48 protein-coding genes, 4 tRNA genes and 1 pseudogene (2 of these 53 cut by a window edge) are annotated in these 57,671 nt (G+C 39.4%); 16 read left to right on the forward strand and 37 right to left on the reverse strand.

Going from position 1 to position 57,671, the window contains the following annotated elements; translation table 11 throughout:
- Positions 1-413: the start of a hypothetical protein gene (locus M0R16_03215; GenBank protein ID MCK9611895.1), read on the reverse strand. It extends 427 nt beyond the left edge of the window; the window shows 413 of its 840 coding nt (coding positions 1-413); its start codon is at positions 411-413; its stop codon lies off the left edge, out of view.
- On the opposite strand from M0R16_03215, the gene M0R16_03220 reads away from it, so the two are divergent.
- From M0R16_03220 to M0R16_03230, 3 genes are read left to right on the forward strand one after another with little or no spacing between them, the layout of a single operon-like run.
- Positions 391-2,319: a CocE/NonD family hydrolase gene (locus tag M0R16_03220; GenBank protein MCK9611896.1), complete on the forward strand. Its 1,929-nt coding sequence runs from the start codon at positions 391-393 to the stop codon at positions 2,317-2,319. The genes M0R16_03215 and M0R16_03220 overlap by 23 nt on opposite strands.
- Before the next feature lie 4 nt (positions 2,320-2,323).
- The gene (deoC, locus tag M0R16_03225; protein MCK9611897.1) at positions 2,324-3,169 is read left to right on the forward strand and encodes a deoxyribose-phosphate aldolase; all 846 of its coding nucleotides are present in this window, start codon (positions 2,324-2,326) and stop codon (positions 3,167-3,169) included.
- A gap of 12 nt (positions 3,170-3,181) precedes the next feature.
- Positions 3,182-3,883, forward strand: coding sequence for a hypothetical protein (locus M0R16_03230; protein MCK9611898.1), 702 nt, complete (start codon positions 3,182-3,184; stop codon positions 3,881-3,883).
- Positions 3,884-3,982: 99 nt separating this feature from the next.
- Here the strand turns inward: M0R16_03230 and M0R16_03235 are convergent.
- The 7 genes from M0R16_03235 to M0R16_03265 form a co-directional block, all read right to left on the reverse strand.
- Positions 3,983-4,059 (reverse strand) — tRNA-Met (locus M0R16_03235).
- Positions 4,060-4,245: 186 nt separating this feature from the next.
- Positions 4,246-4,318, reverse strand: a tRNA-Arg gene (locus tag M0R16_03240).
- Positions 4,319-4,339: 21 nt separating this feature from the next.
- A tRNA-Pro gene (locus M0R16_03245) sits at positions 4,340-4,414 on the reverse strand.
- 21 nt (positions 4,415-4,435) lie between these two features.
- Positions 4,436-4,524 (reverse strand) — tRNA-Ser (locus M0R16_03250).
- A 124-nt stretch (positions 4,525-4,648) separates the two neighbouring features.
- A complete protein-coding gene (locus M0R16_03255; protein ID MCK9611899.1) occupies positions 4,649-5,845 on the reverse strand; it encodes a pyridoxal phosphate-dependent aminotransferase in 1,197 nt (398 codons plus the stop codon).
- Between the two features lie 101 nt (positions 5,846-5,946).
- On the reverse strand, positions 5,947-6,369 hold the full coding sequence (locus M0R16_03260) for a DUF1573 domain-containing protein (GenBank protein ID MCK9611900.1): 423 nt from the start codon (positions 6,367-6,369) through the stop codon (positions 5,947-5,949).
- A gap of 21 nt (positions 6,370-6,390) precedes the next feature.
- The gene (locus M0R16_03265) at positions 6,391-6,834 is read right to left on the reverse strand and encodes a DUF1573 domain-containing protein (GenBank protein ID MCK9611901.1); all 444 of its coding nucleotides are present in this window, start codon (positions 6,832-6,834) and stop codon (positions 6,391-6,393) included.
- 232 nt (positions 6,835-7,066) lie between these two features.
- On the opposite strand from M0R16_03265, the gene M0R16_03270 reads away from it, so the two are divergent.
- The gene (locus M0R16_03270) at positions 7,067-10,576 is read left to right on the forward strand and encodes a M4 family metallopeptidase (protein ID MCK9611902.1); all 3,510 of its coding nucleotides are present in this window, start codon (positions 7,067-7,069) and stop codon (positions 10,574-10,576) included.
- Positions 10,577-10,578: 2 nt separating this feature from the next.
- Here M0R16_03270 and M0R16_03275 read toward each other — a convergent pair whose 3' ends face one another.
- The 20 genes and pseudogenes from M0R16_03275 to M0R16_03370 all read right to left on the reverse strand — a co-directional run bounded on the left by M0R16_03275 (position 10,579) and on the right by M0R16_03370 (position 33,096).
- Positions 10,579-10,890 (reverse strand): iron-sulfur cluster assembly protein, encoded by a 312-nt coding sequence (locus M0R16_03275; protein MCK9611903.1) that lies wholly within the window; start codon positions 10,888-10,890, stop codon positions 10,579-10,581.
- 3 nt (positions 10,891-10,893) lie between these two features.
- The gene (locus tag M0R16_03280; protein MCK9611904.1) at positions 10,894-11,328 is read right to left on the reverse strand and encodes a SufE family protein; all 435 of its coding nucleotides are present in this window, start codon (positions 11,326-11,328) and stop codon (positions 10,894-10,896) included.
- 78 nt (positions 11,329-11,406) lie between these two features.
- The gene (locus tag M0R16_03285; protein MCK9611905.1) at positions 11,407-11,781 is read right to left on the reverse strand and encodes a four helix bundle protein; all 375 of its coding nucleotides are present in this window, start codon (positions 11,779-11,781) and stop codon (positions 11,407-11,409) included.
- Between the two features lie 81 nt (positions 11,782-11,862).
- Positions 11,863-13,089, reverse strand: a complete 1,227-nt coding sequence (locus M0R16_03290) for a cysteine desulfurase (protein ID MCK9611906.1) — start codon at positions 13,087-13,089, stop codon at positions 11,863-11,865.
- Between the two features lie 3 nt (positions 13,090-13,092).
- Positions 13,093-14,499, reverse strand: coding sequence for a Fe-S cluster assembly protein SufD (gene sufD, locus M0R16_03295; protein MCK9611907.1), 1,407 nt, complete (start codon positions 14,497-14,499; stop codon positions 13,093-13,095).
- A 5-nt stretch (positions 14,500-14,504) separates the two neighbouring features.
- A complete protein-coding gene (gene sufC, locus M0R16_03300) occupies positions 14,505-15,257 on the reverse strand; it encodes a Fe-S cluster assembly ATPase SufC (protein ID MCK9611908.1) in 753 nt (250 codons plus the stop codon).
- A gap of 79 nt (positions 15,258-15,336) precedes the next feature.
- Positions 15,337-17,481: a DUF349 domain-containing protein gene (locus M0R16_03305; protein MCK9611909.1), complete on the reverse strand. Its 2,145-nt coding sequence runs from the start codon at positions 17,479-17,481 to the stop codon at positions 15,337-15,339.
- 153 nt (positions 17,482-17,634) lie between these two features.
- Positions 17,635-19,944: a patatin-like phospholipase family protein gene (locus M0R16_03310; protein MCK9611910.1), complete on the reverse strand. Its 2,310-nt coding sequence runs from the start codon at positions 19,942-19,944 to the stop codon at positions 17,635-17,637.
- A 230-nt stretch (positions 19,945-20,174) separates the two neighbouring features.
- Entirely contained in the window at positions 20,175-23,732 is a 3,558-nt protein-coding gene (gene nifJ / locus M0R16_03315) for a pyruvate:ferredoxin (flavodoxin) oxidoreductase (protein MCK9611911.1), read from the reverse strand.
- A 196-nt stretch (positions 23,733-23,928) separates the two neighbouring features.
- Complete coding sequence (locus tag M0R16_03320) at positions 23,929-24,141, reverse strand: hypothetical protein (protein ID MCK9611912.1); 213 nt, start codon at positions 24,139-24,141, stop codon at positions 23,929-23,931.
- A gap of 27 nt (positions 24,142-24,168) precedes the next feature.
- Complete coding sequence (locus tag M0R16_03325; GenBank protein MCK9611913.1) at positions 24,169-24,972, reverse strand: alpha/beta hydrolase; 804 nt, start codon at positions 24,970-24,972, stop codon at positions 24,169-24,171.
- Between the two features lie 57 nt (positions 24,973-25,029).
- Positions 25,030-25,878: a hypothetical protein gene (locus M0R16_03330; protein MCK9611914.1), complete on the reverse strand. Its 849-nt coding sequence runs from the start codon at positions 25,876-25,878 to the stop codon at positions 25,030-25,032.
- Between the two features lie 107 nt (positions 25,879-25,985).
- Entirely contained in the window at positions 25,986-27,083 is a 1,098-nt protein-coding gene (gene meaB, locus M0R16_03335; protein ID MCK9611915.1) for a methylmalonyl Co-A mutase-associated GTPase MeaB, read from the reverse strand.
- A gap of 71 nt (positions 27,084-27,154) precedes the next feature.
- Positions 27,155-27,751 (reverse strand): hypothetical protein, encoded by a 597-nt coding sequence (locus tag M0R16_03340; GenBank protein MCK9611916.1) that lies wholly within the window; start codon positions 27,749-27,751, stop codon positions 27,155-27,157.
- A 3-nt stretch (positions 27,752-27,754) separates the two neighbouring features.
- Positions 27,755-28,378 (reverse strand): hypothetical protein, encoded by a 624-nt coding sequence (locus tag M0R16_03345; GenBank protein MCK9611917.1) that lies wholly within the window; start codon positions 28,376-28,378, stop codon positions 27,755-27,757.
- 77 nt (positions 28,379-28,455) lie between these two features.
- On the reverse strand, positions 28,456-29,313 hold the full coding sequence (gene rfbD / locus M0R16_03350) for a dTDP-4-dehydrorhamnose reductase (protein MCK9611918.1): 858 nt from the start codon (positions 29,311-29,313) through the stop codon (positions 28,456-28,458).
- 50 nt (positions 29,314-29,363) lie between these two features.
- A pseudogene (locus M0R16_03355) lies at positions 29,364-29,724 on the reverse strand (four helix bundle protein).
- 73 nt (positions 29,725-29,797) lie between these two features.
- A complete protein-coding gene (locus tag M0R16_03360) occupies positions 29,798-30,727 on the reverse strand; it encodes an SDR family oxidoreductase (protein ID MCK9611919.1) in 930 nt (309 codons plus the stop codon).
- A gap of 3 nt (positions 30,728-30,730) precedes the next feature.
- A complete protein-coding gene (locus M0R16_03365) occupies positions 30,731-32,056 on the reverse strand; it encodes a UDP-glucose/GDP-mannose dehydrogenase family protein (protein MCK9611920.1) in 1,326 nt (441 codons plus the stop codon).
- A gap of 194 nt (positions 32,057-32,250) precedes the next feature.
- On the reverse strand, positions 32,251-33,096 hold the full coding sequence (locus tag M0R16_03370) for a hypothetical protein (protein ID MCK9611921.1): 846 nt from the start codon (positions 33,094-33,096) through the stop codon (positions 32,251-32,253).
- Between the two features lie 85 nt (positions 33,097-33,181).
- Here M0R16_03370 and M0R16_03375 point away from each other — a divergent pair, with 85 nt between their 5' ends.
- A complete protein-coding gene (locus M0R16_03375; GenBank protein MCK9611922.1) occupies positions 33,182-33,436 on the forward strand; it encodes a hypothetical protein in 255 nt (84 codons plus the stop codon).
- A gap of 37 nt (positions 33,437-33,473) precedes the next feature.
- Here the strand turns inward: M0R16_03375 and rplS are convergent, their stop codons facing one another.
- A complete protein-coding gene (gene rplS / locus M0R16_03380; GenBank protein ID MCK9611923.1) occupies positions 33,474-33,845 on the reverse strand; it encodes a 50S ribosomal protein L19 in 372 nt (123 codons plus the stop codon).
- A 61-nt stretch (positions 33,846-33,906) separates the two neighbouring features.
- Positions 33,907-34,605: a tRNA (guanosine(37)-N1)-methyltransferase TrmD gene (gene trmD / locus M0R16_03385; protein MCK9611924.1), complete on the reverse strand. Its 699-nt coding sequence runs from the start codon at positions 34,603-34,605 to the stop codon at positions 33,907-33,909.
- 90 nt (positions 34,606-34,695) lie between these two features.
- Between trmD and feoB the strand changes: the two genes are divergently transcribed.
- Positions 34,696-37,209 carry a ferrous iron transport protein B gene (feoB, locus tag M0R16_03390; protein MCK9611925.1) on the forward strand — a complete coding sequence of 838 codons (2,514 nt, stop codon included), beginning with the start codon at positions 34,696-34,698 and terminating at the stop codon, positions 37,207-37,209.
- Between the two features lie 10 nt (positions 37,210-37,219).
- On the forward strand, positions 37,220-37,399 hold the full coding sequence (locus tag M0R16_03395) for a FeoB-associated Cys-rich membrane protein (GenBank protein ID MCK9611926.1): 180 nt from the start codon (positions 37,220-37,222) through the stop codon (positions 37,397-37,399).
- A 2-nt stretch (positions 37,400-37,401) separates the two neighbouring features.
- Here the strand turns inward: M0R16_03395 and M0R16_03400 are convergent, their stop codons facing one another.
- A complete protein-coding gene (locus M0R16_03400) occupies positions 37,402-39,531 on the reverse strand; it encodes a hypothetical protein (protein MCK9611927.1) in 2,130 nt (709 codons plus the stop codon).
- An 11-nt stretch (positions 39,532-39,542) separates the two neighbouring features.
- Entirely contained in the window at positions 39,543-40,763 is a 1,221-nt protein-coding gene (locus tag M0R16_03405; protein MCK9611928.1) for a DUF1343 domain-containing protein, read from the reverse strand.
- Positions 40,764-40,810: 47 nt separating this feature from the next.
- Here M0R16_03405 and M0R16_03410 point away from each other — a divergent pair, with 47 nt between their 5' ends.
- The 6 genes from M0R16_03410 (at position 40,811) to rfaD (ending at position 49,976) form a co-directional block, all read left to right on the forward strand.
- A complete protein-coding gene (locus M0R16_03410; GenBank protein ID MCK9611929.1) occupies positions 40,811-42,037 on the forward strand; it encodes an FtsX-like permease family protein in 1,227 nt (408 codons plus the stop codon).
- A 140-nt stretch (positions 42,038-42,177) separates the two neighbouring features.
- Positions 42,178-42,513 carry a MerR family transcriptional regulator gene (locus M0R16_03415; GenBank protein MCK9611930.1) on the forward strand — a complete coding sequence of 112 codons (336 nt, stop codon included), beginning with the start codon at positions 42,178-42,180 and terminating at the stop codon, positions 42,511-42,513.
- A 75-nt stretch (positions 42,514-42,588) separates the two neighbouring features.
- Positions 42,589-42,978: a PaaI family thioesterase gene (locus tag M0R16_03420; protein ID MCK9611931.1), complete on the forward strand. Its 390-nt coding sequence runs from the start codon at positions 42,589-42,591 to the stop codon at positions 42,976-42,978.
- A gap of 135 nt (positions 42,979-43,113) precedes the next feature.
- A complete protein-coding gene (locus M0R16_03425; GenBank protein MCK9611932.1) occupies positions 43,114-45,405 on the forward strand; it encodes a UvrD-helicase domain-containing protein in 2,292 nt (763 codons plus the stop codon).
- A gap of 174 nt (positions 45,406-45,579) precedes the next feature.
- Positions 45,580-48,879, forward strand: coding sequence for a preprotein translocase subunit SecA (gene secA / locus M0R16_03430; protein ID MCK9611933.1), 3,300 nt, complete (start codon positions 45,580-45,582; stop codon positions 48,877-48,879).
- 122 nt (positions 48,880-49,001) lie between these two features.
- The gene (rfaD, locus tag M0R16_03435) at positions 49,002-49,976 is read left to right on the forward strand and encodes an ADP-glyceromanno-heptose 6-epimerase (GenBank protein MCK9611934.1); all 975 of its coding nucleotides are present in this window, start codon (positions 49,002-49,004) and stop codon (positions 49,974-49,976) included.
- Positions 49,977-50,077: 101 nt separating this feature from the next.
- On the opposite strand, the gene M0R16_03440 is transcribed toward rfaD, so the two are convergent.
- Entirely contained in the window at positions 50,078-50,413 is a 336-nt protein-coding gene (locus M0R16_03440) for a hypothetical protein (protein ID MCK9611935.1), read from the reverse strand.
- A gap of 52 nt (positions 50,414-50,465) precedes the next feature.
- On the opposite strand from M0R16_03440, the gene M0R16_03445 reads away from it, so the two are divergent.
- Complete coding sequence (locus M0R16_03445) at positions 50,466-50,687, forward strand: hypothetical protein (GenBank protein ID MCK9611936.1); 222 nt, start codon at positions 50,466-50,468, stop codon at positions 50,685-50,687.
- On the opposite strand, the gene M0R16_03450 is transcribed toward M0R16_03445, so the two are convergent.
- The 4 genes from M0R16_03450 to M0R16_03465 form a co-directional block, all read right to left on the reverse strand.
- Positions 50,684-50,869 carry a hypothetical protein gene (locus tag M0R16_03450; GenBank protein MCK9611937.1) on the reverse strand — a complete coding sequence of 62 codons (186 nt, stop codon included), beginning with the start codon at positions 50,867-50,869 and terminating at the stop codon, positions 50,684-50,686. The genes M0R16_03445 and M0R16_03450 overlap by 4 nt on opposite strands.
- Entirely contained in the window at positions 50,856-51,377 is a 522-nt protein-coding gene (locus tag M0R16_03455) for a hypothetical protein (GenBank protein ID MCK9611938.1), read from the reverse strand. The genes M0R16_03450 and M0R16_03455 overlap by 14 nt, the downstream gene beginning before the upstream one ends.
- Before the next feature lie 4 nt (positions 51,378-51,381).
- Positions 51,382-53,103, reverse strand: coding sequence for an AAA family ATPase (locus M0R16_03460; protein ID MCK9611939.1), 1,722 nt, complete (start codon positions 53,101-53,103; stop codon positions 51,382-51,384).
- A 384-nt stretch (positions 53,104-53,487) separates the two neighbouring features.
- On the reverse strand, positions 53,488-53,844 hold the full coding sequence (locus M0R16_03465; GenBank protein MCK9611940.1) for a phage holin family protein: 357 nt from the start codon (positions 53,842-53,844) through the stop codon (positions 53,488-53,490).
- 247 nt (positions 53,845-54,091) lie between these two features.
- Between M0R16_03465 and M0R16_03470 the strand changes: the two genes are divergently transcribed.
- Together M0R16_03470 and M0R16_03475 are read left to right on the forward strand one after the other, a co-directional pair.
- Positions 54,092-56,923: a hypothetical protein gene (locus tag M0R16_03470; GenBank protein ID MCK9611941.1), complete on the forward strand. Its 2,832-nt coding sequence runs from the start codon at positions 54,092-54,094 to the stop codon at positions 56,921-56,923.
- A gap of 107 nt (positions 56,924-57,030) precedes the next feature.
- Positions 57,031-57,671: the 5' portion of a hypothetical protein gene (locus tag M0R16_03475; GenBank protein ID MCK9611942.1), read on the forward strand. Its footprint extends 1 nt past the window's final position; the window shows 641 of its 642 coding nt (coding positions 1-641); the start codon lies at positions 57,031-57,033; the stop codon is cut by the window's right edge — 2 of its three bases fall inside, at positions 57,670-57,671.

The following is a 57,671-nucleotide window of genomic DNA, read 5'->3' on the forward strand; positions in this document are numbered from 1 at the left end:
AAAAATGCTGTATCAACATGTATCGTCTCGTCAATAGTCAGTTTTATCGGTGTTGTTATCTTCTGGTCAACAGGTATCATGGTTTTAAAAGGCAGGGTATACTTCACATTCATCTCAACAAAAACCGGAACCGTTTGTTCTATAGTAAAAAATGTAGAGATTTCCAGGGTGTCGTCTACCTTTACGGTATAATCTATCTCCGAATTTCCAAGCCGTTCGAGCATGCCCGAAACCTTATTCAGGCGGCTGTCGGCCACAAATTTCACCACCAGTAAAACCGTTATAATTATCACGTTCAGTACCAAGGATAGTATGGCAAGTCGCCCTGTGCTGATTTTCATATCTGAAAAGATATAAATTTTATATTTGTATGAAATTTCAACCGAAATTATGAAAAAAATATTTATCAGCATTTTTTTATGTTTTTTTTTAATTACATCTGTTTTTTGTCAGTTGCTGATAACCCCCGCTTACGTTGACTCAGTCGCCATGCGCGACGGCAAAAAAATTGCTGTTGATATTTATATTCCCGACAACGGCACTGGGAATGCTTACCCTGTGATTCTGGTACAGACACCATACAACCGCCTGCTTTACCGTGCTGCAGGGTTGCCGCTTTTCGGCAATAGCATTGCAGACGATAATTACGCCATGGTGATAGCCGACTGGCGTTGTTTTTACGGCTCGGCGGCTGCCTGCGCCGGCAATTACGACCGTGCAAAAGACGGATACGACCTTGTGGAATGGATAGCCACACAACCCTGGAGCAATGGGAAAATCGGCACGTGGGGGCCTTCGGCGCTGGGGCGCATACAATTTATGACAGCCCGTAAACGCCCGCCACATCTCACCTGCGCAGTACCCCTTGTCGCAGGACCGCAATACAGCTATCCCGAATATTATCCCGGCGGCGTTTTAAGGACGGAATATGTAGAGCAACTCGATGCCCTCGGTTTCGGAAGCTCGCCAATGATACTTGCACATCAGGTGCATGATATTGTTTGGACTTATTCGGAAATGACAAATTATTATCCCGATTCCATCAATGTACCTATGCTGATGATAGGCGGATGGTACGACCACAACATCAATATGATGATGGAATTTTTTGCCGGCATACGGCAATCCTCCGATATCATCGCACGCGACAAGCACCGCCTGCTGATGGGGCCATGGACACATAGCGGGCATGGCAACGCAGGCATTGGCGCCCCACAACAGGGAGAACTAACCTATCTGAATGCCGTTGGATGGAGCGACTCACTCGCCCTCATGCACTTTGATTATTACATGCGTTCTATAGCCAACAACTGGAACACCAGCCCATACATACAATATTACCAGATGGGCGAAAACACATGGCAAAGCTGCGTCTCTTGGCCTCCGGCAGGTATGAGCAACCATAATTTATATTTTCAGGAAGACGGAAGCATCAGTCAGACAATGCCACAAAATGCCGATGTTTACAAACAAATAGTTTACGACCCCCGTAACCCTTCACCCACCATTGGCGGGGCCACGCTGCACGCTGACCTTGAGCAGGGTCCTTATGACCAGGCGCCTCAGGTGGAAAACAAAAATGATATTCTTGTGTTTACCTCCGCTGTTCTTCTGCAAAATGTTGTTTTAAAAGGCAAAAGCACCATTCATCTTTATGTGTCGAGTGACAGAAAAGATACGGATTTCGCGGTTAGACTCACGGATGTTTATCCCGACAACAGTTCCATGTTGCTATACGACGGCATTGCCCGCATGCGCTTCCGCAACGGCTTCAACGCCTCCGATACCTCGTGCATGACACCCGGACAAATATATGAGATAGAAATTAATCTGCCCGACCAGGCTATCACATTTTTTTCAAACCACCGCATACGGGTGGATATCAGTTCATCCGATTATCCACGTTTCGACTGCAACCTGAACAACGGAGGGGCTATGTATGCGGCCGGTGACACGCTCATTGCCACCAATAAGGTGTATGTCGCCTCTAATTATGCTTCACATATCGTGATGCCCCTAAACGGATTCTTTGTTAATGTTGCCGAAAATTATCCTCAGAATAAGCATCAGATAAAAGTTTTTCCGAATCCTGCCGCACAGGAAGTGAACATACAATTTGACAAAATCCCTGAGGGCGCCACTGAAATAATTTTGTTTGACAACAACGGCAAAAAAGTCTTATCAAAAATCTGCACACCTTTGTTGGAAATGATGAACGTGCTTAACATCCCGCTGCAAGGCATGGCCGAGGGCGTTTATACAATGCACATTTCAGGCAGAAATATTAATTTTTCAGAAAAAATAATCATTAAAAAATAATGCTATGATAAATTTCGCGGCTTATCCGACTCTCTCTGAAGAACAATGGCAACAGAAAATAAACTCTCTGGCGGATATCTCTTACAGCCCTGAAGAGCTTCAGCAGGTTTATCGCAACATCCTTTCGATGGTTGACCTGACCACGCTCGAAGGCTCAGACACAACACCTAAAGTCTCCGCACTTTGTAAAAAAGCATACGAAATTGAAGATGCCGGGCTGCATATTCCAAAAGTGGCGGCGGTATGCGTTTACCCTACTTTTGTCAGGCAATGCAAAAGGGAGCTGCAGGGCAAAGAAATACATGTGGCTTCGGTAGCCGGCGCTTTTCCATCAGGGCAGTCGCCCTTGTTTGTGAAGCTGGAAGAAATTAAATACGCTGTGGATGAAGGCGCCGACGAGATTGACATGGTGATATCGCGGGGCACTTTTCTTGAGGGTGATTATCAGGTGGTTTTTTACGAGATTGCTTCTATTAAAAAAGCATGCGGTGCATCGCACCTTAAAGTCATCCTTGAAACCGGTGAGCTTATAACACCGGAAAATATCCGCAAAGCTTCGGAGATTGCCATTAATGCCGGCGGGGATTTTATTAAAACCTCCACCGGAAAAATTCAGCCGGCAGCCACAGAGCATGCTGCAGTAATTATGTGCGAAACCATAAAAGAGTATTTCGAAAAGACGGGAAAACATATAGGATTTAAGCCTGCGGGTGGCATAGCCGATGCAGCCACCGCTGTAAGATATTATAATATAGTAAGTTCAGTCCTTGGCAAAGAATGGTTGAATAAGAATTTGTTCCGTTTTGGGGCCAGCCGGTTGGTGGATAATTTAATAAATGTGATTAAATAAAACGAAATTACAATGAAAAAAGATTCAACAAAAAAATCTGTTTTTTCAATATATGCATTATGTTTTTTTACTCTTTTACCACTTTTTGCTTTCTCACAGCAATCAGACACCTGTGATTTTTTAATTAATAAAACAGCCATTTTTTATGGAGTTGATTTTTCAAAAGCCAAGTTGAAAAATATTAATAATTATGGGTTTCCTGATGTGGAAAAAATGAAAGCTTATTCATTCAATCATATCAATTATCTTTTAATGGAAGATTCTACTTTCACTGATTTAAAATACATTTTTTTAAAGAATAATGTTTATTATCGTTTTGAAACAGTTAAAAAAAGAAATATTGAGGCTAATTCTGAAGAGTTAATAAAACAAGAAACAAATTTATTAAGCCCAATAACAATTGACAGTATTATTAGCTTTTACCCCTTTGACTCAGTTTTGTCTGAATATGGGATTTTGCTCATTGTCCAAAATCTCGTATCTCACATTGGCGCAAATGATGTGGATGTTTCATACTCAAATCTTATTTTAACAGTATTTCAAACTTCAAACCACAAAATAATTTTAGCGATACCTATAAAAGGATTATGTGATCCTCGCGTCAAAGATGCCTTTGAGAAAATAGTATTTGAGGATTATTGGTTCAAAACGATAAAACATGGTTTATTTACAAAGAATTTTAAAAAGCTAAAAAAACGTAGTTGTAATAAATGATTTAGTCATGAATCAAAGACATTATTAAGACTTTATTATCCATAGATCAAATACACTATAAACAATAAAAGCCTTGGTTATCAAGGCTTTTAATTTAATTGGTAGCGGGGACGAGAATTGAACTCGTGACCTCCGGGTTATGAATCCGACGCTCTAACCACCTGAGCTACCCCGCCGAAAAAATTAATTTTATTAATAAAAAACGAGCAGCAAAAATAAATTTTTTATTAATCATACAAAGAACTTCATTGCGCAATTGAACCTGTCCCTTTCAGTTATGAATCCGACGCTCTAACCCTGCCTGCCGGCAGGCAGGCACCTGAGCTACCCCGCCGAAAAAAATAAGAACAATATATTTTTTGCGATCCCGGTTGGATTCGAACCAACGACCCACAGCTTAGAAGGCTGTTGCTCTATCCCCTGAGCTACGGGACCTTTTCCGGGTCTTTTTAAAAGTCGGGGTAGCAGGATTCGAACCTGCGACCCCCTGGTCCCAAACCAGGTGCGCTAGCCGGACTGCGCTATACCCCGAATATTTCAAATAACAACTTGCGGAGAGGGGGGGATTCGAACCCCCGGTACCAGTTGCCCAGTACGACAGTTTAGCAAACTGTTGGTTTCAGCCACTCACCCACCTCTCCAGGTATTTATACTGAATTAATAAATCAAAAATATAAAGAACACGTACTCCCTACATTTTTTGGGACTGCAAAAATATGAAAATGTTTTATAACCTCAAAGATTTTTTTGAGGGCATTCGTTCATTTATTTTCTTCCGGGATAAACCTTAAGCGCTTCTTCCAGGCATTTCATGGCTGCTTTCAGGTCTTCAACTTTTAACACATAACTTATGCGCACCTCATTTTTGCCCAGGCCTTTGGTGGAATAAAAACCCGTGGCAGGAGCAAACATAACCGTCTGATTCTCATATTCAAAACTTTCGAGCAACCACTGGCAGAATTTATCTGAATCGTCAATAGGCAAGCGTGCCACAGCATAAAAAGCCCCTTTCGGCTTCGGACAATAACAGCCGTGAATCTTATTTATTGACTCCACTACCACATTACGACGTGCAATATACTCCTCCATCACCTTATCAAAATAAGACTGCGGTGTGTCAATAGCTGCCTCCGCCATCACCTGGCCAAAAGTAGGAGGGCTAAGACGTGCTTGGGCAAACTTCATGGCCGTATTGTATATTTCTTTATTACGGGTGATAAAAATTCCTATCCTGGCGCCGCAGGCACTGTATCGTTTCGATACCGAATCAAGCAAAACCACGTTATTATCAATATCCTTAAGGTTCATCACCGAAAAATGTTTTTCCCCGTCATAGCAGAATTCGCGGTAAACTTCATCCGAAAACAGATAGAGGTCATGTTTCAGCACCAGTTCTCGCAGTTCCTGAAGTTCAGCCTCAGAATAAAGGTATCCTGTCGGATTATTGGGGTTGCAAATCAGTATAGCTTTGGTTTTAGGAGTTATCAGTTTTTCAAATTCACTTATCGGAGGCAAAGCAAAGCCGTTTTCGATGTTCGAAATAACAGGCTTCACCACAACGCCTGCCGTAATGGCAAATCCATTATAATTAGCATAAAAAGGCTCGGGAATGATAACTTCGTCACCCGGGTTCAGGCATGTCATAAATGCAAATAAAATGGCTTCGGAGCCTCCATTTGTAATAATTATCTGATTTTCGTCCACATCGATACCCCAATGTTTATAATATCCTGCAAGCTTTTTGCGATAGGATAAAATTCCGGCTGAATGGCTGTACTCCACCACTTTAATGCTGGTGGTTTTTAGCGCGTTCATTGCTACTTCAGGAGTTTCTATATCGGGCTGACCGATGTTCAGGTGATACACTTTGCGGCCCTTACGCTTGGCTTCGTCAGAATAAGGGACAAGTTTCCGAATAGGTGAAGCCGGCATAGCCAGGCCTTTTTCTGATATTTTTGGCATATTATTAAATTTTATTTAAAATAAAAAAACCGGTAAATAATTACCGGTACAAAGTTGAGCTTTTTTTTCGTAAAAACTAAATAATAATACCCGAATATGTATTATTGTTGTGTTTCCTTAACAGTAACAGTGCCTTTAATAACCAATGTAACAGAGGCATTTGTGGCATTTGAAAGTACGGTGATGGTTTTGCTGAAAGAGCCGACAATATTTGTATTATATCCTACTTTTATTTCGCCTTTTTGACCGGGCAGTATAGGCTCTTTGCTCCATGTTGGTGTTGTGCAGCCGCATGATTTTCTCACGTCAGATAGTATCAAAGGTTCATTGCCTGAATTTTTAAATTTGAAAACACAGTCGCCATCTGAACCCTGAACAACAGTGCCATAATCGTGTTCAAGGCTTTCAAAGCTAATTTCGGGCCCACTGGCTTTGGGGGTTGTTGCCGGTTTAGCGGCAGTTTGTGAACTTGCTGCAAAAGCAATGAAAAACATCATACTTAATACTAAAGCTATTTTTTTCATTTTTTTAAAAATATTAATTTGTTAATTATTAGGTGTTGGTGTAAATCCTTCATTTATCTTTTTTTCAGGTAAAATTTCATTAGGTTTTTGCAAAATATTGCCTTTTATAGACAAAGTTAAATTCGGTTCGGTTGCATTGGATACAACATAAATCTGCTTGCTGATAGTTCCTATTCTTTTTGTGTCATAAGAGACCTGTATGCTTGAGCTTTGTCCCGGTAAAATAGGTTCTTTGGGCCACTTGGGCACGGTGCAACCGCAGGATGAACGTACATTTGACAAAATCAAAGGCTCATCGCCGGTGTTTTTAAAGGTAAACTCACATTTGCCATCTGCCCCCTGATAAATAGTACCATAATCATATACAAGATAATCAAACGTAACAATAGGGCCTTTCTTCTGCTGCGAAAATACATTCACTGCTGCGAGGCTTAAAACCAAAAAAATAAATACAAGTTTTTTCATACTTCGAAAAATTGATATGCAAAATTACAAATAAAAATTTCTGATTGTAATGCATTCTCAAATATAATGCCAAAAGTAAAAAACTTAAACGTTTTTTATTTTTAAAAACTTGGAGCCAAACAGAGTATTTTATCATAATATAATTCCTTTTAGTTAAAAATGAGTTAAACAAGCACGAATCTCATCAATAATATCTATTTTTACAAAGTAAATTATTAACAATAAAGGCTTTATGAAAAAATTATTTTTTATCTCATTATCAGTATTTTTTTGTTTTTCATCAGTGTTTTCGCAGGTTTATACAGGAAAAATTGCTGACACCTATGTAAAAGGAAGCGAGAAAGTATGGTTTTCAAAAAACAATAATAATCCTGCATACATTAAACTTAAAAGCTCCTGCCAACCAGAATTTTCGGATTTAAGCAATTGGTTTCGCAAAACTTTCAACACAGTTGACGGGCTTAACTTCATCATCAAGAAAACAGAGACTGACAAACTGGGCTTTACTCATTACAGGTGCATTCAAACATATAATGAAACTGAAATTTTCGGTACTGATTTTATAGTTCATGTCCGTGATGGAAAAATCAATTCGCTCAATGGGAAGGTCATCAGTGATATTCACATTTCCAACAATACTTCATTTTCAGAAAATGAAGCCATAAACTTTGCATTATCATTTACCAATGCTGACGAATATATGTGGCAAAGCCCGGAAGATGAAAACAGGCTGAAAGAAATAAAAGGCAACACCGGAGCAAGTTATTACCCTACTCCGACAAAAATTATTCTTTACGATGAAGCGACTAAAACCCATCGTTATGCATACCAAATTGATGTATTTGCCAAAAAGCCACTATCACGTAAAAATGTATATGTGGATGCCCAAAACGGCAGCATACTGAAAACACTTAACAAACTTCATGAAACAGATGTCCCCGGCACAGCAGTTACAAAATACAGCGGCACACAAACCATCACCACCGATTCAATGGCTCCAGACTCTTACCGCCTACATGAAACAGGAAGAGGCAACGGAATCAGGACTTACAATATGCAGGAACAAACCAATTATTCTTCAGCTGTGGATTTTACCGATTCCGATAATTATTGGGATAACGTAAATGCCCAGATTGACGAAGCCGCCACAGACGCACACTGGGGTGCCGAAATGACTTACGATTACTACATGCAGCATCATAGCCGCAACAGCATTGATGGAGATGGATTTGCCCTGATTAGTTATATACATTATGATAACGAATATGCCAATGCTTTCTGGGACGGAGAAAAAATGACTTACGGAGATGGAGAAAACAATAACCCTTTTACCACATTGGACATATGCGGACACGAAGTTTCACATGGATTGACTGAATTTACTGCCGGACTAATTTATGAAAAAGAATCAGGAGCACTAAACGAAAGCTTCAGCGATATTTTCGGCACCTCCATTGAATTTTTCGGCAAACCGGCACAAGCTAACTGGACATGCGGAGAAGATATGGGTTACATTATTCGTAATTTGTCGAACCCGAACGAAAAAGATGACCCCGATACTTATGACGGGGATTTCTGGGTGGACCAAAACTGCAGCCCCAGCAGCCAGAACGATTATTGCGGGGTGCATACCAACAGCGGGGTACTGAACTTTTGGTTTTACCTTGTTTCCATGGGAGGCTCGGACACCAATGATATTGGCAATGCATACAATGTTTCGGGAATAGGTATTGATGATGCCGCCGCTGTAGCTTTCCGCTTACTGACAGTTTATCTTAACAGCACTTCCGACTACGCCGATGCCCGCTTTTACGCTATTGTTTCTGCCACAGAGCTTTTCGGAGGATGCAGCCCCGAAGTGGAAACCGTTACCAATGCTATGTATGCAGTAGGAATCGGCGCCCCTTACACTTCAGATGTAGTCGTTGAATTCTCAGCCAACAACAATGAATCCTGCACAGCACCTCTGCAGGTGCAGTTTCATAACTTTTCTACCAATGCTACGGATTTCATCTGGTATTTCGGCGACGGCGACACCAGCCATCAGGCAAACCCTTATCATACCTACACAGCCCTTGGCGACTACGATGTAAAACTTATTGCTTCCAGCACAGGGTGCGGAATTGATTCGCTAACACAAACAGCTTTTGTAAGCATTGCAAGCACGAATTCTAATTATGCTGTTATGCCTGCCAGCGGCACAGTACAGACACTTACCTGCTGCACCGGCAGTTTATTCGACAGCGGCGGGGAAACAGGGGAATATGCCAACAATACCGACGGCAGCATCACCATATCCCCCTTCGGTGCAGCAACTGTCAGGCTCTATTTCAGTTCTTTTAGCTTCGAAAACGGATATGATTACTTATATGTTTACGATGGCCCGTCAACAGCTTCGCCACTTATCGGCCAATATGACGGCAGCAACCTCCCTGAAGGCGGGACTATTATATCTACATACGGCTCCATCACTTTAAGGCAGACAACTGACCAGGGGCTTGTTGAGTCAGGCTTCGCACTCAGCTGGCAATGCGACATGCCTACCGCAGCACCGACAAGCAATTTTAATACCTCTGAAACTTCTACTTGTTCAGGCGTGGTTCATTTTCAAGATTTTTCATATAACGGCCCCATATCCTGGCATTGGGATTTCGGCGATGGTGACACTTCCAACCTGCAGAATCCAGTTCATGCTTACCAGTCGGAAGGCTTGTACACTGTGAGCCTTACAACTCAGAATGCTTTCGGGTCGAATACATATACACGCACCGACTATATCGAGGTCAGCAACCTTCCTGATGCCCCCATTGCAATCAGCGACACAGGGTGCCTCTCCGAAACAGTGCATTTATCGGCCAGTGGACAGGGACAACTTGAATGGTACGATATGCCCGTGGAAGGAACACTGCTGCATACCGGCCCGGATTTTATCACCCCGGTACTTAACACCTCCGCAACGTACTATATTGAAGACAAACTGGTGCCTGCATCGCAATATGTTGGGAAACTCAATAATTCAGGCAGCGGAGATTATTTCGGCAACCCCACCAATATTCATTACCTGATATTTAATGCGGCTGTGCCACTTACCATTGCTTCTGTTAAAGTTTATGCCGAATATGACGGCAACCGCACCATACTCCTCAGGGATTCAAATGCAACGGTGCTTCAATCCGCTACCATTTATATACCTGATAATGAAAGTCGCATCACCCTGAATTTCGATGTGCCTGCCCAAAACAAACTTCAACTTGTCGGCGACGGCTCCCCTGACCTATTCCGCAACAACCAGAACGCTGCTGCTTATCCTTACACTATCGCCAACATGGTTACCATCACCGAATCCAGCGCCTCGCTGCCGCCCTACAATGTTTCGGGAAACTATTATTATTTCTACGATTGGGAAGTGCACGAAAAAGCATGCTCCAGCCCCAGAGTGCCTGTAAAAGCTACTGTTGTTGATTGCACCGGGTTTGAAGAACCTGCAGAAAATTTCAGCATAAAAGTGTATCCCAACCCTTCCGAAGAAAATGTATTTGTAGAGTTCAATATATCATCTGGTGAAGACTATACTCTTGCAATCTATAATATTATCGGCAAAACTGTATTTAATAAAACAGGCGCTTGCATTACCGGAAAAAACCTATTGCAAATAAATTGCAATGACTTTGAAAGTGGTATTTATCTGCTGCAATTCAGAAGCAAATCTCAGTCGTACACGCAAAAGCTTATTATACAGTAGTTTTACAGCAACCCCAGTTCCAGTTTGGCAGCGGGTGTCATCATGTCCTGGTTCCATTCGGGTTCGAAAACCACATCCACATAAACACCGGTAACACCCCTTACAGACTGCACCGCATTGCGCACATCCACGGGCAGGGACTCGGCCACAGGACAGTTGGGAGAGGTCAGTGTCATTTTAATGTTTACGGAAAAAGCATCGTTAATGTCAATCTCATAAATAAACCCAAGGTCATAAACATTCACGGGAATTTCGGGATCGAAAACAGTTTTTAGTTTTTCGATGATGATATCTTCAAGTTCAGCTTTATTCATTTTTTATTTATTAGATTCGAATTTAGTTTTATAAACCAACGCATACAATTTCATCTGTTTTATCATAGAGTTAAGGCCGTTGGAACGGGTGGGCGAAAGGTGCTCGCGCAAACCTATTTTGTTAATAAATTCCATGTCTGCATTTATTATTTCGTCACAACTTCTGCCCGAAAGCACACGGATAAGGATGTTCACTATTCCCTTGGTAATGATAGCATCGCTATCAGCAGTGAAAAATACCATGCCGTCTTTATAATCAGCATAAAGCCATACCTGCGACTGACAGCCGGAGATAAGATAATTCTCCGTCTTGTATTTTTCATCAATAAGCGGCAGCGTTTTCCCCAATTCAATAATATGATTGTATTTATCAAGCCATTCGTCCAGCATCTGAAATTCATTAATTATTTCAGACGATGCTTCTTCGTATGTTTTCATTTGGATGTTGTTATTGATTTATATTTTAAATGCTCAATAATCAATTTGCAATGAACAATGTTCAATTATAAAAAATTTTTATTTGGTTTTATGCTCACTGTTTTTCTGAGCAGTAGCAATGCTTTTGGCTATGATAGCTATCAGCTCTTCTGTTTCAGTAAAAATATTCATAAGTTTGCTCAATGGAGATATCATTTCTTTTTTTTGCATTATTTTTAAACATGTACGACACTCTTTTAATTCTTTAAGAATAATGCTAAGTTTATGAATAAAATCAGCACGAGACTCCGCTGCCTGAGCTTCTCCGTAGTTTAAGGCCGGTGAATGACAAGAACGGATAAGTTGTCCGGCAATATAATTGCCTGCCCTTGAGTTGGGTAATAATTCAATAATATCAGTCATACTACAAGTATAGTCAACAAGCCGGTCTTCCAAATCATACTTTTTGTTCATATATAATTTGTTTCCCCTTTTATATTACGCTTTGATTATTGAACATTGAATATTGAACATTAAAAATTTTTCATAGAAATGCTATTCAAACATTACTTTAATCTTCAGCAGTGCTTCTGCCATGATATCAATTTCTTCCTTCGTATTATAAACAGCAAAGGATGCACGCACCGTTCCGGGAATACCGAAAAAATCCATAAGCGGCTGGGTACAGTGGTGGCCAGTACGGACAGCAATTCCCATCTTATCAAGTATGACACCGGCATCGTAAGGATGAATATTGCTCAGCAAAAAAGACAATACTGATGTTTTATGCCCTGCCGTACCGAAAAAACGCATGTCTTCTAATCCGCTAAACTTTTGAGTTGCATGGGTTAACAATTCGTTTTCATGTGCAGAGATGTTTTCATAACCCACATCAAGAATAAAATTTATGGCTTCCTTTAATCCGATGACATCAGCAACACTGGGTGTCCCTGCTTCAAATTTGAAAGGTAGTTCGTTAAAAGTTGTTTTTTTAAAACTCACATGTTTAATCATCTCACCACCGCCCTGGTATGGTGGAAGCTCTTCAAGAATTTTTTCTTTTCCATATAGCACTCCTACACCCATGGGCGCAAACATTTTGTGCCCGGAGAAACAATAAAAATCGCAATCCAGTTCCTGTACATCCACCGGAAGGTGCGAAATGGCCTGTGCACCGTCAATCAGAACAGGAATGTTGCGGGAATGAGCAGTTTTGATAATATGCTGAATGTCATTTATTGTTCCTAAAGTATTGGAAACATGTGTTACCGCCACAATTTTGCAGTTGTTATCCAGCAGGTTTTCCAACTGGTCAGTTATCAGGCATCCCTTTTCATCTATGGGCAATACATGGAGTTTTGCTTGTTTTTCATCACATGCCATTTGCCAGGGAACAATATTTGAATGATGCTCCATTGCCGTTATCAGAACAGCATCACCCGCATTCAGAAATTTTTTTGAAAAAGAAGCAGCGACAAGATTTATAGATTCTGTAGTTCCTCGCGTAAAAATAATTTCATGGGTGTGTTTGGCATGGATGAACTGCTGAATGGCTTTGCGACTTTCTTCAAAAGCAGAAGTTGCCTGTTGGCTCAGGTAATGCACGCCCCTGTGAATGTTACTGTTAAAGTTTGTGTAGTAATCTGTAAGGGCATCAATGACACGCTGGGGTTTTTGCGTGGTGGCTGCATTATCAAAATATATCAATGGTTTGCCGAAAATTTCTTTTTTCAGGAGGGGAAACTGTTTTCTGATATAATTGATGTCCGCTTTTTCGCCCATAACTCAGACTTTACTCATATCTATTTCAAAGTTGATAATATCGTTTTCCTTACAATGCAACACACACTGGTCGCAAATAGAAAGTTCGCCTTTGAGCCTTTTTGATATCATATCTTCAATACGTTCGCGAAGCAATTCTATTTTTATTTTTCCGGCAATTTCTATTGCAAAAGCATACATCAGAAGCATACGTGCATTACGTTCGCAAATGCCTCTTGATTTAAGATAAAATAAAGCTTCGGGGTCTAGCTGTCCTACCGTAGCGCCATGGCTGCATTTCACATCATCGGCATAAATTTCAAGAAAAGGTTTGGTTCTCACATGAGCCGTGTCTGTGAGAAGAATGTTTTTATTGCTCTGGTAAGCTTCGGTTTTCTGAGCATCACGGCATACATGGATGTGTCCGTTAAACACCGCGCTGGCATTGTCGTCAATGATACCCTTGAATTTTTCGTAACTCGTTGTTTCTGGAGCAATATGGTCAACATAAACCTGATTATCCACATGCTGTTCCTTATCCACAAGGTAAAGTCCGTAAACTTTTGCTTCGGAACCTCTACCGGCAAGCATGGCATGAGTTTCATTGCGGACTACACCACCGTTAAGCGTTAACGTATTCGTGTGTAATCTGGCACTTTCTTCCAGCAGGCAAAACGTTGTTGTAATTACCGTTGAAAGGCTGTCTTTATTCTGAAGCTTATAATAATCGAGTTCGGAATTATTATCAAGAAAAATTTCTGAGCAGGCGTTAATAAAACTTTTTTTATATTTTGTGGAATCATCGCAATAAACAAGTGTTAATTTTGAGTTTTTACCCAATATAATCAAGTTGCGAGGCTGCATGAAAAGATCTTCATCCGTATTGACGATGTTTACAATTTGCAAGGGTTTTTCTATGGAAACCCCATCAGGAATAAAAATAAAAATTCCATCCTGAGCGAAAGCAGTGTTCAAAGAAGTCAGCCCGTTCTTCTCCATCATGGCAGCTCTGCCGTAATATTTTTCAATAAGTTGCGGATATGCGCCGAAAGCTGCAGCAAGGCTTCCAGCGATTACTCCATTCGGAAATTCGGTAAGCGGTTTTTGCTTATAGACATACCATCCATTGAGTTGAGTAAATAATAAGGTTTCAAAATTATGTATCTCGCAACGAAAAATCTTGTCAATATCCACTTTTTCATCTGAAGGCTCAAAATGAAAATTGTAAGTATTCGATAAGGAATCAATAAGACTGGTGTTTTTCCATTCTTCAATATCTCTTGTAGGGAAACCGTTTGTTAAAAAAAAAGCAAGTGCTTTCTTCCTTAATTCAGAAATATACGCATTATCATTTGAACAAATCTCCGTTTTATATTGTTCAAAAAGGCTAACTAATTTTTCTTTTTCCGGAACAAGTGTTGCAGGGTTCATGGGTTTCATTTTTCTTGTTCTTCTTTAATCCAGTCGTAGCCTTTTTCTTCGAGCTCCAGTGCCAGTTCTTTCCCGCCTGATTTCACAATGCGGCCTTCAAACAGCACGTGAACAAAATCTGGAATTATGTAATCCAGCAAGCGTTGATAATGAGTAATAATTATAAAAGCATTATCAGGGCGGCGAAGTTTGTTGACACCATTGGCAACAATTTTGAGTGCATCAATATCAAGCCCCGAATCCGTTTCATCAAGTATTGCCAGCGTCGGCTCCAGCATGGCCATCTGAAAAATCTCATTGCGTTTTTTTTCTCCACCGGAAAAGCCTTCGTTCACCGAACGGCTGGTAAGGTTAGAGTGTATTTCCACCATTTTTTTCTTTTCATCCATCATTTTCAGAAACTCTGATGCTGAAAGCTGCGGCAGGCCTTTGTATTTGCGGTGTTCATCCACCGCTGTTTTCATAAAATTTGTCATACTGACACCCGGAATTTCTACCGGATATTGAAACCCCAAAAAAATTCCCTCTCTCGAGCGGTCTTCGACAGGCACGGTTAACAGGTCTTTTCCCTTATATTTTACTTCACCTTCGGTAATTTCAAAAACATCACGACCTGCTATTACCGAAGCCAGTGTGCTTTTTCCGGTGCCGTTGGGGCCCATGATTGCGTGGACTTCTCCTGCGTTCACATTTAAGTCCAGCCCTTTTATAATTTTCTTATTATTAATAGAGACCTTAAGGTTTTTAATTTCGAGCAGAAGCATGGTGTTTTTATTTATTACGGAAATATTATAGGTTATTTTACAAATTGATAAAAAGTTAATTTCAAAAAGCTCATCATTTATTTTTCATCCCTTTAAGCAGTTTCAGCTTCGCTTCAAGCAGAGCGACTTCCTGTTTGGCTTTATTTATCTTGCTTTCAAATTCAGTTTTAAGTACCTGAGCGTTTTTAGAGTTTGCCAGAAAGCCAATGTTATTTTCCCAAAGGTTGATTTCGTTTTTAATAGCAGAAATTTTTGTTTCCAGTTGAAACCGTTCTTTTGAAAGCATCCTCCCCGCATCGGGGTCTCCCTGCAAAGATTCAATACGAGTTTTGTAGTGCAATGTGCTCATCTCCACGGAAGATATCTTCAATTTATCCATCAACTGATTTATTGTCTGCCGGTATTTTTCCTGCAGAATTTCTTTTACATCCATAGGCACATATCCTATTGTAACCCATTCTCTCTGAAAATTTTTCAGTGCTTCAAAATTTTCATTTTTATTATCGCTGAATTCAAAAGATAGCATACGCTCAAGCAAAGCCTCTTTCTTTTTCAGGTTTTCCTGTTCATTGCTCTGGATGTTTGAAAAATACTCAGATTTTCTTTTAAAAAAATCATCACAGGCAGCACGAAATCTTTTCCATACTTTTTCGGAATAGCGTTTTGGCGCAGGCCCGATTTTTTTCCACTCCTGTTGCAAATTTAATATTTCTGCGGTACTTTGTTTCCAGTTGCTGTTGTTAACAACCGCTTCGGCCTGCACACATAAACCCAGCTTCAGGTTGTAGTTTGTAATCTGCTGTTCTTTCAGCTGGCTAAAAAATTCATTTTTATTGTTGTAAAACAAGTTCACGGCACTCCGGAAACGTTCCCATATTTCATCGTTGAATTTTGCCGGTGTGCGGCCAATACTGTCCCATAATTCCTGCATTTCCAGAACTTCAGCTGTCTTTGCTTTCCAGTCATTGCCCGTGGCTATCTCTCCGGCATTTATTGCTTCCATTTTTTCACACAAAGCTGTTTTTGCAAGAAGGTTGGCCTCCTGTTCGCTCTGTAATTTGGAATAATATTCCCTTCGTGCCTGGTTTATTTTATCCGATACCGTTTTAAACCTTTCCCAAATCTCATCCTTCTTGTCCTGTGGAATTGGACCAATCTCTTTCCATTCATCATGATATTTTTGAAGAAGCTTGAACGATTTTGTAATTGATTTTTCGAATAGAAGCTCTTCAACTTTTTCGCATAAAAGTATCTTCTGCTCAAGGTTCTTTTTCAGGTCAAGGTCTTTAAGTTCTTTGCCTATTTTAACTTTTTCAAAAAACTTATCTACGAGGTAATGATAATTGTTCCATAAACTTTCTATTTCATTCCGTGGAACCTGCCCTATCTGCTTCCATTTCTCCTGAAGAATTTTAAATTCATCATAGGTTTTCTTAAGTGATTCTTCAGAACTAATAAGTTGTTTTATCTCTTCCAGTATTTGTTTCTTTTGTTCAAGGTTTTCAAGTTTAGCTCTTTCTTGCCGTGCATCGTCATGAACTTTTTTTTCTTTGTAAATATCAAAAGCATTTTTAAACCTTTCCTCAAGGGTATCGGCAGGTTGTATATAGTCCTCTTTATTGCCTCCATCGGCCAGGTATTTATCCATAGCTGCCTGTTTTTCGGCTTTGGTTCTTCTAAGATATACTACCTTGATGCCCGCGACACGTGCTTTAATTTTGCTTATTTCATTCGACTGAACAAGCTCTTCCAGCTTTGACACAAGTTCTTCTCTTGAAAGTTCAGTAAAATCTGTTTGAAGTTGTTCCTCGTGTTCCTCTTCCATATCAGTATCGGAAGCAACAAAATCAGCTTCATGAAGCAATCTGTCTTCAGGTTCGTTTTCTGGGACTTCTGTTGTTTTTTTTGCAGCTAATGCTTTTTTTGAAGGTAATTTCCTTGCTGCAATTTTTACGGATTTGCCTTCAGGGGCTTCGTTATCAACAGGTTTCGCCTCATTTTCATTGAAAGGTTCCTGCGTTACCTCTGCTGCATCATTTTTAATTTCGGGAATGTTTTTTTTACCGGTTCTTTTCTTCTGTTTAGTAGGTTCATTATCTGTTACATCATCTACAGCCGTAACTACAGAATTTTCAGTAATGTCCATACCATCAGCAGTTTTTTTGTTTACCACCTTTTCGGTTTTATGGGAAGATGTTTTTTCAGTTTGTTCGCTCATAATAATTAAATATAATAAAATACCGAAACCTATTCGGAATCAGTAAGGAAGATTGCAATTAAAGAAAGCAAAAATAATATAATTTATCTCGAAAATACATTAAAACTTTTATGCTATGTTATTATATTTCAAATATGAAAGGGTGTCAAGCCATCAATCCAAGGCTCTTTTATTGAACATAATGTAACCGATATTAAACATGATTGACAATGGTTTATACTCTCTGTGATAATAGGATATGCTTAAACTGATGGGGCATATAGGGCTGTTATATACCAAAGCGGCATAAGCAAGAGCGCTGCGGGTTTCAAAAATTTTACCATAATGAGCTTCGTATTTTTCGGTGCTGAGAATTTCCTGATAAGGTTGAAATAAATAACCCTCCAAACGAAAATGTATTCGTTTGTAAATATTAAAAATATTCCTTATGCCAACAGCAGCAAAATTATTCGCCCTGTATTCAGGCAAAAAATACGCTTTGCTTTCGGGAGTCGGTTGAAAAGCAGGGGCCGAAAGCAAACTGGAAGTATAGTTAAAAAAAAGCGGTTTATTGGTTATCACAGCTTCGGCAAGTATGCCAAAATGATAAAAGTTTGCCACTTTAAAATACTTTGTATAATGAATTTTAAATTGCGCCCAGTGCCTCAGCTTATAATCAGACATCTTGTTTAGAGAAGTTGAACCCGGGACATTTGTTTCACCCCCGTAAACATATCTTGCATCAATGATGAGGTTATCTCCTGATATTTCATATTGTTTCCTGTCAAGATAATTTCTTTCATAAAAGAAGTGTGCGGTAATAAAATCAAAATTTGTGCGGTCGGCAGTATCGGTCTTCGAAAACAAGTTATGCTGATAGTATTGATTGCGTTTACGGGCTATAGCTGCACCGATGGAAAATTTCCCTTTATTTCCGGCAGGCATTGAAAAATCAGTCATAAAATTTATCTCATTTTCAACTAGATATGAAGGCATTATATCCTCCAGAAAGCGAATCGTTGTTTTAAAATAATCCCATTTGCTTATTGAAAAAGATGTTTCCAGCGATAATGGCACACGAGTGGGAAAATCAAAACGGTTTTTAATGTGTGCAGAGTTATAGAATTTCCCAATATAAAAATTAACCGATAACTTGCTGGCTGTGAGGCCGAGATACTTATATTGCAATCCGACATAAGCTCCGGTTATACTGCCGGAAGAAATCAAGCCCCCGAACTGAGCAACAAAATTTTTCTCTTTTTTAACTTTCAAGGTTAAATTATAAAATCCTGTTTTTTTATTATAGTGTGCTTTAGGGTAAATTGATTCTATTTTATCATCGGCAATAAGCCTGAAATACTCCATTTTCAGTTTACTGACAGTAAAAACGGTGTCTGAATGCATTATAGACCTTCGGATGTACTCTGCCTGCAAGGGGTTAACGCCTTCGATGGTAATGGAATCAAAGAGTAAGGGCGGTTTTTTTAGCAGGAATTTATTTCTTTTGTTTGAGCGTTGTTCTTTGTTAATGGTATCAGAAACATATTTTTTTATTTCGGGTATTTTTTCCAAAGCAGCATAATAGCCCAGTTCAATCATTTCTTTTGCTTTTTCATACTCGAGTTCTTTCACCTTCGGTAAATCTGGCTCAATCATTATTCCATTTTCACAAATAACACTATAATTAGTATTTGTGGTCAGCATATTTTGTATCTGGGAAATAATATTGGTTTCATCAATATCCGAAGTAACCCAGTTTTTTGCTACATTACTACCAATGATATAGTCGGGATTAAAATCCTCAAGAGCTACATCCGCAGGAAAATTATTATACATTCCCCCATCGAATAATAAGCGGTCATCAACCTTAATCGGCTTGAAATAAAAAGGGTATGTCAAAGAAGCCCTTACCGCTTCGGGAAAGTATCCACGTTTCATGGTAACGGCTTTTTTATCCACAATGTCTGCAGCCACACAGCGAAAAGGGATATACAGGCTGTCGAAATTTTCATTGGCAGCCACTCCTGCACCCGTCAGGAAATACATCAACCCAAAATCTATTTGATCAGTTTTTCTGATATTTGTGGGAAGTTTATAATTTAATATGGTATCATAATTAAATTTTACATCCAGCCAGGAAGCATCCGGGTGATCCTGTTTAAAGTAAAAAAAATATTTATCTTCCACAGTACCTTTTGTCCAGTGAAGAAATTCCGGTGAAGTGATAATTTTTTCAATCTGTTCAGGGGTGTTGCCTGCCGCATATAAACTTGCCACCACAGCGCCCATAGACGTACCGGCAATATAATCAACTGGAATATTATTTTCTTCAAGAGCTTTCAGCACACCCACATGTGCCGAGCCTTTAACTCCTCCTCCGCTAAGTACCAGCGCCACTTTCTGGGCATTGGAAAAATAAGGACAAATAAGCCAAAGGGCTGATAAAACAATGAATTTCTTGATATAGTGAGAAAAAACTATCAACTATTTAATTATTACTATTTATTTTAACGCTTGTTAAGTTCTTCTATTATGTCTTCTATATATCGGGTTCATACAAATATTAAAACATAAATTAGTATGATATTTCTGTTAAAGTTTAACCCAAAACCATTGCTTAAAACCAAAGGCTCTTTTACGGAATAATTTCATATAAGTTCTATAAAAAACCCCTTGTCAAATAATCAACAAGGGGTATATTACAAAAACAAGAATTATTGATTTTTTTCTGCCATTTTCATATTAAAATCTATTTGTGCCAGGCGCTGGTAACTTCTGTATCTCCATTTGGCATTTTCTTCAGCTGCTTTAAAGAGTTCTTCTGCTTCCTGAGGAAATGTTTTCTTTAGCGATGTAAAACGCACTTCGCTGTTCAGGAAATTCTGGAACTCTTCCCATTTTGGCTCTTTCGAATCTAAAGTGAAGGGGTTTTTCCCCTCTTTCTCTAACAATGGGTTGTAGCGATATAATGACCAATATCCGGCTTCCACTGCCAGGGCAGCCTGCTCCTGCGATTTCCCCATACCTGCCCGCAGGCCATGGTTAATACATGGAGCATAAGCAATTATCAAAGAAGGTCCTGGATATGCTTCAGCTTCTTTAATCGCCTTAAAATATTGCCCGTAGCTTGCGCCCATGGCAACTTGTGCAACATATACATATCCATAGGACATGGCCATCATGCCCAGGTCCTTTTTACGAATGCGTTTTCCGGCGGCTGCAAATTTTGCAACAGCAGCAATAGGTGTGGATTTGGATGCCTGTCCTCCAGTATTGGAATAAACTTCTGTGTCGAGTACAAGTACATTTACATCGCTGCCTGACGCAAGTACGTGGTCAAGTCCGCCATAACCAATATCATAAGCCCAGCCGTCGCCACCAAATATCCATACTGATTTCTTTACCAGGTAATCTTTAAGCTCAAAAATTTGTTTTGCTATCGGATTTTCGGATTTTTCAATCAGGGGGATAATTTTTTTAGCAGCAGCATCCGAAGCTTCAGCGTTGTTCATGCCATCAAGCCAAGCTTTGAAAGCTTCTTTGGTTTCGGCCGGAAGGTCTGATTCCAAACCTGTTTTCATCAGTCTTTCAATGCGTCCACGCAGTTTTCTGACACCGGTTTCTATTCCGTAGCCATATTCGGCATTATCTTCAAAGAGAGAGTTCGCCCAGGCAACGCCTTTGCCTGATTTTGCTATTGAATATGGAGTAGCTGGCGCTGAGCCGCCATAAATGGAAGAACATCCTGTAGCGTTGGCTACGATCATTCTTTCGCCAAAGAGCTGAGTGATCAGTTTTATGTATGGAGTTTCACCGCAACCGGCGCAAGCACCCGAGAATTCAAATAACGGCTGTGCAAACTGGCTGTTTTTGAAAATTTTGAAAATATCAATATTGGATGTTTTGTATCCAACCTTTTCCTCCATATAGGTATAACGTTCTATTTCGGCTTCCTGTGTTCCAAGCGGTTTCATTTCCAGCGCCTTGACCTTAGCGGGACAAACATCTTCGCAATTGCCGCAACCTGTACAATCAAGCACGGTAACCTGCATGCGGAATTGCAATCCTTCTAACTCTTTTCCGACAGCTTTCAGTGTTTTGGTATTTGCCGGTGCGTTTTTCAGATCGTTTTCATTCAACAGGAACGGCCTGATGGCGGCGTGAGGGCAAACAAAAGCACATTGGTTGCACTGGATGCAATTTTCAGGGATCCATTCGGGAACGTTAACGGCAACACCTCTTTTTTCGTAACGGGTGGTGCCTGATGGGAATGTTCCGTCTTCCCTGTTTAAGAATGCGCTTACAGGAAGATCATCGCCTTTCATGGCATTGATGGGGGCGAACACATTTTTAATGAAATCAGGAAGATTTTTATCATCTAGGGCCACGTCATCAGGAAGATTTTTCCAGTCGGCAGGCACGCTCACTTCAACTACACCTTCAACACCTTTATCAATAGAAGCGATGTTCAGTTTCACGACCTCTTCGCCTTTTCTTCCATAGGTTTTTTCGATGGCTTTTTTCATATGGTTCACAGCCAGGTCAAAAGGTATCACGTTGGATACTTTGAAAAATGCTGTTTGCGTGATCGTATTGGTTCTGTTTCCTAATCCGATTTCTTCAGCGATTTTGGTTGCGTTGATGATATAAAATTTAATATCGTTGGCAGCAAGGTACTTCTTTATTTTATTCGGCAGATGTTTTTTGGTTTCTTCCGCATCCCAGATACTGTTCAGCAGGAAGGTACCACCTTTTTTCAGGCCTTTCAGCATATCATATTTTTCAAGGTATGCCGGAACGTGGCAGGCAACAAAATCCGGAGTGTTTACCAGGTATGGAGCCCTGATTACTTTGTCACCAAAACGAAGGTGAGAAACTGTAATACCGCCTGATTTTTTCGAGTCATAGGCAAAATAGGCCTGGCAATATTTATCGGTGGTTTCGCTGATGATCTTGATTGAATTTTTGTTGGCGCCGACCGTGCCGTCTGATCCGATACCGTAAAACTTGGCTTCGTATGTTCCTTTTGGGGTAACGCTGATTTCGGGTAACAACGGCAGTGATTTAAAGGTAACGTCATCAACGATACCCACGGTGAACTGGTTTTTTGGTTCTTTTAGTTTCATGTTTTCAAAAACGGAAACCATCATGGCGGGGGTGGTATCTTTTGAGCTCAAGCCGTACCTTCCGCCGACGATCATCGGGGCGCCGGGTTTGTTGTAGAAGAGGTCCCGAACATCAAGATAAAGAGGCTCGCCGTTAGCTCCGATTTCTTTGGTGCGGTCGAGAACCGTAATTCTTTTTGCTGTTTTCGGGTAAACCTTCATGAAATATTTTTCTGAAAAAGGACGATACAAATGAACCGAAATTAAACCTACTTTTTCGCCTTTGGCCACGAGATAATCAACAACTTCCTTCAGGGTTTCGGTGATGGAGCCCATGGCCACCACAATATTTTCGGCATCTTTTGCACCGTAATACGTAAATGGATGGTATTCCCTGCCGGTGATTTTTGCCATTTCGTTCATATAGTGTTCGACCATGTCGGGAACGGCATCGTAGTATTTGTTGGCAGCTTCGCGTGACTGGAAATAAATATCCGGGTTTTGTGCGGTACCGCGTGTAACGGGATGTTCTGGGTTAAGTGCGCGGTCGCGGAATTCTTTCAAAGCTTTTTTGTCGAGGAGCTTTTCCATGTCTTCCATAGCAGGAGCTTCTACTTTCTGAATCTCGTGTGAAGTACGGAATCCATCGAAGAAATGAAGAAACGGTACTCTTGATTTGAGGGTTGTAAAATGTGCTACGGCTGCTATATCCATAATTTCTTGTACGCTACCGGTGGCGAGCATTGCAAACCCAGTGTTACGGGTTGCCATTACGTCACTGTGGTCGCCAAAAATTGATAATGCCTGAGCAGCAAGGCTGCGGGCAGATACATGTAATACACCCGGTAGTAATTCACCGGCAATTTTATACATATTCGGGATCATCAGCAACAATCCCTGTGAAGCAGTATAAGTAGCGGCAAGTGAGCCAGCCTGAAGCGCGCCGTGCAGTGCGCCGGCAGCGCCTGCTTCCGATTGCATTTCGGATAGGCTTACCGTTTCACCGAAAATATTTTTTTTCCCGGCGGCGGCCCACTCATCAATATTTTCTGCCATGTTAGATGATGGTGTTATTGGGTAAATACATGCTACTTCAGTAAACATATAAGCAATGTATGCTGCTGCATAATTACCATCACAAGTAATAAAATTTTTTTTCTTTTCCATTTCCTGATTACAATTTAAGTTTCTGATAATATGTTTATTAATTATTTGATTTTTAACAGATATCCATACAAAAATAGTGATTTATCAAAAGTAATGTGTGATTTTTCCTAAAAATAATTAGAAATAAAGGCATTTACTTGCCGATTTTCAAACATTCATCATGAAGAGAATCACAGTTATGGCAAATGACAATCAGTTACTTATTTTCCTGAACTGCAACAGAGTCATTCACGACTTCGGTCGTATCCATCTGTAGTAATTTATCTGCATTTTCAAGGGCTTTATTCCGTTCTATCTCCATGAGCGAGTCTTCGGTTTTTTTCTGTTTTTCCTGTTCTTCCTGTGTTGGTCCACAAGCAATAAAAATGAACAATGAAAATAATCCAAAAAATATTTTTAATGATTTCATATTTTTTTTACAAAATTACAAATTCTATCAAAACTTCACAAAGGTTTTCGCCTCCGAAATAAATTTTTCCTGCGAATCAAATATTCCATGATTATGATCCCCTGTAATATCAATAAACCTTTTTTCGCCAGAAAATTTTTCAAATAAACGCTTTCCATGTTCATAAGGGATTGTTTCGTCTGTTTTGCTGTGTATAAACAAAACGGGGGCGTGAATTTTTAAAAGTTTTTCTCCGGATGTAAAATGAAATCGAAGCAACAACTTATTCGGCAAAAACCAGTAAGTCTTTTTTGATATATCTTTCAATCTGAAAAATGTTGATTCCATGACCAGTGCATGACAATTTTTATTTTGTGCGAGATCCACCGCCACTGCTCCCCCCAGCGACCACCCCCAGATAATTATTTTCTCCTCAAGGATATTCAAAGTTTCTGTAAGGTATTTCCACGATGCATTTGCATCTTCATAAATATCTTCTTCCTTTCCAATACTGCCCGTGCTGATTCCATAGCCTCTGTAATCTACAGCAAGTGCATTACAACCCATTTCATGAAAAAGCCGCATTCGTTTCTCTCCCCGTGAAATATTCCCGGCATTGCCATGAAAAAAAAGTACTGTGTATTCTGCCGTATCAACAGGCATCCACCATGCATGAAGCTGCTCCCCATCGCGGGTCGTTATGCGGTGCTCACTTATTTTCAAATCTTCGGGTGGAGGAACGGAACCTTTTTGAGGAAAGAAAATAACATGTTTCTGAAAAAAATAAACAAGTACACATATTATGAGGTAAACAAGAACGGCTATCAAAAATGCCAGCAACAGTTTTTTCATTTTGGGTAAAAAAAAACCTGCCGGTATTCAGGCAGGTCTGGTTTGTATTAAATGCAATTATCCTAACACCAAAGTGTAGGTTGTCCCATTAATTATCACATAAACAATCAGGTCGCATGTGCCTGTTCCATAATCTACTGTTATGGTGGGATATCCGGGATTAACAATATCAATAGTACCTGAAGCAATTATCCAGCTGAAAATGGACTGGCAAAATTTGTATAAAAGCGGGGATGTAATATTTACTGAGAAGGCGGCGCCATTAATATCGGCACCTTCTGCCGAACCCGTAACTTCATATTCATCATCCCAGGGATTAACATAAGTATCGTAACCTGCTACCCATTCGTTTTCGCGCTGGGAAGTCCAGTGTATAGTGCCTTCGTTGTATGTGATGCTTGCGCCCTGAACATCTACGGAATACACCGGATGCCCTTCATTATTATGCCCCATGTTGGTTATTACCTGTGTTCCCTGTATCTGGTGGTCAACGCCATTTACGGTCTGGTAAAAATTTTCAAAAGTTGAGGTAAATGTCTGGGCTGAGTCAACATACAAACCTGTCATCACCGTATTTATCCTGCCTTTAAAAACGGTGCCGTCCTGATAGGTGCATCCTGTACCAAAGTCAATAGTTAGGATTCGTTCCGGGAAGGCGCCACTGATATATAATACCGGGCATCCCTGGATAGTATCGCAGGTGCTTTTGCTGTTAACCTGAAAAGCAGCTTTGGATATCTGGCTATAGGCACGGTAAAAATCACGTTCAGCAGTATAATTATCCATAGCAGCGCGGTAGCTGTATTCATTGTTGTCTTCGGTTTTCTTACAGGAAGAGGTGGAGAAAAACAATCCTGCAGAGATTATAACAATCAGGCAGGCGCTGAAAATTTTAATTGCTTTCATGGTTTAATATTTTAATGATTAAACAAAATTATAAAAAATCCCGAATATAAAATCTTAACGTAATTATTAGTGAATTTATTTGTATATCCTGAAATCTTTAACATTTGTTAAGTTTTTTTCATCAGGGAATAATAAAGCCTTAAAAGTTTCGTAGCAGCCATATATGAACTTTGCCTGTTGGCAGTAATTTCCTGCTCAAGTGATTTAATCTGTTTTTTTATTTCCGGATGACAGTAAAAATCCGATAGGAGTTGTTCGTTGAGTGCGTGCCGCATACGCATCAGAACCTGTTCAATTCTTTTTTTCTCAAAATATCCGTTTAAATGAGTAAAATTAAAGTAATCTTCTATCATCTTCCAGACTTCAGCAATGCCTGTTTTTTCTTTTGCCGAACATGATTTCACGCTGGGTTCCCATCCCGATTCGGACAATGGAAAAAGGTGAAGGGCATTTTTATATTCCAGCATTGCAGCTCTGGCTCTGTTAACATTGTCGCCGTCAGATTTGTTAATTACTATGGCATCCGCTATCTCCATGATTCCTCTTTTTATTCCCTGTAACTCATCTCCGGCACCCGGCAACATCAGTAAAAGAAAAAAATCTACCATGGAGTGCACAAGAGTTTCGGACTGCCCCACCCCAACCGTTTCAACAAATATGACATTAAAACCTGCAGCTTCACAAAGCATAATTGTTTCCCATGTTTTGCGTGCCACACCACCCAATGTTCCTGCCGAAGGTGAAGGCCGGATATAAGCATTGGCATCAGCGGCTAATTCTTCCATACGGGTTTTGTCTCCCAGAATACTACCTTTGGTGCGGTAACTGCTTGGGTCTATGGCGAGTACTGCCAGTTTGTGCTTGCACCGTGTTAAATGCTTGCCAAGAACTTCAATAAATGAGCTTTTTCCAACTCCAGGAACACCTGTTATCCCTATGCGTAAAGAACGTCCGGTATATGGCAAACAATTCTCAAGCACCTGTTGGGCAACTTTTTGGTGGTCAGGCAAAGTGCTCTCTATCAAGGTAATAGCCCGGCTTAAAATTGTTATATTACCCGAAATCACTCCTTCGGATAATTCTTCTATTGAAAGTCCGGCAGTTTTCCTGCCACGGATTTTTTTCACAGCATCAATGTTTATTGGCTGTGGTTGCTCAATACCCTCCTGAACTTTCAGGGCGCTTTTATATGATTTATGTGTCACGTATCTTCTGTTTCAATACAAAAATAAGTATTTTCAGAAAATTATGAGTACAACCTTTTTTATTTTTACGCTTAATCAAGCAGCCAGTAAAAATAATGCGGGCTGAAAAAATAAGATGCCACCACAAGCAGATTGAAAATAAGTATAATAATTTGTGCTGTTCCCGCCTTACGTTGACTTATTGATGAAATTATCACCCAGATAAAACTTGATGCCAGATAAACGAGTAATAATCCGTATAACAACAGTATGGGTATGCGCCATATTTCACCTATAATATTCATTGGCAGCAAGGATTTCGGGTCGTAAAGAGAAGAAGTCCCTTCAGAAAAAACATAAAATAAGCCGTTGGCCCAGTAAGGCATGAACATCCAGCCGACCACATAAACAAAAATAAAAATGGAAAGGTTGGCTAATTTATTTTCAGTATTATATTTTTTTATAAACAAGCTTATTACCAAGACCAATAATGAAATTATCGTTAATGCTAATCCAGCAGAAATAATAAGAAGCCTGTACAGATAATTCGGATCGGAAGCAGGGTTTATTCGGGATATATCCACATCCGGCGAAAAAGAAGAAGCATAAGGTACAAATAAATTCGCCACAGGAACCAGTGCCAGCACAACAGCTGAAATAACCAGCAATATTTTTGTAGTTGATGCCATGATTTATTTCCTGTTCAGAATTTTTTGCTTTTCCTGAATTTTTTGCCATGTAAAAGGGCATGGTATCGCCAGTTCGCGGTCAACAATCATGTCTCCGTTGCATTTCACCTGTTCAATATTGCTTCCGTCAGTAAAAAACATCTGGCCGTCAATGGCAATTATCAGGTATTTGTATTTCACCATGTCTTCGCTTTTAGGCTTTGCAGCATTAAATTCCGTATAATAGTCAAATGTCTGGCCGGGCAACACCATGTTTAACTGCTTATCTTTTATCTTTTTGCCTATTTCGGCAATTTTTTTTGCATCAAGTTCAGCAGGAATAATTTGTGTTTCGTCAATGACACTGCGAAAATCATTATCTGAAAACTGCCATTGGTTTGGATAAAGGAAATATCGTGAATTGCTCAGGTCAATGCCCAGCATGTTCCCTGAGACATTTTTAATGAACACATGGATATAAAAAAAATCCGAACTATCCGTTACATACAGGTATTTGTCTATTGAAATATTTACAAGTTTTCCCTGATAAAACAAATGTCCTTCTGTCTTACTGCCTGTTTGAGCTAATAAGGATAACGCCCAGAAGGGCAAAAAAATCAGTACAATTATTTTTAATAAACAGCGCATATTAAAATCCCTGAATAAAATTAAATAAAAAGAAGAAACTTAATGAAAAGAAAAGTGAAATTATAAAAAAATTATTGCTATTTCAGAAGCTCTATGCATTTTTTCAGGCTATCTTCCCAATAGGGAATGGTAAGCCCGAAACTGTCCTTGATTTTTTTCTTATCCATCACACTATATGCCGGCCTTTTTGCTGCTGCATTGAATTCGAGAGCAGAAATAGGCAACACTCTGGTGTTTAATGCAGAAAATTCTACTATGTTTTTTGCAAAATCAAACCACGAAATCTCGCCTTCATTTGAATAATGGTATAACTCAGGTTTTTCTGGCAGTGTGTAATAACTTATCATATTAAGAATTGCTTCTGCCAGGTCACGGGCATAAGAAGGTGAGCCAATCTGGTCATTCACCACCCTGAGTTCCGGTTTTTCTTTGGCTAATCTCATAATGGTTTTAACAAAATTATTACCAAAGGATGAATACAACCAGGATGTACGTATAATATAAGAAGGTATTTTTGAATTTAAAACAATTTCTTCCCCTTTAAATTTGCTTGCCGCATATATTGACAAAGGACCGGGAGTATCTGTTTCAGTGTAGGGAGTTTTTTTCTGGCCATCGAAAACAAAATCCGTGGAAATGTGAACAACAAATGAATTGTTCGCTTTTGCGGCATGGCAAAGGGCTTCTACAGCAACTGCATTCAGTTCAAATGCTGCGGTGGAGTCGGTTTCTGCTTTATCCACAGCGTTGTATGCAGCACAATTAATTATTAATTCAATATTATTTAGAGCAACAAAATCATAAACGGCTTTTTTATCACAAATATCAAGCTCTTCAATATCTGTAAAAAAAAAGTTATGTTGAGGAAAATCGCCTGAATACAAACGAAGTTCACTGCCTAATTGTCCGTTACTACCGGTTACCAGGATTTTCATTTGATAAAATATAATGAAAAATTAAAAATGAAAAATTAAAAATTGTTGTATTATCGCCCATACATTGACTTTTTGGAAGTTATAATGCTTGAAGCAAGAAGTTTAATTAGCTCTTCACAATCATGTGAAAATATTTTCGTCAAAATAATTTGTTTCTTTTAAGAGATGCAGCCAGTATTGTGTTTCATTTGCTTCTTTAAGGGAAATACTTAATTTATTTATAAAATCAGCTTTGGATTGCGCAAATGCTGCCTCATGAATCATTGCCCCGATTGCAGTTCCTGATTTTAAAAATTGTTTTGATAATGTAAATTCCTTATAATTTTCTGTGAGATATTTATAAGAATTAACAACCCTTACAGCAAAACTAAAAGATTTTTTTTTTAATATATCATCCCGTTCTTTCTTCATTCAATATTTAACAGTTTTAAATTTTTACTACTAATTTTTCACTCTCCACTCTTCATTCTTCATTTTTCATTCTTCACTTTTTAAAGTATTCTATCGTCTTCATCAGCCCTTCCCTTAATTGAATTTTCGGTTCCCAGCCTAATGCTGACTTTGCCAGTTCAATATCAGGTTTGCGTTGCATTGGGTCATCGGAAGGCAGGGGTTGAAAAATTATTTTCGATTTCGATCGGGTCAGTTCAATAACAAATTGAGCCAGTTCCAGTATGGTAAATTCAACTGGGTTTCCAATATTGACAGGCCCTGTGAAATCGTCAGGTGTGTTCATCAGGCGTATCAAAGCATCAACCAAATCATCAGCATAACAAAAACTACGGGTTTGTTTCCCGTTACCATAGATAGAAATATCCTGGTTTTTCAACGCCTGTGTTATAAAATTGGAGACCACCCTGCCATCACTGGGATGCATCCTTGGACCGTAAGTATTGAAAATCCTTGCAATTTTAATTTTCACATTGTTCTGACGCTGGTAGTTAACAAATAATGCTTCAGCGCAACGTTTGCCTTCGTCATAACAGGCGCGGTAGCCAATCGGGTTTACATGGCCCCAGTAACTTTCATGTTGGGGATGTTCTTTGGGGTCACCATAAACTTCGCTTGTAGAAGCCTGCAAAACCTTTGCCTGTAAGCGTTTTGCCAGTCCCAGCATATTGATGGCCCCCATCACCGAGGTTTTTATGGTTTTTATCGGGTTGTGCTGATAATGGATGGGGGATGCCGGGCAGGCAAGATTGTAAATCTCATCTACCTCAATAAAAAACGGCATGGTAACATCGTGCCTTATCAACTCAAAATAAGGGTTGCTGAGCAGGTGTACAATATTTTCTTTTTGCCCGGTAAAATAATTATCAAGGCAGATGACTTCGCAACCATCATGTAACAGTCGCTCACAAAGGTGTGACCCGAGAAAGCCTGCTCCGCCGGTAACCAATATCTTTTTTTTCATATATTATTTTGAAGTGTCAATACCAATGCAGAAATATTCGAAACCCTCTGCTTTCATTAGTTCAGTGTCATAAATATTCCTCCCGTCAAAAATCACATGATTCTTCAATAATTTTTTCATCACGCTGAAATTAGGCACACGAAATTCTGTCCATTCGGTAACAACCAGCAGGCAGTCGGCATCAATAAGTGCTTCGTACTGGTCTTTAACGTATGCAATTTTATCGCCCAGCCTGCGTTTTGCTTCTTCCATGGCTGCAGGGTCATAAGCTTTCACTTTTGCTCCGGCTTTCAGAAATTTCTCAATGAGCACCAGTGCCGGTGCTTCCCGCATATCATCGGTTTCCGGTTTGAACGACAAACCCCATAAGGCAATAGTTTTGTCTTTCAGGTTATTATGAAAATATTTCGCTACTTTATCATATAGCACTCCCTTCTGTTCGTCATTCACAGCTTCCACCGCTTTCAGCACCCGCAAAGGGTAGCCTCTTTCATCGGCGGTTTTTATCAGGGCTTTCACATCTTTAGGGAAACAGGAGCCGCCGTAGCCCACACCCGGATAAATAAATTTATTTCCGATACGCGAATCGCTGCCAATACCTTTACGAACCAGGTTGATGTTTGCACCTACAATTTCGCAAAGGTTTGCAATATCATTAATAAAGCTGATTTTTGTTGCCAGCATGGCGTTGGCAGCATATTTGGTCATCTCGGCGCTGGGGATGTCCATAAAAATTACGGGATGCCCGTTGAGTGTGAAAGGTTTGTACAGTTGTTTCATCAGGTTTTCGGCACGCTCCGATTCCAGCCCCACCACAATGCGGTCGGGTTTCATAAAATCATCAATGGCAGCGCCTTCTTTTAAAAATTCGGGGTTGGAAGCCACGTCGAAAGGAATATCAAGGTTTCTCTTTTTCAGCTCTTTTGCTATGGCATCTTTTACTTTTACTGCTGTGCCTACAGGCACCGTACTTTTTGTTACCACCAGTATATATTGATTCATATTCCTGCCAACTTCCGAAGCTACTGCAAGCACATGTTTCAGGTCGGCACTGCCATCTTCATCGGGGGGAGTGCCCACAGCGATAAAAACAACTTCCGCACCCGGTAAAACATCTTTCAAGACAGTAGAAAAATGCAGCCGGTTCTTCTCGACATTCTTGTGTATCATGGCATCTAACCCAGGCTCATATATTGGCAGTATGCCTTTTTTCAGGTTTTCAATCTTTGTGGTATCAATATCAACGCAGGTTGTATCAATACCTACTTCGGCAAAACAAGTGCCTGTTACCAATCCTACATAGCCTGTTCCAACAACAACGACTTTCATAGAGTATATTCGTTTTATTTATGATTATTTTTGGCAAAAATAAACATTCTGATACAATACAGTGTAAACTATTTTATCAGCTCTCTAATGAACTTAGATAAATGTTTAGGTTTCACGAGCAAATAATAAAACAACTGTTTACACTTGATATTTAACATTCATCAGCAAATCGGACATATTGTATGCAAACAATATCAATCCGTTTGTACTACCAAAAATTTTGAGATGCTCCAGAATGTCTTTGGATTTGTTACCACAATTTTTTCTATAATTTTTCCATTCATTTTTAGTGTGTAACTGCCTTCCGGATGAGTGGAAATCAATTTGGCTTTTTTCACATTCAGGATTATTTCGGTAGTGTTTCGTATATCTATTTTTACAAAATTTTCGGGGTTTACCTTTTGCGACACCCTATCACCGGTAATAACGCCTTTATCTTTAAGGTCTCTTCTTTCCCCGACAACATAGTATGCCGTATTCAATTCAACAGTCTGCTGGTCAATCAGCTGAGCCTTTTCTTCATTCTGCCCGCTAAGGTCTTCAATTTTTGTGTTTAACTCTGCCACAGTGAAGTTGAGCTTTTCAAGTTGTGTCTTCAGGTCAGCAATCTCGGTATCTTTTTCGAGCATCTGCTGGTTTAGCAGCTCTATTGTTTTCTGTAAAGCATCCACTTTCATATTTGAATTGCGCAAAGCACTTTCCAGCTTTTTTATAAGCTCTTTGTTTTTTTCCAGCAGGGTGTTGATGTTGGTAATATGTTCCATGATGCTCTCTTTCACATCCTGCTCCACCTCGGTATTTCCCTTTTTTGACTCCTGTATCTTCATCTGGCTGGCTTCGATTGTATTCAGATTATCTTCGACATCATTAATAAAACTGAACATCTCATTGACACTGGCATCTTTTTCGGCAAGCTGTGCCTGCAACTCCTTAATCTGCTTGTCTTTAGGGTCCATATCATCCTCACCGTTCTCAAGGGAGGAATTGCAGCTCCATAAAAGAGGCAGGAAACAAGCAACAATAAACAAATGTTTTTTCATGGTAAAGGTTTTTTAAATTATTTGTTAATTTTGAATAACAAAGATAATAATGTATTTTCTATTCAATTTTCAATTAACCAAAAAAATGAAAAAATATTTTGATACAGCCACAATATTAGTTATTGTCATTACATTAATTTTATTTATTGTTGCATTATTTGTGAAAGGTTTGACCCACGATTTATTGCTGGAAGCCGGCATACTGCTTGTTTCAGTAAAGCTTATACTGAACGGCTACAGGAACAACAGCAACAGCAACAATATTCTGGAAGAACTGAATGATATCAAAAAAATAATTGAAAAGGATAAGCAGTCTGATTTAGACAGTAACAAAGGGTAAATACAACAAAAAACCCTGCTGTGGCAGGGTTTCAGTGTTATTCTTTTGTCTGGGACTTTTTCTTTTCCTTGATACGGGCTTTCTTGCCAGTGAGGTCACGGAGGTAGAAAATACGTGCGCGGCGCACCATACCTTTTTTATTTACTTCTATTTTTTCAATGAAAGGTGAACCGGCAGGAAAAATCCTTTCCACGCCTACATTGCCCGACATTTTCCTGACAGTGAAGGTGTTACGTCCCTTAGGCCCTGAGCATTGTATCACCACGCCCTGAAATTGCTGGATACGTTCTTTATTACCTTCTTTGATTTTATAATGTACCGTTATGGTGTCGCCAGCTTTAAAAACTGGAAATTCAGGTTTTTTATTCATTGTTTCTTCAACAAAACTGATAATCTCCGCCTTATTCATTTCAGTAGAATTTTTAAATTGGAGTGCAAAGATACACTTTATTTTTATTCAATAATGCGGATTATTGATTTTTTTTTATTTCTTCGCCTCCCATCATCCCCGGCCTTTTCTTTTTTGTGCGCTCCAGCGCCTGCTCGTAAAGCCAACTGGAAATTTCGGCATTATTGCCCGAAAGCAATATATCCGGAACTTTCATGCCCTTAAATTCCGCCGGGCGGGTATAAACCGGAGGAGATAACAACCCATCCTGGAAAGAATCACTTAAAGCCGAAGTTTCATCGCCCAGCACACCGGGTATCAGCCGGACGATGCTGTCGGTGATGATGACCGTTGCGAATTCACCGCCCGACAAGACATAATCCCCTACAGATATTTCGCGGGTAATGTAGTTTTCACGAACTCGTTCATCAATGCCTTTGTAATGCCCGCATAAAATTATAATATTTCTGAAAGTTGAGATATGATTTGCCGTTTGCTGGGTAAACAGTTCCCCATCGGGACAGGTATAAATAATTTCATCATAGTTTCGTTCCGACTTCAACTTATCTATGCAGGCCGCTATGGGCTCTATCATCATCACCATACCTGCGCCACCGCCATAGGGATAATCGTCCACACTGCGGTATTTGTTGATTGCATAATCACGAAGATTATGGAAAAATATCTCCACCAGCCCTTTTTCCTTTGCCCGCTTTACTATAGAATGCCCGAAAGGGCTTTCAAAAATCTCAGGAAATATGGTTATGATGTCTATGCGCACGTTTTTTCTGCTAAATTACCCAAAAAATATTTTATAATAAATTTTGTCATTATTTAGAATTTTTCTAAATTAGCACCCTGAAACAAAAAAATGAACCTGCTGAAACTTAACGATGGAGAAAGCGCTGAAATTATAAAAATCGGTGGCAGGGGTGCATTCCGCAGAAGAGTAATGGAAATGGGCCTTATGATAGGTGAAAAAATCACTGCCATAAGGAAAGCTCCGCTTAATGACCCTGTGGAATATAAAGTCAAGGGCAGTAAGATAATTTTAAGAAATGCAGATGCTGCGTTAATAGAAGTAAGCCTGGATTTTAGCAGTAAAAAAGAAGACAATGCTGTTGAAACTCAAATCATTGATTCGGGCAGAAAAAGCAAGGTGGATTCCGTAAAAGATATCAGCATTGCCTTTATCGGCAACTGCACTTCGGGTAAAACCACCATTTTTAATTATTACACCAACCTGAATGAACGTGTCGGGAACTATGCCGGCGTAACTGTTGAAACAAAAAAACACAAAGTAAAATACAAAGGATATACTATTACTTTCATTGACCTTCCGGGAGTTTATTCCTTATCTGGTAAGCAAAAACAAAAAACAGTAGTGCGCGACTATCTGTTTGAGACCTTGCCTGATGTAATCATCAATGTTGTGGACGCCACCAGCATAGAACGAAGCCTCTACCTCACCACAGAACTTATTGATTCGGATTTAAAAGTGGTCATGGCGCTGAATATGTTCGACGATTTTGTAAAAAACGGTTTTCAGCTTGATGTGCCTTCGCTGGGATACCTGACAGGAATCCCTGTTTTGCCCGTTACCGCTTCAAGAAATAAAGACCTTGATACATTGCTGGAACTTGCCCTGGAAGTCTATGAAGATAAAGACCGCGACCAGAGGCATATCCATATTAATTACGGAGAACAACTGGAGAAATCTATCAAAAACATTCAGTCTCTGATAAAAAAAGAAGACAACACCTGGCTTACCAATTTGGTATCCAGTCGCTTTCTTGCAATAAAACTTCTCGAAAAAGACCATCATTCGGAACATATCATTGAAAAATGTTTTAACAAACAGGATATTGAGAAAGCTGTGAAACAGGAAAGGGAAACTTGTGAGTCGCTTTACAAAACTCCCTGTGAGCAGCTCATCAGCAACTATAAATTCGGCTTTATTAACGGGGCATTAAAAGAGACCATGACATTGCCCAAAGAAAGTGTAAGCAGCACCGATATGATTGACAGCATCCTTACGCATAAAGTGTTCGGGCTCCCAATTTTTTTCCTGTTTATGTGGCTGATGTTTACGGCAACATTCAAGCTGGGAAGTTTTCCCATGCAATGGATAGAAGAAATGATTGCATTTTTTTCAGGGCTGGTTTCAGAAAATATGGCTGACGGCATGCTGAAAGACTTGCTGACAGACGGTATTTTGAGCGGCGTGGGAGGTGTTCTTGTTTTCCTCCCGAACATCCTGATATTATATTTTTTTATATCATTGATGGAAGATACGGGGTATATGTCGAGAGCTGTTTTTATCATGGATAAAATCATGCACCGCATAGGCCTCCACGGCAAATCATTTATTCCGCTTGTGATGGGCTTCGGGTGCAATGTCCCCGCCATACTGGCAACCCGTATGCTGGAAAACAAAAAAGAACGCCTGATAACGATTCTCATCAACCCTTTTATTTCCTGCAATGCCCGTTTGCCTGTGTATATACTTTTCATCACTGCTTTTTTCCCTAACAACTCCGGTACTATACTTTTTTTCATTTACCTCACAGGGATATTACTGGCTGTTCTGACAGCGCTTTTACTAAACCGGCTTATCGAAAAAAAGCGTGAATATCCTTTTGTGATGGAACTCCCGCCCTACCGTACACCTTCTTTAAAAGTTACATTAAAAATGATGTGGAACCGCTCTGCACAATACCTAAAAAAAATCGGTACAGTGATACTCATCGCAGCAGTAATTTTCTGGGCACTTAGTTATTTCCCTCTAAACATGAATTACTCCAGAAACTATGAAGCAGAGAAAGTTCAAATCATAGATAATTACAACGAAAAAATGCTTAGCCTTTCTGTTGAGGACAGCTCAAAAAAAATGCAACTGGAAGAAAAGAAACAAAAGGAATTGGAAAATATTACGTTGGCACAAAAGAGTGAGCATAAAGAATTGTCATATCTTGGCAGAGTTGGGCATTTTATAGAACCCGTCATCCGGCCTTTGGGTTTCGATTGGCGTATAGGTATTACCATCCTGTCGGGGATACCGGCCAAAGAAATAATAGTTAGCTCTCTGGCAGTACTTTATCACGTTGACTCAGAAACCGATACAGGCAATCAAACACTGGTAAAACGCTTGCAATCTCAGACATATCACTTTGGGGATAAAGCCGGGCAGAAAGTTTTTAATCCGGCTGTAGCGCTTGCTTTTATGATTTTTGTGCTTCTTTATATCCCTTGTATTGGGACAATCACTGCAATAAGCCGTGAGGCCAAAAATTGGAGATGGGGCTTATTTTCGGTGTTGTACTCATTTTCGCTAGCCTGGCTGCTTGCTTTTGCTATAAACCAGATAGGTAATTTATTTTTATAAACCCATCCTCGTGACTCAGTTTATCATCACATTAATTATAATAGCTGCTGCCTTAATAACAGCGGTGATATTGCTTGTCAGGAAATTTCGCAAGCTAAAAAAATCAGATGATATATGTAATGGCTGTACTTCCGATTGCGATAACTGCTCATTTTATAAAGAACTGAAGCGGGCAAAGAAAAAGAAATAATTTTATTCTGAAGCTTTCTGTTCATATTCCATGGCTTTCTGATTATCGCCAAGGTTTCTGTATGTGATGGAAAGCTTTTTGAGTATGTCTTTGTCATCGGGTTTAATTTTTTCTGCTTCAAGAAAAAATTTCAATGATTGATTATACTCGCCGCGAAGGCCATGAGCGGTACCCAGATTTCGTAATGTTTCCAGATGCGCAGGGTTTAATTCATATGCTTTATAAAGATATTCAAATGATTTTGAAAAATTGCCGTAAATACGCCCGTATATTTCCCCAAGTTTGTTGTATGCACGGTCATAGCCGGGATTGTTTTTAATAATTTCATGCAAAATGATCTCTGCGGTATCAGCCTTTCCTGTATTGGCATACAGTTCGGCTAAAAGATATTTGAATTCGGTGTTTTCAGGAACAAAATGAATAAGAGTTTTAAAATTTTCTTCCGATTGCCTGAAGTTTCCTAAATTATAACATGTTAATGCGTCGGCATGCAGGTAAGAAATTGCATTGGCATCTTTCGGGTTAAGCTTCAGGGCTTGTTCCAGTGAATTTCGGCTGTTTTTGTAATCTCCTGTCAAATGTTGGCCATAACCCATATAAACCCATCCGGCTTTAAAACCCGGGTATATCTCTACCCCTTTCTGCAAATATTTTATGGCCTGCCCTATGACACGCTGCTTCACAGAATCCGGGGTATTGTCATTCACACTTTTTATCAGCACCTCCCCTGCTCCCACGTTCACCTTGGCACTGTTTACTGAAGTTTTTACATCTGTTGTGAGAAGCGTAAAGGAGTTTCTCCATGCAAAATTCCTGCTGAATATCCGCACCGAATAAAATGCCAGGATTATAATCAGAATTACTTTTGCAACAGTTGCAAATTTTGATTTACTTAAAAACCTGTGAACGATATAAGCTACAAAAATTGCAAAGCCAAGAAGCGGGACAAACATAAAACGTTCGTTCATAAACGTGCCTATGTTTATCAATAAATTTGAAGAGATAGAAAAAGTTGCCAGAAAAATCAGCAAAGCAAAAGCTATAATATCTTTTTCCCATATTCTTATAATGCAATAAATAATCATGGTAATATAAATGAACATACTGATAATTACCCTAAAATCAGAAAATGTGGTTAGTGAGATATGATAGGGATAATAATCATGTGTCAGGGAGAATGGGAATAAAATAAGTAGCAAGTATTTACCCCAGGTATAAAATATGGTGGCATATTTTTCTGATGTTGTTGCCTGAAGAAACGGATTATTAAGAAGTTCATTATTTTCTACGGTATTGCTTATAAATCCCAGGGCATTGACACGCAACAGGAAATAAACTGCAACAGAGGTAAGTAAAGGCAACACAATAAAAATATATTTTTTAAAAGAAGTTTTCTGTATTAAAAAAACAGAAAAAGGAATTATTGCAAGAAACGTAACAGCATTTTCTTTCGATAGCAAGGCCAGGCTGAAAACCAGGAATGAGAAAAACAGATTCAATGGTTTTAAAGTTTTAATGTATTGCAATGAAAAGTGCAGCGATGCAAGCGAACCTGCAAGGCTTAGCAGTTCATCACGGCCTTTGATGTTGGCGACAACTTCGGTATGTAGCGGATGACACGCAAACAGCAAAGAAGCTATAAAAGGCACTGAAAGGTACCACTTTTCATTTTCATATTTCTCAAAAATATTTCTTAAAACTTTTAACAACAGCATGCAGATGAAAGCATACAGCAATATATTAAGCAAGTGACTGACAAATGGATTTTTATCAAACACTTCATATTCCACCGCAAATGTTGCCTGGGCAAGCGGACGATAACGGCCTCCGGGGAGCAACTCGTTGGCTTCATCGCCAAATACTCCGTAAAAAGAATTTTTTGTAAAAATCTCTCCCAGTCCCTCAAAGCCTTTTTTTGTTGATTTGTTGTCGGTTATTATCAAACCATCGTCAAGAGCGTAATCAAAAAACAAAGTGTTAGAATAAATCAGCAGGCTAAGAAAACACAGAATAACATATTGCCAATTTGCCGGAGAAAGATGCAGCATCCTGCGCTGAGCTTTGGCCACTTTGAGGGGAGAGGTTTTTGGGCTGAGTGGATATTTTTTCTGAGGTTTTTTCTGCCCCTGCATAACCAATGTTTTTAATCAAAGTCGCTGTAAAGCAAATATTTTTTTCGTATTTTTTTGAAATTGTCTAAGCCGGGCTTCCAGCTTTTGCGGATATCATCCTCACTGGTACCGCTTATGATTTGCTGTCTGAGTTTTGAATTTCCAGCAAGCTTGTCGAAAGCCGTGTTAAAAAATTCCGTTTTATCTTTCATCTGTTTGTACAGTTCTAGTAAAGGAAAAAGGTAAAGCCTGCCATAGCCTTTAATAAAGTTTGCCGAATACATCCTGAAATCATACCCATGACAAAGCACACCTTCGTAAGGAGGATTTTTCGACATGCCCGGAATACTTTTGGGTACAAACGTAAAACCAGTGCTGTCAATTTTGGGATGGCCAATAATCTCGAAAGGCCTGTCAGTGCCACGACCAACACTGACACAAGTGCCTTCAAAAAGACAAAATGTAGGATAAAGATAAATGGCTTCCATGGAAGCCAGATTGGGAGAGGGTTTTATCGGCAGTGAGTAGAAATATGTATGATTATAATTATACACCTGCACATACTTTAATTGACATTGTATGCCGTTTTTCAGCCATTTTTCACCATTTATCATACCGGCATATTCAGCAATGGTCATACCGTGAACTATGGGCACCGGATGCATACCAATAAAAGATGAATACTCCATTTCCAGCACAGGGCCATCAATATAATAGCCGTTTGGATTGGGTCTGTCAAGCACGATAAGTAATTTATTGTTTTCAGCACAGGCTTCCATCACGTAATGCAAGGTCGAAATATAAGTATAAAAACGTGCTCCAACATCTTGTATGTCAAAAATTACAATATCAATACCTTTTAAGTCTGATGCTTTGGGTTTTTTATTTTTCCCGTAAAGAGAAACAATGGGTAAAGCTGTTTTTTTGTCTGTGGAGGTTGCTACTGTCTCTCCTGCCTCTGCTTCTCCCCTGAATCCATGTTCCGGGCAAAAAACCTTTTTTACATGAAAACCTGCTTGAAGTAATGAATCCACAAGATGCAACTTTTTTATCATTGAGGTATGGTTGGCCACCACTGCGATATTTTTATCCTTAATCCATGGGTAGTAAATGTCTGTTCGTTCGGCTCCCACCTTAATATCATCCGGGGTGATATCCAAGCCTGTAATGTCTGATTTGTAGTTCTGTGCATTGCATGATGAAATAAAAAACCATGCAAGCAGAACTGCCGTAAAGCAATGTAATAAACGCATATTTTAAAATAAAATAAATACTTTTGCAAAATAATAAAATTTTCAGTTTGAAAACCGAATTTTTTATAGCAAATCGCATAACAAGCAAAAACAAGGCTAATTTTTCACGCCCCATCATCAGGATAGCTATGTTGAGTATCGCCCTGGGCGTGGCGGTGATGATAGTTTCCGTAGCTATCGTTACAGGCTTTCAGAAAGAAATCCGCAACAAAGTCATAGGCTTCGGCGGACACATAAGCATTACCGGGTTTAACGACAATATATCTATGGAGTCCACGCCGCTAAGTATTAACCAGCCTTTCTATCCGTCTATCACAAATCAAAAAGGCATCACACATATTCAGGTATTTGCTACCAAAGCAGGTATCATAAAAACCGATGAAGACATTCAGGGCGTTGTTTTAAAAGGCATTGGCCCTGACTATAACTGGACTTTTTTTAAAGATAAAATAATTAAAGGGAAGCCTTTTTTAATAAGCGATACAGGTAAAACCAATGACATCATTCTTTCGGAATATCTTGCCAGCCAGCTAAAACTTGATACCGGCATGCATTTGCTGATGTACTTCATCAACGAGGGGCAAACCCAGCCAAGTCTTAGAAAATTCAACATTTGCGGGATATACAATACCGGATTGGAAGAATTCGACAAGATGTATGTGCTGGGCGACATCAAACACATACAGCGGCTTAACAACTGGGATTCATCGCAGGTGGGTGGTTTTGAAATCATAATAGAAGATTTCAGCAAGTTGGAGGAGATTACTGAACAGGTTTACACAAGCATAGATTACAACCTGACATGTGCAAATATAAGGGAACAATACCCGCAAATTTTTGACTGGCTTGAATTTCAGGATGTGAATGTTACAATCATTATTATTATGATGGTGCTTGTAGCAGCCATAAATATGGTATCGGCATTGTTGATACTTATCATCGAAAAGACTTCCCTCATTGGAATTCTGAAAGCCCTTGGGATGAGGAACTGGGGCGTACGCAAAGTTTTTATTGCCAATGCTTTCTATCTGATTCTCCGAGGATTGTTTTGGGGCAATATCATTGCACTGATTTTTTGCCTGATACAAATGCATTTTGGCATCATTAAACTTGACCCGGCTTCGTATTACGTTCGTGAAGTACCTATAAATCTTGATGTTTTGAATATTCTTCTGATCAATTTCGGAACCATTGTTGTCTGTTTACTAGTGCTGATAATACCTACTTATGTGGTAACCCGCATTAGCCCGGTAAAAGCGATAAGGTTTAGCTAATAAACTGAAGTTTGAAATCCAAATAATCTCTTTATGAAAAAATTCAATTCCTTTAAAAAAATAACTATGTTTGTAGTAAAGTATTTTGAAGCAAACTTCATTAATTTTTTAATTGTTCGTTATTAAATTATAACTCCCAAATGCCTTTAAAGAAAAAGCCTGTAGAAAAAATTTATTACTCCATTGGAGAAGTTGCAGAAATATTTGAGGTCAACACATCATTAATACGTTTCTGGGAAAAAGAATTTGATATCATCAGGCCTTTCCGAAACAAAAAAGGCAACCGCCTGTTTACCAAAGAAGATGTAAAAAATTTTTATATCATATACCATCTTGTTAAAGAACGCGGGTTTACCCTGCAGGGCGCCAAAGATAAGATGAAGGAAAATAAGGTGGACACTATCAATAATGTAGAAATTGTGGCGTCGCTGAACAAAATAAAGGAATTTTTGCTGGAAATTAAGAAAGAACTTTGACAGTTAACAGGTAACAGTTAACAGTTAGCAGTTAACAGTGACAAGGGAATTAAAAAAATAATTTGTTTTATTAAAATGGATATAAAGGATTTTTTAAAAAAGGATAAATTCGCACAACTTCTTGGCATAGAGTTGCTGGAAATTGGAAATGGCAAGGCAAAATCAAGGATGGAGATAAAGGAAGAGCATCTTAATGCCGTTGAAACAGTTCAGGGTGGGGTAGTGTTTTCTTTAGCCGATTACACTCTGGCATCAGCAGCCAACACCCATGGCAATATTGCAGTAACTGTTAATTCAAGTATCAACTTTGTCAAAACGGCAACCAAAGAATTTCTCTTTGCCGAAGCAGTGGAAACATCGAAAAATACCAAACTTGCCACATATCAGGTTCGGGTTACAAACTCCCAGAACGAACTCATCGCAGAGCTTCATGGCATGGTGTACAGGATGAAAAAAACTTTTTAAGTAAATGTGAAAGTTGGAATCCAAAGCCTATTGAACTACTGACCTCTAATTTCTAACTTCCAACCTCCTGCAAAAAAAACTTCTTCGTTCTGACTTCTTACCACAAAATACTACCTTTGCACAACATTTTTTTTCATGCCTAAAGATATCCTTTCCGACCTTAACGATGCCCAGAAGAAAGCTGTGGAATGCATCGAAGGCCCCCTGATGGTGCTTGCCGGCGCCGGCTCGGGCAAGACACGCGTGCTGACTTACCGCGTAGCACACCTGCTGAATCAGGGCATTGACCCTTTTAACATCCTCGCGCTCACCTTCACCAACAAAGCCGCCCGTGAGATGAAAGACCGTATCACACGACTGGTAGGCTCTACCGATGCCCGCAATGTTTGGATGGGAACCTTTCACTCCATCTTTGCACGCATACTTCGTGTGGAAGGCCACCTGCTGGGATTCTCTTCCAACTTCACCATTTACGACACGGATGATTCCAAAAGCGTGATGAAATCGCTTATCAAAGAACAAAACCTTGATGTGAAGCAATACCCTCCCGCTTATGTGTTGCATCGTATCTCTATGGCAAAAAACAACTTAATGTCGCACGAAGACTATAACAACAATGCTGAACTTACCGATTACGATAAGGCATCCGGCAGGCCTCAACTGGGACAGCTTTTCACTATTTACCAGCATAAACTCAAAAATGCTGCTGCTTTGGACTTCGACGATATATTGTATTTTACCAATCAGCTGTTGCGCGATTTCCCGGAAGTCCTTTATAAATATCAGCATAAATTCCATTACATTCTTGTGGACGAGTACCAGGATACCAACTTTGCCCAATACATGATTATCAAAAAGCTGGCAGCTAACGATGAAAACATCTGTGTAGTGGGCGATGATGCGCAAAGCATTTATGGCTTCCGCGGCGCCAATATTCAAAACATCCTGAACTTTAAAAGCGATTACCCCGATGCACAAACTTTTAAACTTGAGCAAAACTACCGTTCAACAAAAAATATTGTCAACGCCGCCAACAGCGTGATACAAAAAAATAAAAAACAGTATTATAAGGAGATATGGACAGAAAATGACGAAGGCAACAGAATAATGCTACTGAAAGCTTCCACCGACAGTGAAGAAGGAAATATGATAGCCGGTTCAGTGTTTGAGACAAAAATGAATTACAAATTACCCAATGCCAGTTTTGCCGTGCTTTACCGCACCAATGCCCAGTCGCGCTCCATTGAAGAAGCCATGCGCCGCTTAAATATTCCTTATAAAATCTATGGAGGGCTATCATTCTATAGAAGAAAAGAAATAAAAGACCTGTTGGCTTATTTCCGCCTGGCAATAAATAACAAGGATGAGGAGGCATTATTCCGCATTATTAACTACCCGGCACGCGGCATAGGAGACACTACCCTGCAAAAAATAATAATTGCCTCATCAGCACTGAAAAAAAGTTCGTGGGAAATCATTGAACAACCTTTGCTGTATAACCTTCAGGTTAACTCCGGGACATTGCAAAAACTGAAAGATTTCACCACCATGATAAGCAGCTTTGCCGTGCAGGTGCCCGTAAAAAATGCTTACGAACTGGCAAAGCAGATTGCCCATACAAGCGGGATACAAAAAGACCTGAAACAGGACGAGTCGCCGGAGGGCATTGCCCGTATGGAAAATATTGAGGAACTACTCAATGCAGTTAAGGAATTTACTGAAAAAGAACATGCCTATGCCCCTGACGGAACACTCATAGAATGTACGGTAAAAACTCTGGACCTTTTTATGCAGGATATCGCACTCCTCACCGACCAGGACACTGATGATAAGGAAAACACTGATTTTGTTTCGCTGATGACCATACACATGGCCAAAGGGCTTGAATTCCCTTATGTTTACGTAGCAGGGCTGGAAGAAAACCTCTTCCCCTCTATACAATCCTTACATGACCGTGACGACCTGGAAGAAGAACGCCGCCTCTTTTATGTTGCTATTACAAGGGCGATGAAACGCCTCACCCTGTCGTATGCTGAAAACCGCTACAAATACGGCGAGATGATATTTTGCGAACCCAGCCGCTTCCTTGAAGAAATTGACCCGCAATACATCGAAATTACGCACAAAGTGAAGCAGGCAAAACAGGAAGGGCAGCCCTGGCAGAAACTACCTTCGGCAATGCCATCATTGCACAGGCCGGCAAAACTCAAAAAAATAACTAATAATATGAGCAGTGCCGTTAACTTCAATCCTTCCGACATTGAAGACATCCGGGTTGGCATGACGGTGGAACACCAGCGCTTCGGGCAGGGCCGCGTGATGAGCATCGAAGGCCACGGACCAAATAAAAAAACCACGGTATTGTTCGATGGTGTGGGCGAAAAGCAATTATTGCTTCAATATGCCAAGCTAAAAATAGTAAATTGAAACCTTGAGGCAACAAACAACCCCCCTTGAAAACACAAGTGTATTTTGTCAATGTAATTCATTAACCAAGGAGGTTGTGAGAACATTATTTTCAAAACTAATATTGAAAATACCATAAATAATAATCAGTTTTTTAATGTACTTTTGTACTCCGTTACATTTAATAATTTATATATGCCTAGTTTTTTAAAACAACTGCTCGGAAGCAAATCAGACCGTGATATCAAAGCAATAAAACCTGTCATTCAAAATATCCATATTGCTTATGAAGCCATTTCGCAACTGAGTAATGACGGATTGAGAGCGAAAACACAAGAATTCCGTGAACGGATAAAAGAATACCTGAAGGAAGACGAAGAAGAAATAACGCGCCTGAAAGATCAGGCTGAAAATGATGAAAGTGTCAGCATTGAAGCAAAAGAAGATATTTATCAGGAGATAGACCGTCTTGAAAAAAAGTTGTACGACAAAACACAGGAAATCCTGAACGAAATATTACCTGAAGCTTTTGCCGTTATTAAAGAAACAGCCAAACGCTTTGTTGAGCATGACAAAGTGGAAGTTACTGCAACAGAAATGGACGGCGACCTCGCTGCCCACTACGACAGTATTAATGTGTCCGGTGGCAAGGCCTATTACAACACTTCCTGGATAGCCGGCGGCAGCTTGATACGCTGGGATATGGTACACTACGACGTACAGCTCATCGGCGGTATGGTGCTCCACCAGGGGAAAATTGCTGAAATGGCTACCGGTGAAGGAAAAACTCTTGTGGCAACACTGCCGGTTTATCTCAATGCTTTGCCGGGAAAAGGAGTACACATTGTTACGGTAAACGACTATCTCGCCCGCCGCGACTCCGAGTGGATGGGCATGATGTTCCTGTTCCACGGGATTACAGTTGACTGTATAGACAAACATGAGCCCAACTCCGATTCACGCCGCAAGGCTTACCTGGCAGATATCACCTACGGCACCAACAATGAATTCGGTTTCGACTACCTGCGCGACAACATGACCAGCACTCCCGAAGAACTTGTACAACGCCCGCACAACTACGCTATCGTGGATGAGGTTGACTCCGTTTTGATTGACGATGCCCGTACCCCTCTTATCATTTCAGGGCCGACACCCAAAGGTGAAAACCAGGAATTCATCACCTTTCGCCCTAATGTACAGAAAGTATATAGTGCCCAGAAAAACCTGATAACAACTATACTCTCTGATGCCAAAAAGCTTTTATCGCAGGAACCCCTAAGCCCTGAAAATGAAAAAGAAGGAGGTAAACTCCTGTTAAGGGCACACCATGGCCTACCAAGAAACAAAGCCCTCATTAAATTCCTCAGCGAACCGGGCATGAGAGCCCTGATGCAAAAGACCGAGAATTTTTACATGTCCGAACAGAGCAAGCACATGCATATCATTGACGATGAACTGTTTTTTGTCATTGACGAAAAAAACAACTCTGTGGACCTCACAGAAAAAGGTATTGACCTTATCACAGCTGGCACTGATGATTCGCATTTTTTTATACTCCCCGATATCGGAAGCGAAATAGCAGAACTCGAGAAATCCCACCTTTCCGAAAACGAAAGGCTCATAAGAAAAAACGAACTGCTGCAGGATTATGAATTAAAATCCGACCGTGTCCACACCGTCACACAACTGCTGAAAGCATATACACTTTTTGAAATTGACGTTGAATATGTGGTGATGGACAACAAGATAAAAATTGTTGACGAGCAGACAGGCCGTATCCTCGAAGGCAGGCGTTATTCCGACGGGCTGCACCAGGCCATAGAGGCAAAAGAAAATGTGAAAGTCGAAGCAGCCACACAAACATACGCCACCATCACCCTGCAGAACTATTTCCGTATGTATAAAAAATTGGCCGGTATGACAGGTACTGCTGAAACAGAAGCTGGCGAGCTGTGGGACATTTACAAGCTTGACGTGGTTGTCATCCCTACTAACAGACCTGTGGTACGTAAAGATATGGAAGACTTGGTGTACAAAACCAAACGTGAAAAGTACAATGCCGTCATTCAGGAGATAGATAACCTGATTAACAACGGGCGACCGGTACTTGTGGGAACCACTTCCGTAGAAATTTCAGAGTTGCTGAGCAAAATGCTTCGCCTGAGAAAAATCAATCATAATGTTTTAAATGCAAAGTTGCACCAGAAAGAAGCAGATATTGTTGCCGAAGCCGGTTATGCCGGAACTGTAACAATAGCCACCAACATGGCCGGCCGAGGTACCGACATCAAGCTGAAGGAAGGCGTGAAAGAAGCCGGAGGTCTCGCCATCATTGGCACAGAACGACATGAGTCGCGGCGTGTTGACAGGCAGCTGCGCGGACGTTCCGGACGCCAGGGCGACCCGGGAAGTTCACAGTTTTTTGTTTCTCTCGAAGACGACCTCATGCGCCTGTTCGGCTCTGAGCGTATCGCACGCATCATGGACCGCCTCGGACTGAAAGAAGGCGAGGTAATACAACATTCCATGATTTCAAAATCCATCGAACGTGCACAGAAAAAGGTGGAAGAGAACAATTTCGGTATTCGTAAACGTTTGCTGGAGTACGATGACGTCATGAATTCACAACGCGAAGTTATATACCGTAAACGCCGTCATGCACTACACGGTGACCGCCTGGCTATTGATATTGCCAATATGTTTTATGATGTCTGTGAAAATATTGTAAACGACCATCAGGGACAGCGTGATTTTGAAAGCTTCAAAATTGACATCCTTCGTAACTTTCGTATCGACTCCCCTTTTAATGAGAAAGAGTTTTTCGGTGGCAATGCCGAGCAGCTTACGGAACGCCTCTATGAACTGGCATTTACAACATACCAGAAAAAATCAGAAATCATTTCAGGCGAATCCTACCCCATTATCAAAGATGTTTACGAAAACAATCCCAGACGCTACGAAAATATCGCCATACCTATTACTGACGGAACGAAAACCATGCAGGTGGTGGCAAACCTTCGCCGTTCCTACGAGAACAAAGGCAAAGAAGTAAGTTTATCTATAGAAAAAGGTATCACATTAGCGATTATCGACAATGAGTGGAAAGAACACCTTCGCGAAATGGACGACCTGAAACAATCGGTACAAAGTGCTACCTACGAACAGAAAGACCCGCTGCTGATATACAAATTCGAATCGTACCAGCTGTTTAAAAAGATGATACAGAAGGTTAACAAGGAGATTGTTTCATTTCTGGTGAAAGCTAGCCTGCCATTACGTGAACCGGAACAGATACAGGAAGCACATCAGAGCCGCACAGACATGAGCAACCTGAAACTTGGCCGCGACGAAGGCATGGAACAGGCACGCAGGCAGCAAACAGGAGAAACGCAGAGAAGCCAACCCGTGAAAGCAGAAAAAAAAGTGGGACGAAACGACCCATGTCCCTGCGGAAGCGGAAAGAAATTTAAAAATTGTCATGGAGTTGGACAGTAATCAGTTATCAGTTATCAGTATTAGAATTGCTAAAAGAAACAGAAGTAATAAGATTGCAAGTCAGAAAAAATAATGGCTATTGGCTATTTGGCTATTGGCCCTTGGCTAAAAAAATCTAAACAATGAGTAAATATTTAGTTGTAACTGGGGCGGCTGGATTTATTGGAAGTTGTATGGTTGGAAAACTCAACAATAAAGGCATAAAAGACCTTATCATTGTAGATGACTTTAATAAAGGATACAAACAGAAAAATATCATTGATAAAGTTTATGCCGTACATGTTCAGCGGGATGTTTTTTTTGAGTGGTTCCGCGAAAACCATGAGGATGTGGAATTTATTTTTCATCTTGGCGCCCGCACCGACACAACAGAATTTGACGTGAACATCTTCAACACCCTGAACCTGAACTACAGCAAACAAATGTGGCAGCTGTGCTCTGAATTCGGGATACCCCTGGTGTATGCTTCTTCGGCAGCAACCTATGGGCTCGGCGAACTTGGTTACGATGATGACGAATCACTGATACCTCAATTAAAACCCCTGAATCCTTATGGGGAATCGAAAAATGAATTCGACAAATGGGTTATTGCTCAAAAAGTGACTCCGCCTTTCTGGGCAGGGCTAAAATTCTTTAATGTTTATGGCCCGAATGAATATCATAAGGGAAGAATGGCCTCGGTGATTTTTCATGCCTACAACCAGATAAATGAAACAGGGCAAATGAAACTTTTCCGCTCACATAACCCTCAATACGAGAACGGAAAACAGATGCGTGATTTTATCTATGTAAAAGATGTGGTAAATGTATGCCTGTTTTTTTACCTCAGCCGCAAAAATCCGGGGATATATAACCTTGGCACCGGCCAGGCACGCACTTTTCTTGACCTTGTTACCAATACTTACCGCGCCATGCACCTTGACCCAAAAATCAATTTTATTGACACACCGGAAGATATCCGCGATAAATACCAGTATTTTACCGAGGCCAGGATGGAGAAGCTCCGGGCAGCCGGCTACAACATTGAATTCACATCGCTGGAAGAAGGTATTGAGGAATATGTGCAATCGTACTTAATGAATACCCTGTATTATTAATTTACTGGTGCATCTGGCCCAAAGAACTTCTTAGTTCCAACAAGATTAATATCCTAAACTGATAGAATAAATCTGCCCAATTCCAGAAGGGCAAGGCACAACTATTTTTCCAGTTCAACAGTTCCTGTTGTTTTATTTATTTCTACTTTATGTTTGTATCCTGCTTTCTCATATTCCATATACCAATCCCATCTCTTGATGCTTAAACCATACCCTACCATTTCTTCCCTTACGAACCTACCCAGAGAATCAGTATAACCGGACAGATTATATGCTGATTTTTCCTCCCTGCCTGCTTTTGGTTTCACCTGTACATAAACACTGTCTATCGGTTTTTTTGTTTGGTTGTCAATTACAGTAACTGAAAAATACTTTGGCCCTTCGCAGGAAGAAATGAAAAATGTTATGAGTATAAGGATGAAAATATTTTTAGACATAGGTTTTATTTTTAGATTAAATTGTTTTGGTTTTTAGTTTAGTTTTTCAATTATGTCTATTACTTACACTATTATCAGCATATACTTGCCAAAGCTGAATTTTTTATTAACGGATTGGCGGTATGTTTTTGTTGCCGACCTGCCTGCCGGTTTAACTGCAACAGGCAGTCAGGCAGGTTTCGAAGCACTTTCCTGTCAAGTTACACATAGGTTTATTAAATGCAGAAACGCTGAAATCCGCACTGATTCGGCAATAAAATATTCCGCCTGTTAGGCTGCGTTATTCTTTAATAATTCCATTAACAAATAAAATAGAAAACTAGCAATCAATGATGATAAGATACCAGAGATAAAACCTTTCCAAAAGGAAGGTCTATCAATTTTCGTTCTTGTGATTTTTACATTTTTTATTTTGCTGCCATCTTTGGCAACTATCGAATCCTTATAATTTTCCATTTTTTCTGACATTTTTAATTTGACTTTTTTCTTTAGCAACAATTGAGTCTATATAAATTTCAATTGATGCCGCGCCATTACATCCTAAAGCTTTCAGAGCAAGTTTTCTGTCTAAAACAACAATCCTTGTATCATTATAGATAATAGTATAAGGCGATTCCCAATTATACTTTGTTTTATCCAATATTGCTTTTGAATACAGGATAAGATTTGACTCGCTATTTACAACTGATGCCATATATATAAAAACCTCAACATCATCACGAGGAATACTATCAGGTATAACATCGACATGACATTCAAATGATTCAGGGTGCATAGTCATTGTATTAATCCATTCTGCAATAAAAGAATTATTACTTGCAACTTTGTAATATAGGTCAATAATTTCACCTTTCCTGTCTACTGCAATTGTTTTCTCAGCTAATCTATTTAAAACACCCAGCCTTAATTCTTTTATCTGGCAGCCTTGTTCAAGCATACAGGTTCCTAAAGAGAATATTTCCATATGTTTACTTGTTTTTAATTTGATGTTTTAGAAATTCTGTATTATCCCTTAGGAGTTCTCCACTATAAAAATCTTTTGGATAATCGAAAAAACCAGTGCTGTTAATTTCCTTTCTTTCAATAATACCCGTATTTTCTTCATTTCTTGGATGGAAATAGTAAATGGCAACATTGTCAGAATTGATTTTTTCATTTTCTGACATTCGCCTTCTCAATCTTTTAAGTAAATATTCACTATGTGTCTCAATTAAAAGATACTTGCAAGGTGATATTTTTTTTCCAGATTTTTGAGTAGCAATATCAACAAATAAATCAGCTAAATCAGCTTGCATTATTGGATGTAAATGAATCTCGGGTTGCTCAATAATAGTTAAAGATTTATCAAACGATAAAAAACCCTGTACAATAACAGGCAATACCTGTGATATCCCAAAGCCCACATCAGTAATATCAAGTGATAAATTATTTTGTTTAATTTTAATAATATGTATTATGTCTTGTAGAGTATCTACATTTAACATAAGTCCAAAATTTGAAAGCCAATTATTAACCTTTCTCCTGAGTGAATCATTTTCTTTTAAAATCTCAGTAAGTGAATTACCATCGAGGGTATCTAAATGAGTAGTAATATTAGCTTTATCAAGAAAATAGTATCTCTTTGGGTGTGCTCTAAGTGGACTAACATGGTTAATATTGTGTTTTTCAAAACTATAACCTATTTCCAAATTTGCTATTGAAATAAGTTTCAGTATTATTTTTGAGAAACTTGATATTTTAATGTTTTCATTATACACATATTTTGAATCGCAATCCTCAACTATTGAAAAAAAAGTAGAATTATAATTTATATTATCTTCAAGTTCTGTTGTGATTTTTTCATTTATAAAATCTAATTTTGAATAATCTGAGTTCAATTTAAAAGCTGTATAAATCTCTCTCCTTTGGTCTGGCTTCATCTCAAGTTTTAACACACATTTTTCATTATTGTGGATAGAAATACAACATATTTTAAAAAAAGTACCTTTTTTATTGTCAATACATTTTAGTTCAAAACTTATACTAAAGTCCTCATTTTCTATAGTATTTAAACTTAATAACAAATCGTATGTCTTTTCGATTTCATCAACAAATCTTATTGCATTAGAAATTCTTTCATCAAAAAACCAAATTTCATTTACGTAATTATCAAAAAGCGATGTTTTAAATTTATTTTTTACAAATAATTCAGATTTTGCTTTCTTGATGATACTTACTAATTCTAGAAGCTGTTTTTTTGAAGATATTGTAAAATTTCTTAACAAATCTCTTTTATTTGATTTTTTGTCATGTAAAGCAATATTAAGCTCGTTTTCTAGCAAAGGTTTATTATAAATCCTTTGGATATAAGAAATGGTCTCAATTAGATTTGCAGATAACTGTTTTAATCCATCAGTTTTAATAAAATTGTACAGTTCTTCACTAACAAATTTAAATTTTAATGATAAAGTTTTGGTTTTATCTTTATCTTTTAATATATTTAAAGTTTCGCCTAAACTAATAAATTCACCATTTAGCTTTAAAACAGATTTATATTTCTTTGTTTCATATGTTTGTTGAAGCATAAGTAGAAGTTGAACGATACTACTTTTACCGACACTATTTGCTCCTAATAATAAGGTTATCGGTTTTAATTCGATTTTACCAAATTCGAAAGCTTTGTAATTTTTAAAACTAATTTCTTTTATCATTTTATTATTTATTTTATTTTTATAATGCAGACTAACTTTTGTGCTGCTGCCTTTGTACTGCTATTTTTACCTTATCTTCTCCGTGGCAACAATCCATTATTTTCACCTTAAAATGCTTGTTTTCTGTTAAATAAATATTTTGCTATTTGCAAAACAACCCTTCCCTCCCATTCTTTTCAAGCATAAAATTATAAAATTTTTAATATCTTATATCTCTTTATTTATTTTTTTAAATCTTAGCAACCTGCAAAAAAATTTACTAACACAAATTTTCAAAAATTATAATCAAATATTGGCAGCCCGGCCTTTTTACATGCTCCGCTCTGTTATCAAGGGATAACTATGTTTTTTCAGGTATTTAATCAACCCGGACAACAAAATATTTTACTGTTCCTGCTTGCTTTTATTGATAAAACTATTCAGTATGCTGCTCACAAAGGAAACAATGATGCTGAACAACAGCGCCCACCAAAAGTTCTCTGTTACAAAATCGTCAATTAATTTGTCGGCCAAAAGGATGATTACCGCATTAATAACAAAAATAAAAAGTCCTAAGGTCAATATGGTGGCAGGGATGCTGATAAAAAGAAGTATGGGCCTCACTATGGCATTGAGCACTGCCAGCACCAGGGCCACAATCACACCTGTCCAAAAATTAACCAGTGTCACATGAGGGTCAAGCAGGTAGGCTGCCAGCATCACAGCGCAAGCGGTAAAAAAAACTTTAATGATAAATCTCATAATATTATTTTTCTAACAAAATTACATCATTCAAAAGCCGAATCAAAGTATAAAATAAAAAATGTGTGAATTCTAATAATCATCATATTTTTGTATTATTAGGCTAAAAAACCATCAAAAATGTCCATTATTCCCATTTTTGGTATAAATAAACCTGCTTAGCGGGAAAATGATGTTGATAAAATAAACGGCCAAAACAATATTTGCAGCATACAACTGATTCATTTTGTATTTTTGGTTTAGCAATATGCCTATGTTAAAAACCGGAAATATAATTGCCATACTGTTTTTCATTGCCTCTTTTTCTGCAGAGGCACAATTTTATGATATGGGGCAGGACCCGGCATCCGTAAAATGGAACATTATTAAAACCGAACATTTCCGTATCATCTTTCCTGAGGGCATTGAAGCACAGGCGCAACACATTGCCAACGGCTTCGAACAGGTATATGAGCCCCTGAGTTCCGGCATGAATATCAAAGCTGTCAAAGTACCGGTAATACTTCATAACCGTTCGGTAACATCCAATGCTGTGGTTCCCTGGGCACCCAAGCGCATAGAATTTTACACCTGCCCGGGACAGGACGATTATCCTCAGCCCTGGGCCGACCAGCTTATGCTCCACGAGTTCCGGCATGTGGTACAATACAGTAAAATCAATCAGGGGCTTACCAAAGTGTTGTCGTATGTCTTCGGGCAGCAGATTACCGCAGGAGTGATAGGAACCTTTGTTCCCATGTGGTTTGTGGAAGGCGATGCCGTATATACCGAAACCTTATTCAGCAGCAGCGGCAGGGGAAGAATGCCATGGTTCAGCATGAAGCTGGCAGCACAAGTCAGGGAAAAGGGGATATATAATTACAACAAAGCAGTTTTTGGTTCTTATAAAACTTTCACGCCCAACCATTATGAACTGGGTTATCAGCTGGTATCTTACGGTACAAAAAAGTATTCCCATCAAATCTGGGAACGCGCTATGGATAAAAGCGGTAAACTTCCGCTGATGGTTGTTCCCTTTAATCACGGAATCAAAAAAGTAAGCGGACTAAATAAAGTGCAGATCTACAAAAACTGCCTAAATGAACTTGACAGCCTCTGGCAGAAAACAGATAATAAAAACCGACATACTGATTTTACTTTACTCAGCACTAAAAAAAATAAATTCTACACAAATTATAATTGGGGAAATTTTTCAGGGAATCATTTTATTGCTGTCAAATCATCTATGGATGACATTACCAGGTTTGTGATATTGGACAGCAGCGGCAATGAAAAACATATTTTTACACCCGGGACATATTACAACACAGCTTTCAGCAGCTCGGGCAACCAGATTGTCTGGACAGAAACTGCTTACGACCCGCGATGGGAAAACCGAACCTATTCGGTAATTAAATTATATGACTTTCAAAAAAAGCGAAGCCGGCAATTAACGCATCGTTCAAGATATTTTTCTCCTTCGCTGGATGATGAAGGGACGCAAATAGTGTGTACCGAACAAAACATTTACGGAAATTCATCTTTACTTGTTCTGGATGCTAATTCCGGGAAAATAAAAAAACAAATTCCTGTTGATTCGGGGGATTTCATCATGACTCCTAAATGGTCGGATAAAGGGGCGGAAATAGTTTTTATTGCCCTGAACCGTTTTGGCAAAAGGCTTTGTATTGCCGACACTGCAGGACACATAAGAAATATCACTAATCCTTCGTTCACTGAAATAAGTCATCCGGCCCTTTTTGGAAAATATATTTATTTCACAGGGGCTTATTCAGGAATCAGCAATATTTATGGACTGGATACATCATCACAGGAATTGTATCAGCTAACTTCCTCGAAATACGGCGCTTCCGAGCCTGAATTATCTTCTGACGGCACGCAATTGTTATATTCGGATTATACTGAAAACGGCTATAAGCTTGTAAAAGCAGAAATTGACACATCTTTATGGATAAGCGTAAAAAATTTTACCGGCAATTCACTTCAGCTGTTTGATGTAAAAAACGAGCCTATAGATTTTTACAACAGCAAAAAAAACCAATACCCGGTCCGGAAGTTTTCAAAATTCTTAAACCTTTTTAACATACACAGCTGGGGCCCTTTATCCATCAATGCCGATAATACCACGGTGAAGCCGGGCTTTGAAATCAAATCGCAAAATTTGCTCAGCACCATGTTTTTCAGCGCCGGTTATGAACATGAATGGAATAACAGCGGCTCGATGTTTTTTGCAAAACTCAGTTACAGAGCTTGGTATCCGGTGATTGACGTAGGCTTTGCTTACGAGTTTAACAAAGATGACAGTATCCGCTGGAACACCATGTCACTCAGTGCCGGTCTGAAAGTACCGTTAAACCTTACAAGGGGGAAACATGTCGTTTTTGTTCAGCCCCAGCTTGTCTTCAGTTACAAGAAAATCATCGCCCGGAAAAATTACCCGGATTATGCTTTCTCCGGCGAATACGAGCCTCTGGAATACAGGGTTTACGCTTATCACATCATAAAAACTTCTTTAAAAGACATCAGCCCTAGATGGGGGCAACTTCTTGAACTTTCATACAAACACACACCTTTTAATAAAAATATAAGCGGCGCCCTGACAGCCATTCAAACGGTGTTTTTCTTTCCGGGCATTGGAAGACATCACAGCATCAGCCTGTATGGCGGGTGGCAGTATCATGATACTTACAGCTTTATTTTCGGCGATGCCATCACACTTCCTCAGGGCTACGACAGCAGTGGATACAGCAAGGCTGTTTCGGCAAAATTCACCTACCAGATGCCGCTGTTTTACCCGGACTGGAGCATAGGTTCTTTGTTCTATTTCAAACGTTTCAGAACATCGCTGCACTTTGATTATGCCTATGTTACTGATAAAGAAAATAACTTTTACAATCTTAGTTCTGCGGGCATCTCCCTGCTTGCAGATTTTCACTTTCTGAGGTTTCTGGCCCCCATCACAATGGGTATAAGGGCTTCGTACAGGTTCGACACGCAAAAAATAATACCTGAATTTATTTACAGTGTAAATTTCGATGCATTGCAATTTAAACCGGGCTATTCACGTTTTTACGATTGAGCCTTTTATTTTGTTAATGTCCGTAAGGCATACTTTTTGAAATTATATTTTGAGAAGCCCTTATTGAATTTTTTAATGTAATTTTGTTTACTGTAAAGCCCCGGCGCATGAATATGAAACTGTTTTATAATATCCTTTTTATTTTTTTTCTTCCTTCTTTTCTTTTTTCACAAAGCGATATTCCTCAAGTAAAATACACCCGCGAATTCAAATTCAACGACGGCATTTACCAATCCTTCAAAGAATTTAAATATAACAACCCTTCTCTGCCCGAGTTCAGCATGAGCAAAGACAACAACTTTATTCAGGAAGGGAATGTAATTTTAAGATATCCCTGTCCCGATTCCATAGGAAGCAAAAGAACCTGCGTTATTGAAAATTGTTTCGGATTTTCAAGAAACGGAATACTTTACTTAAACCAGGGGTATCCGGGATATTATTACCGCATGTTTATAGTCGGCGCCCTCTCGCATTTTATTGCATTTAATAAATTCGGCGCCCCGGATGTTTTTGCCACCTTTGAGCCTTTTGTCTTTTCGAGCGGCTCCAACGATTTCACCGAATACCTCCTTGACTTTGAAACCGGAAATACCTTTCGTTTCGGGTACACCGAATTTTCTGAATTTCTCGAAAAGCACGATAAGGAATTGTTCGACGAACTCCAAAATACAAAACAAAAACGCAAAATGATACATCATTTTCTGCTAAAGTACAATGAAAAACACCCGATATATTTCCCGGTTTATTA

It is taken from the genome of Bacteroidales bacterium (assembly GCA_023228145.1).
GTDB lineage: Bacteria > Bacteroidota > Bacteroidia > Bacteroidales > CAIWKO01 > CAIWKO01.

What these genes read in the sequence shown, in the direction of transcription:
- M0R16_03220 (MCK9611896.1), top strand. Translation starts at nt 391, where the DNA reads ATGAAAAAAATATTTATCAGCATTTTTTTATGTTTTTTTTTAATTACA.
- deoC (MCK9611897.1), top strand. Translation starts at nt 2,324, where the DNA reads ATGATAAATTTCGCGGCTTATCCGACTCTCTCTGAAGAACAATGGCAA.
- M0R16_03230 (MCK9611898.1), top strand. Translation starts at nt 3,182, where the DNA reads ATGAAAAAAGATTCAACAAAAAAATCTGTTTTTTCAATATATGCATTA.
- M0R16_03255 (MCK9611899.1), bottom strand. Translation starts at nt 5,845, where the DNA reads ATGCCAAAAATATCAGAAAAAGGCCTGGCTATGCCGGCTTCACCTATT.
- M0R16_03260 (MCK9611900.1), bottom strand. Translation starts at nt 6,369, where the DNA reads ATGAAAAAAATAGCTTTAGTATTAAGTATGATGTTTTTCATTGCTTTT.
- M0R16_03265 (MCK9611901.1), bottom strand. Translation starts at nt 6,834, where the DNA reads ATGAAAAAACTTGTATTTATTTTTTTGGTTTTAAGCCTCGCAGCAGTG.
- M0R16_03270 (MCK9611902.1), top strand. Translation starts at nt 7,067, where the DNA reads ATGAAAAAATTATTTTTTATCTCATTATCAGTATTTTTTTGTTTTTCA.
- M0R16_03275 (MCK9611903.1), bottom strand. Translation starts at nt 10,890, where the DNA reads ATGAATAAAGCTGAACTTGAAGATATCATCATCGAAAAACTAAAAACT.
- M0R16_03280 (MCK9611904.1), bottom strand. Translation starts at nt 11,328, where the DNA reads ATGAAAACATACGAAGAAGCATCGTCTGAAATAATTAATGAATTTCAG.
- M0R16_03285 (MCK9611905.1), bottom strand. Translation starts at nt 11,781, where the DNA reads ATGAACAAAAAGTATGATTTGGAAGACCGGCTTGTTGACTATACTTGT.
- M0R16_03290 (MCK9611906.1), bottom strand. Translation starts at nt 13,089, where the DNA reads ATGGGCGAAAAAGCGGACATCAATTATATCAGAAAACAGTTTCCCCTC.
- sufD (MCK9611907.1), bottom strand. Translation starts at nt 14,499, where the DNA reads ATGAACCCTGCAACACTTGTTCCGGAAAAAGAAAAATTAGTTAGCCTT.
- M0R16_03305 (MCK9611909.1), bottom strand. Translation starts at nt 17,481, where the DNA reads ATGAGCGAACAAACTGAAAAAACATCTTCCCATAAAACCGAAAAGGTG.
- nifJ (MCK9611911.1), bottom strand. Translation starts at nt 23,732, where the DNA reads ATGGAAAAGAAAAAAAATTTTATTACTTGTGATGGTAATTATGCAGCA.
- M0R16_03320 (MCK9611912.1), bottom strand. Translation starts at nt 24,141, where the DNA reads ATGAAATCATTAAAAATATTTTTTGGATTATTTTCATTGTTCATTTTT.
- M0R16_03325 (MCK9611913.1), bottom strand. Translation starts at nt 24,972, where the DNA reads ATGAAAAAACTGTTGCTGGCATTTTTGATAGCCGTTCTTGTTTACCTC.
- M0R16_03330 (MCK9611914.1), bottom strand. Translation starts at nt 25,878, where the DNA reads ATGAAAGCAATTAAAATTTTCAGCGCCTGCCTGATTGTTATAATCTCT.
- M0R16_03340 (MCK9611916.1), bottom strand. Translation starts at nt 27,751, where the DNA reads ATGGCATCAACTACAAAAATATTGCTGGTTATTTCAGCTGTTGTGCTG.
- M0R16_03345 (MCK9611917.1), bottom strand. Translation starts at nt 28,378, where the DNA reads ATGCGCTGTTTATTAAAAATAATTGTACTGATTTTTTTGCCCTTCTGG.
- rfbD (MCK9611918.1), bottom strand. Translation starts at nt 29,313, where the DNA reads ATGAAAATCCTGGTAACCGGTAGTAACGGACAATTAGGCAGTGAACTT.
- M0R16_03360 (MCK9611919.1), bottom strand. Translation starts at nt 30,727, where the DNA reads ATGAAAAAAAAGATATTGGTTACCGGCGGAGCAGGCTTTCTCGGGTCA.
- M0R16_03365 (MCK9611920.1), bottom strand. Translation starts at nt 32,056, where the DNA reads ATGAAAGTCGTTGTTGTTGGAACAGGCTATGTAGGATTGGTAACAGGC.
- M0R16_03370 (MCK9611921.1), bottom strand. Translation starts at nt 33,096, where the DNA reads ATGAAAAAACATTTGTTTATTGTTGCTTGTTTCCTGCCTCTTTTATGG.
- M0R16_03375 (MCK9611922.1), top strand. Translation starts at nt 33,182, where the DNA reads ATGAAAAAATATTTTGATACAGCCACAATATTAGTTATTGTCATTACA.
- rplS (MCK9611923.1), bottom strand. Translation starts at nt 33,845, where the DNA reads ATGAATAAGGCGGAGATTATCAGTTTTGTTGAAGAAACAATGAATAAA.
- feoB (MCK9611925.1), top strand. Translation starts at nt 34,696, where the DNA reads ATGAACCTGCTGAAACTTAACGATGGAGAAAGCGCTGAAATTATAAAA.
- M0R16_03400 (MCK9611927.1), bottom strand. Translation starts at nt 39,531, where the DNA reads ATGCAGGGGCAGAAAAAACCTCAGAAAAAATATCCACTCAGCCCAAAA.
- M0R16_03405 (MCK9611928.1), bottom strand. Translation starts at nt 40,763, where the DNA reads ATGCGTTTATTACATTGCTTTACGGCAGTTCTGCTTGCATGGTTTTTT.
- M0R16_03415 (MCK9611930.1), top strand. Translation starts at nt 42,178, where the DNA reads ATGCCTTTAAAGAAAAAGCCTGTAGAAAAAATTTATTACTCCATTGGA.
- M0R16_03420 (MCK9611931.1), top strand. Translation starts at nt 42,589, where the DNA reads ATGGATATAAAGGATTTTTTAAAAAAGGATAAATTCGCACAACTTCTT.
- M0R16_03425 (MCK9611932.1), top strand. Translation starts at nt 43,114, where the DNA reads ATGCCTAAAGATATCCTTTCCGACCTTAACGATGCCCAGAAGAAAGCT.
- secA (MCK9611933.1), top strand. Translation starts at nt 45,580, where the DNA reads ATGCCTAGTTTTTTAAAACAACTGCTCGGAAGCAAATCAGACCGTGAT.
- rfaD (MCK9611934.1), top strand. Translation starts at nt 49,002, where the DNA reads ATGAGTAAATATTTAGTTGTAACTGGGGCGGCTGGATTTATTGGAAGT.
- M0R16_03440 (MCK9611935.1), bottom strand. Translation starts at nt 50,413, where the DNA reads ATGTCTAAAAATATTTTCATCCTTATACTCATAACATTTTTCATTTCT.
- M0R16_03445 (MCK9611936.1), top strand. Translation starts at nt 50,466, where the DNA reads ATGTCTATTACTTACACTATTATCAGCATATACTTGCCAAAGCTGAAT.
- M0R16_03450 (MCK9611937.1), bottom strand. Translation starts at nt 50,869, where the DNA reads ATGGAAAATTATAAGGATTCGATAGTTGCCAAAGATGGCAGCAAAATA.
- M0R16_03455 (MCK9611938.1), bottom strand. Translation starts at nt 51,377, where the DNA reads ATGGAAATATTCTCTTTAGGAACCTGTATGCTTGAACAAGGCTGCCAG.
- M0R16_03460 (MCK9611939.1), bottom strand. Translation starts at nt 53,103, where the DNA reads ATGATAAAAGAAATTAGTTTTAAAAATTACAAAGCTTTCGAATTTGGT.
- M0R16_03465 (MCK9611940.1), bottom strand. Translation starts at nt 53,844, where the DNA reads ATGAGATTTATCATTAAAGTTTTTTTTACCGCTTGCGCTGTGATGCTG.
- M0R16_03470 (MCK9611941.1), top strand. Translation starts at nt 54,092, where the DNA reads ATGCCTATGTTAAAAACCGGAAATATAATTGCCATACTGTTTTTCATT.